Origin of the sequence: Embleya sp. NPDC059237 (assembly GCF_042754105.1) — a bacterium.
Taxonomy (GTDB): Bacteria; Actinomycetota; Actinomycetes; order Streptomycetales; family Streptomycetaceae; genus Embleya.
Genome location: NZ_JBHZAE010000002.1, coordinates 173015 through 230685 on the forward strand (window position 1 = coordinate 173015; position 57671 = coordinate 230685).

Sequence of the window (57671 nt, forward strand, 5' to 3'; positions counted from 1 at the left end):
GAAATCCTCGTCGCGGAACACCTCGGACAACCGGTCTCGCACCCACATCGCCGCGGTACCACGAGGGTTCGCCGCCCGCGCGACCTGCAACGTCCGCACCGGAATACCAAGCCCTGAACTCGCTGCCATCGACACCGACGCCCCCTCACCACAGCCCCGTTCCAGGAAAACACCGGTACAGGAACGCGTCACCGTGGCGAATCAGGGCGAAAGATCGCCAACAGCATCCCGAATGTGAGACAGAGCCGTTAGTTTTGCAGTCCCGAGACCGGCACGGGCGTGGTGGTGCCGGAGCCGGCCGCGTGTCGATCGGTTCCGTTGCGGGCGCCCGGTAGTGGCGTCACAACCGGTTTCGACGAGTTGCCGTCGGTGTCGGTGCTGCGGGCCGTCACTCCGCATGGCCCACTGCGCCGCTTCCTCTCACGGCTGATCACGGCTCGAACGAGCCACGTCCCATCTGGTCGCGGACGGCGACCACCGGGTGGTTGAGGAGGGCTCGGCGTTGCCAGTTGGCGCCGTCGACGACGAGGGTGTGGCCGGAGATGAAGCGGGCGTAGGGGGAGGTGAGGAACGTTGCGGCCCAGCCCAGTTCGCGTAGGCGCCCGGTGCGAAGCGCGGGTTGGAGGGGGTCTTTGGCGCGCGCGTGGTCGACGTTGCTGCGAATGTCGGCGGTCATGTCCTCGTGAGGGAACAGCCCGGGGACAAGGCCGTTGATCTGGATGCCGTAGGGACCCCATTCGACGGCGAGCGTTTCGACCATGTTCTTGACGCCCGCTTTGGCGGCGGCGCTGTGGGCGAAGCCCGGGCCGCCGGTCCAGGCGTAGGAGGCGCCGATGTTGACGATGGATCCAGGGCTGCCGGCCGCGAGGTGGCGGCGGGCGAACTCGCGGGCGCAGAAGTAGGTGCCGTTGAGGGTGATGTCGACGACCGTGCGCCACGCGTTGGGGGACATGTCCTCGGCGGGGATGGGGAAGTTCGCGGCGGCGTTGTTGATCAGGATGTGCGGTAGCCCGAAGTGCTGCTCGGCGGCGTCGAACGCCTCGGCGATCCGTTCCGGGTCGCGGATGTCGCAGGTCGCGGTGGCAACCCGGCCGCCGAGTCCTGCCAGGCCCTCGCGGGCGGCCTTGAGGTGGTCGTCACTGCGTGAGGCGACGACGATGTCCGCGCCCAGGCGGGCGTACTCGGACGCGATGGCCTTGCCCAGGCCGGTGCCGCCGCCGGTGATGAACACGACGGTGCCCTGGTAGGCGTGCGCGGGGAGGGCACTGGTGCCGAGGGGGGCGGGCTCGGGCAGGCCGGGATAGCGCCCGTGCGCGGGCAGGCCGTTGGGCTCCGTGGGCGGAGTGGTCGCTGCGTTGTGCGTCATGGCGGGCGGTCAGCTCCCGGTGTAGTGCGGCGGACGGCCTTCGGCGCGGGCGGCGCGGAACTCCGCCAGGTCGTCCGAACGGCTCAGGTACGTTTGGGCGATCAGCTCCTCGGCCATCGAGCTGCGGATCTCCGGCTCCGCGAGGTGCCGGATCACCCGGCGTGCGGTTTTGACGGTCGCGAAGGGTGCCGCGGCGATCTTCTCGGCCATCTGGCGCACCGTCGCGTCGAGCCGGTCGGCCGGCACCACGCGGGAGACGACGCCGTGCGCGTACGCCTCGTTCACGTCCATCGGACGACCGGTCAGCACGAGGTCCGAGGCCACTCCGTGACCGCATATCTGGAACAGGCGGCCGACACCGCCGGTGTCCGGGATCACGCCGTGCGTGGTCTCCGGTAGTGCGAATTGCGCGCCCTCGGCGGCCACCCGGATGTCGGCCAGCAGCGCACGCTGGAACGACGCCCCGATCGACCAGCCTTTGCATGCCACCAGGATCGGCGCGTCCAGGTCGAACATCTGCTGGACGCCGCGGTGCCCGCGCGTCATCAGTTCGTGGTGGGTCATGGTGACTTGGCCGCCGCCGATGGCGCCCACGTCCCGGCCGGACGAGAACGACTTGCCCTCGGCACGCCAGATCACCGCCCGCACGTCGGTACGCGACCGCAACTCGGCCAGGATCCGCCACAACAGCTGGTCCATGTCGTCGTCGAACGCGTTGTGCTTGTCCGGGTTGTTGTTGGTGATCGTGGCGATCGGGCCGTCGTACTCAAGCAGCACTTTCTCGGGCACGGATTCGTCTCCAGGGGCCAAGGAGGGGTCGGCACGCCCGGGACGCGGGGCGCGTCGCGGGCGAGGGGGTGCCGGCGTCTGTGCGTTGCATGGGCGTCAGCCCGTCAGTCCGATGCGGTCCATGAGCACCGAACCGGAGTTGAACAGGGCGACGCCGGTGACGCGGTCGGTGAAGACGGGGCCTTGGGTGGATTCGCCGTATACCCACAGCGGCAGGTCGGCGGCCAAGACCCGTTGGAGGTCGTTGTAGGCGGCCTTGCGGCTGGCCGGGTCGGTTGCGGTCCGGCCGGCCCGGAGGGCGCGGTCGGCGTCGGGATTCTTCCAGCCGGCCGGGTTTTGCGGGCTGGTGGAGGAGAACGTGTTCCAGGTGCGGGGCTCGGGGTCGATGACCCAGTCCTGGGTGAGGGTGGCCTGGTAGTCCTTCTGCACGACCACCCGGGTGACGTATGCGGCGATGTCGAGGGATTCGATTTTCAGGGAGACGTGGCGGTACTGGTTGAGGCGGCTTTGCAGGTACTCGGCGACCTTGTCCGACACCGTTGATTTGGGGACGACGAACGTGAATTCGGTTTTGCGTCCCTGGGCGGCGAGTTCGTCGAAGAGCCGCTGTGCCTCGACCTTGTCGAAGGTCGGTTGGGCGGCTGCGGCGTCGAAGAACGGGGAGCCGGTGTTGAAGTAGCCGCGTGCCGGGACGGCGCCGACGCCGAGGGTCCTGGCCATGTCGGCGGGGTCGACGGCGAGGGCGAGGGCGCGGCGGGCCCGGACGTCGTCGAACGGTGCCTTGATGACGTTGAACTGCACGGCTTGGCCGCCGTTTGCGCGTACCGGGCGGCTGTTCAGTCCGTTGCCGGCGCGGTCGAGGAGCGCTTCGGCGCCGATGACGATGTCGGCGCCGCGGGCGCGGAGGGTTTTGTACTGCTGCTCGATGTCGGAGACGACCTTGATGCTGACGCGGTCGAGGTAGGGCAGCCTCTTGTCCTTCTGCCAGTAGCCCGGGTTCTTCTCGTAGGTCTGTTCCGAGCCGCGGGTCCAGCGCGTGAGGGTGAACGGTCCGGCTCCCACCGGCCGGGTGCGGTAGACCTCGGGGCCCTTGGCGATCACGGACGGGGCTGCGATGAACGTCAGGTCGGCGGCGACTGTCCGGTCGAAGCTCGGGTTCGGTGCGGGCAGCGAGATCCGCAAGGTGAGGGGGTCGGCCACCGTCAAGGTCAGGCCGGTGGCGGCGGCGCGGTGCTGCGAACGCAGCTCGGGCCTGGCGTGCATCTCCCAGTTGAGGCGCACCGCTTCGGCGTCGAAGACGGTATGGTCGGAGAACGTCACGCCGGGGCGGAGCTTCAACGTCCATGTCGCGCCGCCGTCCGCCGTGGCGAGTGACTCCGCGAGTTGCGTCTTGACGGTGTTGGCCTCCGGGTCCAGGTAGACCAGGGTGTCGTAGAGCGCGGCCATCCGAGCGTTGTCGGCGGGCGCGCCGCCGTAGTTGGCGCCGAACGGGTCCAGGGAGTTCGACTCGCCCGTGGCCAGCATGGTCAGCGTGCCGCCCGCCCGCGGGGTCCCGGTGCCGGCGGTGCCCGACGCCGTGGTTCCGCCGTCCTTGTCACCGCCTCCGCATCCGGTGAGCGCGAGTAGCGAGGCGGCGATCAGTGCCACGGCGGCGGTTCTTGCACGGGCAGGGTTTCCGGCAGCGCGCATGCTAGTCCTCGTGTCGCGATCGGGGAAGGTCGATGGGGAGCGCCTTGCGGGGACACCGCAGCAGCAGTCGACGTGATCCGGGGTTGGTCCGGCCGGTCCGGCGGGGAGATCGAGCAGGTGCGCCGCGAGTACGGGGCGGGCGCGCGGCGGGCGTCGACCGGTCCGGCTCGCGTCGGGGCCCGATCCGTCCCGTTGGAGGTGCTCGGCGCTCGGGGTTCGGCCCGCGTCAGGGCCGGCGTTCAGCGGCGGAAGCGGCGGGCGAAGTGGGCGCGGCGGCGCGCCAGCGCGGCGGTGCGTTCGGCACGGGTGAGCCGCCGCGCTTCGGCCGGGACGACTCGGTCGAGGTTCGCGTGGGGCACCACGGTCGCCACCGGTGTCGGTGCGGAGCGGGCCCAGATCCACCGCCACGACACGTGTCCGGTTGAACGGCCTTCGGTGTCGAGCCAGTTCGGCAGGGCCGGGTCGCGGTGCGCGACGACGATCCGGCAGATTCCGTCGTCGTCGACGTGGATCTCCTGCCCGTTGAGGGCGTTCTGCCGGTTGTGAATGTCGAGGGACTCGAACCACGGCTTGCTGTAGAGCATGACGCTCCAGTAGTCGGCGTCCGGGACTTCGGTCTCGATCAGGAGCGCCTCGTCGGGGGCGAGTTCGTAGATGCCGCCGCCGTAGCGGATGCCGTCCGCGCCGCCGGGCACCGACATCGGCGGGCTGATCACGTTCGCGCCGCCGGTGCGCTCGTAGACGCTGTCCATGAATGGCCCCCAGTACTCCATGGTGGCACGCTGCCAGGTCATGGCCTCGCCCAGTTGGTCCGCCAACCGGGCGGGTGCGAGCCGGGCGGGGGCCTGCCCGGCGGAGCCGATGCGTTCGATCGCGAACTCGCCGACCCGGTCGGTGTCCAGGTCGCACACGTACACCCGGACCGACAGGTAGCGGGCCCGCCGGTCCAACGGCATCCACGGCCCGGAACACCCGCCGGGGCGCACCGCGGACACGACGAGTTCGAACGAGCCGTCCTCGGCGACATCGAGGCGGTCGATGTCGCACTCGGCGAAGACGCCGTACTGCTCCAGCTGCATGTCGCCCTCGACCACCGAGACGATGACGTTCCGTACGCCCGCAAGGTTCCCGGTGACCCGGTAGCCGTAGTCCGCGTCGACCCGGGCACGCAGGTACACATTGTCGACGTTCGGACCGCCCCACTTGACCACGTCGTCGTCGAACCGGTGGAACGTCGGGAATGCCGGATCGCCGTGCTCCACGGCCGACTGCAGCGCATGTATCGCCACCCGGCTCAGGTGCCGGACACCGTCCGCGGGATCCGGGTGGCCGCCGTCGTGTACCGCGCGGCCGAGGTCCGCCAGGTCGGCACAAAACCGCTCCCAGGCGGAAATGCACGTGCCGGCCCGCACCGCGGGTTCGAGGGCCTCGGGCATGGGCCTCCTGCCTTTCCTGTTACTTGTTCCAAGGTGTCGCCTTATATAAGGCGGCGCCTTAGTAAGACATGCCCGGCGTGCGCCGTCAAGGGCCACCACCTGCGGCACAGCCGCCACCCGGACCCTTCCGCCACCACCGCTACGCTGGGCGAATGCCCCGAGACGCGACCGCCACCCGCAACCTCCTCATCGACGCCGCCGAGCAGGTGTTCGCCGAACAGGGCATCGGCGAAGCCAACCTCCGGGACGTCCACCGCCTCGCCGGCCAGAGCAACAAATCCGCACTCCACTACCACTTCGGATCCCGCGACCGGCTCCTCGACGCGGTCATGGAACGCCACCGCGCCTGCGTCGACCCCCTGCGCGTGGCCATCGTGGAACGCCTCCGGGCCGCACAGGACCGGCCCGCGGTCGCCGCCGTCCTCGGCGCCCTCGTCGCCCCACTCGCGGCACAACTCGCAACACCGTCCGGTCGCAACCGGATCCGCATCGTCGACCAGATGCGCCACGACCGCGGCCTGTCGGCGGCCACGCTCATCCCCGAGGACTCACCCGAGGAACTGCACTGGCTCTTCGCCGAACTCAACGACCGCCTTGCCCATCTCCCGCCGAAGGTCAGGGAGTTCCGGGTGCTGTGCTGGTCCGCCATGACGACCACCGCACTCGCGGACTGGGCTCGCGGCAGCAGCGACACCACCGCCCCCCTCGGCTTCACCACCGACGAGCTCGTCGCCAACCTCGTCGCCATCGGCACCGCCGCCCTCACCGCGCCCTTGCCCGTCCCGGTGCCGTCCGCATGACAAGGTGGACAATCAGGGTCTGTACATCGAACGGCTCTGCTCACCGGATGGATGCTGTCTCGGTGCTGAGCGAGTTCCGTGAACGGATGGCCGAAGGCGACCGTGCGGACCGGTTGCCGGCGATGATGGTGGATCGGCTGGCGGAGGCGGGGCTGGTCAGGCGACGCGGGCGCCGGCGCACCGACTCCACGCAGGTCTTGGCGGCGGTGCGGCCCCTGGACCGGATCGAGTTGGTGGGTGAGACCGTGAGAGCGGCCCTCGAGGAGCTGACCGCCCTCGACGGGAACCGGGTATCCGCCCTGGTCACGGATGAGTGGGCGCGCCGCTATGGCCGCCCGGTGCGTTACGACCGGTTGCCCAGGAAACGAGGGAGCGTGAGCGGTACGCGCTCACGGTCGGGGAGGACGGCATGCGCCTGCCCCGGCTCCTCCTCGCTCCCGCCACCCCGGCCCGGCTTCGGTGGCTGCCCAAGGTCGAGGCGCTGCGGCAGGTCTGGATCCAGCGGTACTGGCGCGACGATCACGGCGACCTGCGCCGGCGCGGACCCAAGCAGACCCGTGACCAGCTCAGCCGTCGCACCGCCCCTCGGAGATCCGCTTCCGCTACGACCTCGGCCGGAAACCCCGATCCGGCCACCGCCTGCGTACCGTGGTCGTCGGTGGAGATCGTCTCCCCACACGATGAGCAGGCGCGCTTCAGCCACAAACCCGGGACGGCCGAGTGGGTCGGCTACAAGGACCACCAGACCGAAACCTGCGATGCAGGTCTGTCGAACGTGATCGTGCATGTGGCCACCACGCCGGCACCCGAGCAGGACGTCGACGCCTTGGAGAGGATCCACGCCGACCTCGCGGCACGCGACCTCGCACCCGTCGATCACATGGTCGACGGCGGCTACACCACCCCCACCACCATCCATCGAGCCCGGACCGAGTACGGAATCGACCTGGTCGGACCGGTTCGCCTCGCCCCCACCTCCCGAGCGCATCCGGGCTTCGACAAGGAGGACTTCCACCCCAACTGGGATGCGAAGACGCCTACTTGCCCAAACGGCGGGACGAGTCCACCCTGGCATCCGACACTCGCCGACGGACACGAGCGACTGTCCGTGCTCTTTCCCCGCGCCGGCTGCCGGGCCTGCGACAACCGCCTGAAATGCCCCGGGAACACCGCCGGCCGCGGTCGGCACATCCTCCTGCCCCAGCCTCTCCAAGAGGTCCAGAACCGGGTGCGGAGGGACCGGCAAACCCAACCCTGGCGCGAGCGATACGCCATCAGGGCCGGATGCGAGGCGACCGTCTCCGAAACCGTGCACGCCACGGCCTCCGCCACTCACGCTACCGAGGAATCGCCAAAACCCACGTCCAACATGTGCTCACCGCCGCCGGAACCAACATCGCTCGCCTACACCAGTACAAGCTGGGACCGACGCCGAACCAGCCCAACGACTCGCTTCACACGTCTCTGCCGGCGACGACCGACGGAACTCGAACCCGCATCGTGGTGTTGTTGTCGTCGTGGCCGGCGATGACCTGTGCGACGTGCGGGGGCAGGCCGTTCATGATCGCGTCGGTGATGAACACCCTACCGTTCACACCGCGGTTGTGGTCATGGCCCGGCGCCGGTGACAGCGTCCAGCGCGTAAAGCGTCCCATCGTGTGCACCGACGTAGAGCATCCCGTGCGCTATTGCGAATGAGGAAGACGCGCTACCGGTCGGGTACGTCCACCGTTTGGCGGCCGTCACGACATCCAGCGCGTACACCGTGCCGTCGATGGTGCCTACGTACACCTTCGCATCTGTCACCACGGGCGACGTAGCGGTGCTGCCGGTCGGGTAGACCCACTTTTTGGTGCCGTCGGTGGAGTCGACAACGTGCACCGTGCCGTCCGTAGTACCGACATACACCACCGAATCCGCCACCGTCGGCGACGAAGTAACCGTGCTGCCGGTCGCGTAGGTCCACGTCTTCGTCCCGGTGGCGGCGTCGAAGGCGTACACCGTGCCGTCGGCGACGCCTACGTACACCACCGCGCCGGCCACGGCGGGGGACGAGGCGGAACTTCCTGTCGGGTACGTCCACTTCTTCGTACCGGTGGCGGCGTCCGTACACCGTGCCGTCGTTGACACCCACGTACACCACGCCGTCCGCCACCGTCGGCGACGAAGTAACCATGCTGCCGGTCGGGTGGGTCCACTTCTTGGTACCGGTAGCGGCGTCCAGCGCGTACACCGTGCCGTCGGCCGTGCCCATGTACACCGCCGCGTCCGCAGCCGTCGGCGACGACGAGATCGTGCTCCCGGCAGCGAACCGCCAGGGGCGTACCGTCGCCGTGGGCACCAGGGCGGCCGTGGACGGGGATGAGCCGGGCGTGACCCCCGCCGGTGGGGCCAGGCCGCTATCGGAAGAAGGCTTCGGACCCGCGCCGTCGGACCACCAGTGGTTCACCGAGGCGAGCACTGTCAACACCACCACCACGACGACGGCGGCGACGCCGGCCAGGGCCGTTACCGGTCGCACACGTGGGATGCCGTTCTGGTGCTGTGTGATGTACATGTCCCGCCCGGCCTGGTGTACCCGCCCGTCGCCGCGTGCCCGGCCGCTTATCCGCGTGCCGGAGGGATCGTGCGGCTCGGGGTTCATGACTCGGTGATGTGCTGGTCCCGCCCGGCTTGGTACACCCGGCCGTGGCCCTTGGCTGTCGCGTTCATGAAGATCGCCCCGATCCGAGACCGCTCACCGTCCGGCAGGACCGGGAGCAGCTCCTCCCGCACCAGCCGCCGCAGCGCGTCGTCGAACGCCGGGTTCTCCCGCGCCAGTTCCTGCAGGCGTAGCCGCCGGCTGCCGATCAGAGCCTGCTCGGTGTCCGCGTCGCCGCCGCGCCGCGCCTCCAGCATCTGGTCGCGCACCCGCGCGAGATCGGTGCCCACGGCATCGCCTGATCCGGTCGCACCCGACGCCACGCCTCCGTCACCGCCGTCCTCGCCCGCCCCCACGCCTCCGTTGCCATCGCACTCACCACGGCGCTGCCGGCCGCGACCACGATCGGATCCATGCCTCCCCCAGGCCTCCGTCCCAGCGCCCTGCCAGATGCGCCACGCCCTTCATGACGCTCCCAGAAAACCACCCAGATTGCCTGAACAACCGCAGAACGACTCTACGAAACCCGAGTCGGCTCTGACCTCAACCTGGTGGAAGGCGGTTGGGCGCACTTGAAGAGTGATGGCCCGGCCAACCTCGGGGCCGGGGGCCGGCCCCCTCGACGAACTCGTCATCGTCGCTCACCGAAGCCTGCGACGTTTTCAGGTATGCGTCCGCGATCGGGACAGCGGGGCGGACGTGTCGACCGGATGGCCCCACCTTGTAGGTGAACCTTCTCGCGGCAAGGCATCGGTCACCGGTCTCCGGCGGTCGCCGCTTCCGCCGTGGCGATGGCTGCGTTGCCCAAACGGGGGCTGCGTCGTATCGGCGGAACTCCGGCGTTGACCTCCATACTCGGCGCGAGCAGGCCGAGCAGGTGACGGGCTGTCCAAGACTGGTTCCCGCGTACCGCGGTTCGTCCCCTCGGCAACGAGGCCGAGGGGACGAACGCGGGCTCGAGCGGCTGCCGCCGAAGGTGGTGTTGATGACGGGTGTGCCGTTGGCGAGTGTCACCTGACTGCTGCGGCCGCCGACGTAGCTTGCATGTCGTAGGGGTTGCCGCGGTTGGCGACGGTGCCGTAGGTGTACACCTGGCCGGCCGAGGACATCGCCGTGCAGCCCCGGCCATCGGCGTTCACACTGATGCGGCAGCCGAACGGCATTGCTGTACAGCCGTGTTGGTCGAGGAACCGGGATCCGGTGTATTCGGGGTTCCGTAGAGGCGGATGAGAAGGCATACATACCCAACCTCACGGGTGAATACACCCAGGAAGAGCCCAAGTCCCCTATTTTGCCGCGGAGTAGTCTGGTCCGATGGTAGACGTGGGGGTCGGCGAGTTGCGACGGAGCCGTGATCGGCTTGCCAAGCAGGGGGAGGCTGTCGAGCAAGCGGGGGACAACGCGGTCGGCGGATTGCTGCTTTTTTATGCTGCCGAGTGCGGGCTGAAGGCCGAGGTGCTGCGTTGGGTTCTGTGTCGCGACGACACCTCTGGCTTGCCTGAAGACCTGCGTAGCCACAACTTGCGCCGCTTGGCCAAGGCGCTGAACCTCCCGGACCCTGGTCCCGGGCCGGACCCGTTGCGGTGTCACCGGCATAGGGGTGGCACGTGGATCGAGGGCCACCAGCTGCATGAAGCATGGCGCTATGGTGCAGAACTACGCGCCGATGATCAGAAGGCGGCAACGGAAGCTCTGAAGGCACTGGTGAAGGCAGCCAGGAAGGGATCTTGAGTGCTATGGCCGGCAAGCTCTTCACCTGGGTCGACATCGATTCCCAACTGGCGGAGGCGGCAGTTGACGGCCTTTGGCCGCACTGGCTGCTGGAGGTAGATGCTTGGTGGGATGGGCTGGAGCTGACGGTTCTCCCGAGGACTGAGGTCGCTGCGGTTCGAGACTGGCTGGACAGCCAGTTTGGCCTCGGATCGACCGTTGAACTTGATACATCCCTAGAACTCACGCTTGACCGCCCATCGACCCACGTTCCCGAGTCGCTGCCTGTGTCTCTGGTCGAGTCGACTGACGCAGGTGCGGCTCCACGTCGGCCCAAGCTCAGTGAACGCCGCGTCACCTCGGCCCTGGGCGAAGCCCTTCCGCGCCCGGAAGGTGCGCAGTTTGTTGGGGATAGGCAGGTGATTGCCTTCCACTCCTTTAAGGGTGGCGTGGGGCGCACACTGCACGCCGTGGCGCTGGCAGACCTCCTGGCCTCGCAAGGTCAGCACGTCCTCCTCATCGATGCGGACTTGGAGGCGCCGGGTGTCACCTGGATGTATCAGGCGCAGGGCGGCCGTTGCGACATCGCCTACGAGGATGTTCTCGCCCTCCTGCACTCCTCCAAGCAAGGCGATCCGACGCATGCGGTAGAGATCGCCGCCGCATATCTGCCGAATCAGAGGGTTTCGCGGTACCCGGGTACGGGCCGCGTGACTGTTCTTCCGGCCAGTCGGCGAACGCGGCTCGGCCCGCCCCGTATTGGCCCCGCCGACTTGCTGACCGAGGATCGCTCCCCGTACTTCCTCAGCGAGTCCCTGGTAGCCCTCGCAATCGCTGCTGAGGCTGACACTGTCGTTTTGGACCTTCGGGCCGGCGCCTCGGAGTTGGCAGCGCCGATTCTGTTGGACCCCCGGGTGATGCGTATTTTCGTCACCACGATCAGTAGTCAGTCCCTCCAAGGCACCGAGACTATGATCCGGCAGCTAGGGGCGCAGTCGCCCGCAGTGGCGGGGACAGACCCCACTCCAGGCGCGATTGTGACGCAGTATCGGCTCGATGTGCACGATAGCCATGCCGAGGAGGCACGGAGAGGGCTCTCGGCGGCACTGTCGTCCACCATTGTCCTCGTGGAGGCCACTGCCGGAGAGTACGCACCGGAGGATCTCGCGGTAGATGAGCAGGTGCTGACCGAGCCCGTACTGAGTCCGTTCCGTGAGGAGTTGCTGGCGCTTCCACAAAGCTGGGACGCAGTAGTGGAGGTCGTCCGGCGCTGCGGTCTATCCGGGCTGCTTGCTGAATTCGCCCCAAGCGTGACACCGATGGCCTCGACTCGATCCGAGGAACCGGCAACGCTGGACGATCGTCGGAGCGCCCTGGAAAGCACCGCACGCCGACTTGTCTTTGCTGAGCAACGCGGTATGGACTCCGGGCTGGGATTCCTCACCACCGAGCCGGTTCGCCGACTGATCGCGGATCACAGCACGGACCTTCCTGTAGCAATCGTGGTCGGCGCTAAGGGTGCAGGAAAGACGTTCACTTTCGCGAGAATGTGTGCCGAGGGATCTTGGGAAGCGTTTGCCCAGGAGAATGGTCAGAACGTTGAGCGGGCCGCAAGGGTGATTCCCGTCCTGGATCCGGTCAACATTGCTGAGCCGGCGGCGGACGAGGTGTCGCCGCAGAAGCTCAGAGACCATGCGGCAGGCGGGCAAGGTATCACCGCAGACGAGATCCGGAGCCATCTCAATGCCGGACTTCGGGACGAGCGAGCCGATGACCCAGAGTTTTGGCGGCAACGCTGGCTGGAGTGCCTAGCCTTGTCAGCAGGTGCGGACCGCGGTCAACCCGCAGAAGAATTCCTGATCGAGCGTACTTTGGACGCGTCCGCGGCCTGCCTCTTCGTCATCGACGGCTTGGAGGACTGGCTGGAGTCCCTGGAGGCGGAATCGAGGCGCATCGCGCTACGGACGTTGCTAGTCGAGGTTCCGGCTTGGCTCCGTCGACTTCGGAGTCGCTCGCTTGGCCTCGTGGTCTTCGTACGCCAGGATTTGGTTCGCGCGGCGATCAGGCAGAACCTCGGCCAATTCCTCGATCGCTATGCCCCCTACGAACTGCGCTGGGATACCGAGGATGCCCTCCGACTCTCGCTGTGGGTGGCGACAAGCGCCGACGCGATGGCGCCTTTGGAGCGGCCGATTGCGGACATGGGTTACGAAGAGATTGTGCAGACGCTCCTTGGCTTGTGGGGGGCGAAGCTAGGGACCGCCAACTCGCGTGAGGCATGGACGGAACGGTGGGTTCCCGCGGCCCTCGCGGACTTCAACGAGCAGATTCAGGCACGTGATGTCGTCCGCTTCCTCTGCGAGGCGGCGGCCGCGTCCGTGGGAGATGAGCGGTGGCCAGACAGACTTTTGACACCGGCGGCCATGCGCCATGCCCTGGGCGCTTGTAGCCGTGCGAAGGTGGAGGAGATCAACCAGGAAAACCCGCGCCTTGGGAAGCTTCTGCGGGTTATGTCAACATTCTCGGACTCCGTCAAGATGCCGTTCGAGGCAACAGATTTGAAGCTGTCGGCCGACGATGTCGAAGCTCTGGAGCAATGGGGTGCACTGGCAAGGGACGCCGACGGGCGCTACCGAATGCCGGAGATTTATCGCCATGCGCTGGGTTTCCGTACACAAGGCAGGGCGCGAGTGGTGCGGAGTCTCTGAGGCGCAGTGTGTTGTTCTGCGGAAGCCCGGATAGCAGGGGTCGCTTGTCGTACCTGCCCTGCCCACTCGATCATGTGAGTCTCGATCGAGGAGCCTTTGTGGGGTTGTGCCTGTTTCCTGGTGGTGGTGACCGCACCAGCCCGGATGTCAGCTGGTCCTACTCGGGTTCAAGGCATTCCGCCAACGCTTGGCGCAGGCCGAGGGGTTCGCAATGCCGAATATGTGGGGTTTCGGTGGGGACCGGCAATGAAGCGAGATCACATCGAGGCTTGAGCCCCTAGCGAGAACCTACACGAGGCGTAAACGGTTCCAAAGGGCCGCGACCTGAGTCCATCCGGTCCAGCTCAGATCATCGCATCCGCCGGCCGCGTCGGGAACCTCTCAATCGTTCTCCGCAGCAACACCGACAGGGAAGCCTCGATCCCGACACGATCATCGCCTCGCTGGACGAACTCGCCGACTGGCACCCTGCTGGGCACATCCACTGGTGGGGAGCCGAGTCCTGGGCATGGGCCGCGATGGTGCGAGACCTGCGGAACCGAGCCACCCGCAGGTCGACTTGACGCACAGCCGCAGCACGGGCGCCTGCTCCGAGCCGCAGGGAACTGCTCACGGACACACCGCTGGTAGGCGTGACCCCGGGGTGTGGCTCGACCGAACCTCCGCAAACCACAAGCGTGGTTCACCCCCAGGAAGCCTGGATACGCGAAAGCTCCCGCCTCTCCTCCCAACAGCGCGGCAGCAGTACATCCCGGTCCCCGGCACTCTCGCCCTGGGGACCATTTGGGGACCACACGCCATGCACGAAACCATACAAAACGCCAGAAAACGAGCACTATATTGAGCAGCAAAGTGCCCCTGACCTGCGAAAATGCCCCACCTCCTTGACTGGGGGTCAAGGGGTCGCAGGTTCAAATCCTGTCGTCCCGACCAGCGTTTACGCAGGTCAGATGCCCTGTCTCGCGAAAACGAGACAGGGCCTTCGTCCGTTTTGTCGGGCTCACTCTCACAGACTCTCACAACGGTCCGGGGCAGCTTGCTGAAGAGCCGTCAGCCCAGCAACTCGGCGAGCTTGTCCGAACCGGCTTTCAAACTCTGCGGATCCGGGTGCACGTAAACCCGTTTGGTGAAGCCCAGGTCCGGGTGACCGGCCCAGGCGGAGACCACCGTGTCGGGTACCCCGTTGTTGGCGAGCCAGGACAGGACGGCGTGGCGCGCGTCGTAGAGGCGGACCTTGCGGACCTGGCGGCCTTCATGAGCTTGTACGCCTCGCGCCGGAGCTTGTCCGTCTGGAACGGGTTCCCGAGCTCGTCCACGAGGACGTAGCCGCTGTCCACGTACGCGTCCCCCGCGGCGAGCTTCTCCGCCGCCTGGATCGCGCGGAAGGTCTTGAGTCCCTTGAGCGCCGGGGCGGGCACCGGCAGGACGCGCTTCCCGGCCTCGATCTTGGCCTCCTTCTCCACGTCCTTGTTGCGGCTGCCCTTGTCGAGGGCCCGGTCGTAGACGATGGTGCGGGTCTTGGCGACGGCGATCGTGTCGGAACCGGAGAGGTCGACGTCCTGCGCCCACCGCGCGCCGCAGTCGTGGCCCGTCCGGGAGCCTCGGCCGCCTACGGGGCGGGCTATGTCGTGGCGACGGTCGATCCGACTGTCCGGCGGTCGAGCGCGGTGGTGAAGGCGCGCAGGAGCAGCGCGGCGGTGGCGGCGAGACCGGTGAGCAGACCGAGCCACAGTCCGAGGGTGTCTGCGCCGAACCCGAACGCGAACAGGCACGACGCGGGCAGTCCGATCGCCCAGTAGCCGACGAGCGTGACGCGGAAGCCGGTTCGGGTGTCGTCGAGGCCGCGCAGGAGTCCGACGCCGATGTTCTGTGCGCAGTCGAAGAACTGCAGGGCTGCGGCGACGATCAGCAGTCGGGTGGCGATGGTCAGGGCGTCGCCGGAGTCGGAGTCCAGGAAGGGGGCGAGGATCAGGTGTGGCACCGTCAGGTACGCGGCGCCGACCACGGCCGTCACGCAGGCCGCGCAGCCCAGTGCGGTGCGCATGAGGCGGCGGGCGCGGGCGTGGTCGCCGAGGGCGATCTCGCGGCTGACGTTGATCGACGCGGCGTGGGACAGGCCCACGGCGACCTGGAAGACGATGTACACGAGTTGGTTGACCGCGGTGTGCGCGGCGAGCGCGGCCGGTCCGAACGACCCGGCCATCAGCGCTGTGACGAAGAAGAACCCGGCCTCGGAGCCGTATGTCGCGGCGATCGGCACGCCCAGTCCGACCAGGCGCCGCACGGCCGCGCGGTCCGCCCGGGCGGGGTTCAGGGCCAGCAGCGGAGCGAGTTCGCGGTCGCGGCGGGCGACGGTGTACAGCGCGAGGAACGTCAGCAGGTAGACCCCCGACGTCGCGGCGCCGATCCCGACCAGCCCCGCCCCCGGCAGGATCCAAACGCCGTGCACGAGGGCCCAGTTCAGTCCCGCGTTGACGGCGACGGAGGCGACCGTGATGTGCAGGAGCGCCTGAGGACGACGCATGCCGACCGTGAACTGGCGCACGACCTGGAACCACAGGCACGGCAGCAGGCCGGGGGCGAGGGCGGCGAGCATGTGCTGCGCGCGGCGGGCGACCTCGTGGTCCTGGCCGAGCAGGGGAAGCGCCTGGCCGACCGCGAGCATGAGTACCGCGCCCACGAGGCCGGCGCCGGTGGCAACCACCATGGCGGCGCGCACGACGGCGCGCACCTCCTCGCACGCCGCGTCCGCCGTCGTCTCCGGCCCGACGCCACCCGTGTTCGCGGCTCCCGGCGCGCTCGTCGCCACCGCGTCGGCGGCGCGCTCGGCCCGCGCGGCTGCTGCGGCGACCTGGTTGCCGACGGCGGTCACCAGGCCCACGCCCATGGTGCGGACCTGGTTGAACACGACGATCGCCAGTCCGCCCGCGGCGAGTTCCTCGGTGCCGAGCAGGCCCATCATGACGGTGTCGGTGGTGGTCAGCGCGACCTGGGCGAGCTGGGTGAGGATCAGCGGGACCGCGAGTACGGCCAGGGCGCGGCCGTCGCGAATGAAGGTCGTGGACATCGTACGCAGCGGCTCCTCGGGATCGGGCAGGGAACCGTAGCAGCCGGGTTCCGCACCTTTCGGGCGCGGTCGAGCGTGGAGCCGGGAGCACGGTGCGCTACCGTCGGCGATCTTGCGCCGGCCGCCCGAATTAGGGTAGGCACACCTAATCATCTGTGGTTGTGGTTCGAGAACGAGGACGCACCGTGTACGTGAACAGGCGCCAACTGCTGATAGCCGGCGGAGGGATCGGGGCCGCCACCCTCGTCGGATGCTCGTCCCAGGGCGGCGACACCCCGGCGCCGCAGACCACCGGCGGCACCCCGAAGAAGGGCGGCACGCTCCGCGTCGGCGCGCTGGGCCGGGCCGGGGCAATCACCCGCGACCCGCACGGCACGCAGAGCAACGAGAGCGACTATCTGGTCCTGTCGCTCGTGTTCGACACGCTGACGGTGCCCGCCGACCGGCCCAACACGGCGCCCCGCCTGGCCGCGTCGTGGGAAGCCGGCCCCGACCTGAAGACCTGGCGCTTCAAGCTCGCTCCCGGCGCCCTCTTCCACGACGGCAGCCCGGTCACCGCCGCCGACGTGGTCTGGTCGCTGCGCCGCCTGCGCAACACCAAGTCGGGTGCCTCGCGCCTGCCCGGCATCCAGGCGGACAACATCACCGCCGACGGCCAGGACACCGTGGTCCTGGTCTCCGACTACCCCGACGCCGAACTGCCGCTGCTGACCCGGCTAAGCAGCTTCATCCTCAAGAAGGACACCCCGGACAACGCGCTGGACAAGGCGCCCGGCACCGGTCCGTTCAAACTCGACTGGTACCGCAACGGCAATGCCCGCCTCGTCCGCAATGAGAAGTGGTACGGCGGCGAAGTCCTCCTCGACGCTGTCGAGATCACCATGTTCGACACCGCGCAGGCGATGTCCAACGCGATCCTCGCCGGCCAGATCGACCTGGCCTCCAACGTCGGCCCGGTGGCCGCGCGCACCGCCGAGAGCCGCAAGGACCTGCGGGTCGTGCGCCGCCCGAACGACATGGCCATGCCGATCGTCATGCGCGCCAAGGACGGCCCGTTCGCCGACCCGCGCGTGCGGGAGGCCATGCGCCTGGTCGTCGACCGCGACGCCATGGTCAAGCAGGTCCTGTCCGGCTACGGCACCGTAGCCAACGACATCATGGGCACCGGCGACCCGCGCTACGCCCGCGACATCCCGCAGCGCGCCCGCAACCTGACCCGCGCCAGGCAGCTCCTCACCGAGGCGAACTTCGACCTGGGCAGGACGTACGACCTGATCACCACCGAGGACATCGCCGGACTCGCCGAATCCGCCACGCTGTTCGCCAACCACGCCCGCGAAGCCGGCATCAGGATCAACGTCGTCAAGCAGGAGTCCGGTAAATTCTGGGACGAAACCTGGCAGAAGGGCACCCTCTACACGACGTACTGGGGCACCAACGACTCGGTGCTCTTCCTCGGCTCCAAGCTCATGGTCGGCGACGCCGGCCAGAACGAGGCCCAGTTCGCCGACCCGGCGTTCGACGACGCCTACCGTCGCGCGGTCGGCGCCGCCGACGAGGCCGGCCGCGCCACAGGCCTGGTCGAGGTGCAGAAGATCCAGCACGAGCGCTCCGGCTACCTGCTGTGGGGCATGGCCGACGGCATCGACGTCGCCACCGCCAAGGTCCAGGGCCTGCCCGCCCTGGCCGGATACGGCCGCGTCCAGTTGCAGAGCGCGTGGCTGCGCTGACCCCGGGCGCAGCGGCGGCCGGGTCCACCGACCCGGTGCGGCGCGCAGGGCGGGCCGCGCTACGCGCGGGCGCCGTCCTGTTGCACCGCACCCTGGTATTGATCGCTCTGCTGGCCGTCGTCTTCGTCGCCGTGGAGATCCTTCCCGGCGACGCGGCCACCGCCACCGCGGAGCGCGGCGACAGCGCCGCCGGCATTGCCGCTCGTCGCGAACAGCTGGGCCTGGACCGGCCGTTGTGGGAGCGCTTCACGGACTGGATGATCGCGTTGCCCACCGGTGACCTGGGCACCTCCGCGCGCGGCGAGAAGGTCGCCGACCTGCTGCGCGACCCGTTTCCCAACACCCTGGTCCTGGCGGGCGCGGCGTTCGCCCTCACGGCCGTCGCGTCTCTGGCCCTCGGCTGCCTGGCCGCCGCGCGCCCCGGCAGGCGCACGGACCGCGTGATCGGCCACACCGCCACGACCGCGTTCGCCGTGCCCGACTTCGTCCTGGCGACCGGCCTGGTTCTGGTCCTGTCCCTGTGGACCGGTTGGCTGCCCGCGGTCACCGTCGCCGACGCGACGGGCAAACCCGCCGAATGGACCATGATGATCATGCCGGTGCTCGCCCTCGCCATCCCACAGATCGGCTGGAACACCCGCATCGTCCGCGGCGCCCTCGCCGACCAGGCCGGCATGCCCCACGTCGAAGCCGCCCGCCTGGACGGCCTGTCCACCACCCGCGTCCTGCTGCGCCACGCGCTGCCCGGCGCGCTCCCCGTCGTCGCCACCGGCATCGCCACCTCGACGGGCATGCTCCTGGGCGGCGCCGTCGTCGTCGAAACCCTCTTCAACTACCCCGGCATCGGCACCGTCCTGGCCGGCGCCGTCGCAGGCCGCGACACCGCCCTGATCGCCGGTTCCGTCGCCCTCGCGGGCGCCGCGATCACCGTCGTCCTCCTCGCCGCCGACCTCGTCCGCGCCAAGACCGCCGGAGCCGGCCGATGACCACCTCCGCCGCCTCGACCACCACCGCCGCCGCGTCCGCCCGACCCGGGCGGCGTCGCGCCGCGCGCCGTGTGCTGCCCCTGCTCCTCCCGGCCGCGCTCTTCCTCGGGGCCGCCCTCGCCGGACCCCGGCTCGCACCGCACACCATCGACGCCCCGGTGACCGCCACCTACGCCACGGCCGGCGACGGCGCGTTTCTGGGCGGCGACCAACTCGGCCGCGACGTGTGGTCCCGCCTCCTCGACGGCGGAACCGCGCTGATCGGCTGCGCCTTCCTCATCGCCGCCGCCGTCACTGCGGCGGCGGCCCTGCTCGGCTGCCTCGCGGTACTGCACCCGCGCGCGGGCCGCATCCTCGAACGCACCGCCGACGTCGCCATCCTCCTGCCGTCCGTCCTGGGCATCATGCTCGTCGCCCTGGCCTGGCCGGACGGCGGACGCTTGGCCGTCGTCACCGCCGCCGTCGTCCTGGGCACCCCGTTCGCCGTGCGCGTGGTCGCCGCGGCCGCCGCACCGCTCGCCGCCGCCGGGTACGTCGAAGCCGCCCTGATGCGCGGCGAGTCCAGCCTCTCCATCACCGTCCGCGAACTTCTGCCCAACCTGCGCGGCACCGTGACGACCCTGTTCGGACTGCGCTTCGTCGAAGCGGTCTACATCATCTCGACGGCCGCGTTCCTCCAGATCGGCCCCCAACCGCCCGAAGCCGACTGGGCGCTGATGATCCGCGAGAACGCCCCCGGCATCCTCCTCAACCCGTGGGCCGTCCTGGCGCCCAGCGCCGCCATCGCCCTCCTGGCGATCACCGTCAACCTCGCCGCCTCGGCACCGGCCCCCCGCACTCAGGCGGTGACCTCGGCATGAGCCCGCGCACCCCTACCCGCTCCGGACCCGGATCCGAACCCGAACCCGGACCCGAACCCGGACCCGAACCCGGACCCGAACCCGGACCCGAACCCGAACCCGAACCCGAACCCGGACCCGAACCCGAACCCGAACCCGGAGACGACACACGCCACGACACGCATTCGAGCACCGCCGACCGTGCCGCGAGAGCCGCGAACGGCGATGCCGCCGAGACGGTGGTCGCCGCCACCGCCGGACTCGGCATCCGCCTCCCCGGTGGCCACCTGCTGCACCCGACCGACGCCACCGTGCACGCGGGCCGCATCACCGCGCTCACCGGCGCGTCCGGCTCCGGAAAGACCACACTCCTCAAGGCCCTGCTCGGCCATCTGCCGCCCGGCGCCACCACCGACGGCACCGCACGCGTCCTCGGCCACGACGTGCTGCGGCTGGACCGCGCCGTGCTGACCCGGCTGCGCCGCACCGAACTCGCCTACGTCGGCCAGGATCCCGGCTCCGCGCTCAACCCCCGCATGACCGTGCGCCGCCTCGTCGCCGAGACCGCCCACGACCCGACCCGACACGCCGTCGACGCCCTCCTCACCGAATGCCGCCTTTCCCTGGAGGGCGGCCTGCCCGACCGCCGGCCCAGCGCCCTCTCCGGCGGCCAGCAGCGCCGCGTCGCGCTCGCCCGCGCCCTGGCCCGCAACCCCCGACTGCTGCTGCTCGACGAACCCACCGCGGGACTCGACCCCGCGCTGCGCGACGAGATCGCCCGGCTCCTGCGACGCCTCGCGGATACCCGCGGACTCGCCGTGCTGATGGCCTGCCACGATCCGGAACTGGTCGGGGCATGCGCCGACGACACCATCGCCCTCGTAACTCCCGGCACAGCGGACACCCTCGGAACGGCCGGCCCGCCAACACGGCCGCCCTCCTCCCCGAAGCGGGCGCGGACGCGAATCCCGGCGGAGCGAACCACACCCACTGAGCGCACCGCCCCCCGGATCGACCCCGACCACGTGCGCCCGCCCACCGAGTCCATCGCCGCGGCGGAGCCCGAGCGGCACGAACTCGCCGCCCACCGGGTCACCGTCGCCTTCGGCACCGGTCGCAATCGCCGCCCGGCACTGGACGGCGTGGACCTCGCACTCCCGTCCGGCGCCGCGGTCTCGATCGTCGGCCCGTCCGGCTCCGGGAAGACCACGCTGCTTCGCGTGCTCGCCGGACTCGCCGTGCCCGCCTCCGGCACACTCACCCTGGACGGCGCGCCGCTGCACCCCGCGGTTCGCCGCCGCGGACGCGACCGGCAACGCCGGATCCAGCTCATCCCGCAGAACCCGCTCGCCACCCTCAACCCGAGCCGTACCGTCGGTGCCGCCCTGGCCCGCCCACTGGCACTGCACACCCCACTCGCCCGCGGCCCGCGCGTCGCACGTGTCGTCGAACTGCTAGAACTGGTCGGCCTGCCCGCCGACTTCGCCGATCGCCACCCCGTCGAACTGTCCGGAGGCCAACGCCAACGCGTCGCCATAGCGCGCGCCCTGGCCGTCGACCCCGACTACCTGCTGTGCGACGAGATCACCAGCGCCCTCGACCCCGACACCGCCATCGCCGTCATGGACCTCCTGCGCACCGTTTGCGCCGAACGGGGCACGGCCCTGGCCCTGGTCACCCACGACCACCACCTGGCCGCCCGCTACACGCAAACCGTGCACGTTCTCACCGAAGGCCGACTCACGGCCCGCGGCGACACCGCGACACTCCCAACCCACGACTCGGGGGTTGTCGGGGAGCCCTGACCGGTCGGACGGGCCGCCGCGCGGGCCGCGTGTCGCACGCCCGAGCGGACACACCCCCGGCGACCGGGCCGCCCGGCGACGGCCCGTTCACCCGCCACCGATGCGGTCGGTATCGACCAGCCTGTACCCGACCCCGCGCACCGTCTCGATCACGGGCCGCCGGCCGGGCGCGCCCGACGGGCCGGCCGAACGCGCGCCGGTGTCGCGACCTTCGCGGCCGATCTTGCGCCTGAGGTAGCCGACATACACCTCGACCACGTTCGCGGGCCCCTCGTAGTGCGCGTCCCACACGTTCGCCAGGATCTCCGTCTTCGACACCGCGTCGCCGGCGCGACGCATCAGGAACTCGAGCAGCGCGAACTCCCGTGGGGTCAGCTGTGCCTCCTCGCCCTCGATCTCGACGCGGCGGCGCGCCGGGTCCAGGGTCAGGGCGCCCACTTCGAGCACAGCGGGTCGCACCGGCGCTCCCCGGCGCACCAGCGCGCGCAGGCGCGCGATGAGGACCACGAAGCTGAACGGCTTGGTGAGATAGTCGTCCGCCCCCAGGTCGAACGCGTCCGCCTGGTCGTATTCGCCGTCCTTCGCGGTCAGCATCAGTACCGGGGTCCACACGTCCGCAGCGCGCAACCGTTCACACACCCGGTAACCGCTCAAGCCCGGCAGCATGATGTCGAGCACGATCACGTCGTAGGTGTTCTCGGTCGCGGCCCACAGGCCGTCGGTCCCGGTGTGGACCACCTCGACATTGAAGCCCGCGTCGACCAGCCCCAGCCGCACGGTCTCCGCCAACCGCACCTCGTCCTCCACCAACAGCACCCGCACCCGACACCTCCGCCGCCCACACACCGGCCGCCGGAACCGCCGACCGTGCAGCCAGCACACCACCCCGAACCCAAGAAGACGCTGAGACACGACAACGGTGCGTACGCCCGTTTCGCCCCGGGGCATGTGGCTTCTCAGCACGTTCTCAGCCGGCGGGTGGTTGGCTGCCGGTGAGGGTGGCCGGACTGGGCCGCCGATGTGTGATGTCGGGGAGAGAAAAGGCAGTGATCACCCGTTCGAGTTCGCTGCGCGCTCGACGTGGACGGCGGATGCGAATCATCGCGCCGGCGCTTCTGGCCGCGGCTGTGGTGGCCATTTTGATGCTGCCGCCGATTGCGGCCCAGGAGCCGAATCCGCGCCCCTGCACCACCGCCGCCGACACTGTGCAGGCACCGCACGCGCTGCGCGTGGCCGCCGAACACGCGGACAACCTGCTCGACAAGTTCCGGCACAAGCACGACGCGCACCCCACGCCGACGAACACCTGCTGACTCGAAGCCGGACTCGCCAAAGGCTCCGCGGGTTCAGGGCGCGGTGCGGATTTCGCGAGCCCGGCCCGCACCCACCGTTGCCCACCCCCAGCGAATCAGCGGCCGGTGGCCTCGTCACGCGCATCCACCGGCAGGACCACCCGGAACAGCGCCCCGCCCTGCGCCGAGGCGAACGCCTCAACCGTTCCCCCATGCGCGATGACCACCTCGCGCGTGATCGCCAACCCCAATCCGGTGCCGCCCGAGTCGCGGCGCCGGCTCTCGTCCAGTCGGACGAACCGCTCGAACACCCGCTCTCGGTCCTCGACCGGGATGCCGGGCCCGTCGTCGATCACCTCGACGATCGCGTTGCCGTCGACTTCGCGCAGGGTGAACCGCACGCTCGACCCGGCGTGCGTGGCGGCGTTGTCGGCGAGGTTGCGCAGTACTCGGCCGAGTCGATGGGCGTCGCCGCGCATCCGTACCGGAGTGATCGCCGCGGTCACGGCCAGGTCGGGATGCCGGACGGCGAGCCGGTGCCGCTCGGCATCGAGCAGGTCGTCCAGATCCACGTCGGCGAAGCGCGGTCGCAGTTCGCGCTCGTCGGCGCGGGCGAGCAGGATCAGGTCGTCGACCAGGCGGTCCAGGCGTACGGTCTCCGCGGTCAGCAGCTCGACCATGGCCGTGTCCCGGTCCGCGAGCGGGCGCGTGCCCAGCACCTCCAGGCCCGTGCGCAGTGTGGTCAGCGGGCTGCGCAACTCGTGCCCGGCGTCCGCGACGAACCGACGCCGTGCGTCGACCTGTTTCTCCAAACGGTCGAGCATCTCGTTCATCGTCTCGGCGAGCCGGGCCACCTCGTCCCGCGCCTCGGGCACCGGGACCCGATCGCCGAGGCGGGCCGCGCCGATGCCGGCCACCTTGCGCCGGATCGCCTCCACCGGTCCGAGCGATCGCCCCACGAAGGCGTACGTGGCGCCGGCGACCACGACCACCAGCACCGGATACCCGACGATCAACAGCGCGGCGGCGTCCTCGACACTGTCCCGGATCGGCTCCAGGGACTCGCCGACCACCACGGTGTACGTCCCGTCCGTCAGGCCCACGCCGATCGTGGCCACCCGGTATCGGTCCTCGTGGTTGATGATCCCGCGCCGGCCCTCGCTCTGCAGCCGGCCCGCCGCGGGCCGGGCGGCGGACATCGGCGGCCGTCCCCTCAGCGCGCCCGACCACGCGAGCACCGTGCCGTCCGGACGCAGTACCTGGACCGGAGCCGACCCACCCCGCTCGGTGGGGAACTCGCCTTCCGGTACGCCGGTGCGGGCCAGGTCGGCGGCGACCGCCCGGGCCTGCCGGCTCGCGTCGGCGTCGATCGTGCGTTCCAGGGACCGCCGGTAGAGCAGGACGAACGCGGCGATCGCCACGGCCAGGACCAGCGCCACCACCACCGCGGCGGCCAGCGCCGACCGGGTGCGCACGCCCGCGTGCCGCCGGTACCACCCACGGGCCCGCGCCCACCGGCCCGCCAACGCGGCGCGACCGCGCTCGATCATCGCCCGGCGGCGACCCACGGACGCATCCGCGAGTCCCGCATCCGCTCCACCAACGGCGCGGCCCGACCCGCCGCCAGGGTCAGCGGCCACGCCAACAGCACCCCGACCAGGAGACCTACGAGCGCGTCATGCGGATAGTGCACGCCCACCCACACCCGGGAGGCCGCCATCGCCAGCGCCGCGACCGCCGCGAGGATGCCCAGGGCACGGTTCAGCAGCCAGATCACGGTCGCCGCCGCGGCCGCGATCACCGCGTGGTTGCTCGGGAACGACCAGTCGCCGGCAGCCGGACAACTCTCGACGGTGAACGAGTTCGCCATGCTCTGGCAGGGCCGCTGCTCGTGGACCAGGCTCTTGAGCCCGGTGTCCAGCGCGTACACCAGGGCCACCACCAGCGGCGCGCACAGCGCCCGCGCCATCCGCACCGTGTCCTGCCCGCGTGCCGACCACCACGCGAGCACCATCAGCGCCGCGAAGACGACCAGGCCGTACGCGGTCCAGTCGTCGATCACCCGGTTGACGAAATCCGGCGTGTGCCGGGCCCATTCGGTCACCCGCGTGTACAGCCCGCCGTCGACGGACGAGCCGAAGAGGGCCGACGCGGTCATGATTCCTCCCGATGCCCGGCGTGCCGAGGCACGGTGTTCGGCTTCCGCCGTCGCGCCTTGAGCACTTCGAGGGCGATGGGTGTCAGCGATACCAGGACGACCAGCGCGACGATCGGCAGCAGGTAGGTGTCCACGTTGGGCACCGACGAACCCAGGCCGTAGCCTGCCATGACCAGTCCGATCGCCCAGACCGCCCCGCCGAGGGTCTGCCACAGTGTGAAGGTGCGCACCGGCATCTCCAGGACACCGGCGAGCGGGTTCAGCACGGTACGCACGATCGGTACGAAGCGGGCCAACACCACCGCCTTGGCGTGTCCGTACCGGGCCAGCAGCTCCTCGGCTCGCTGCACACCCTCGTGCAGGCTCTTGTTCCGGTACCGGGCGAGCAGCGCGCGTCCGCCGCGGCGACCCAGGACGTACCCGACCTGCGCGCCGATCAGGGCGCCGGCCACGGCGGCGAGCAGGACCTGCCACAACGTCAGGTGGACCCCGGAGGAACTCGACACACACAGCAGACCGGCGGTGAACAGCAACGAGTCGCCGGGAAGGAAGAAGCCGATCAGCAGCCCGGTCTCCGCGAACAACACCACGGCGATTCCGATCGCCCCGAACGCGGACAACAACGAACTCGCGTCCAGGACGTTCACGGCCAGGTCGGACACGGCCGACGGCGCCATAGCGCTCCCTCCCATACGTCGCGATCCGACGTCGCTTCGACCGCGTATCGCGGGAACGACGACGCACCGGTGCTCTGTCCCCGAAACCATCGCGGATCACGCCTGAGAGAACGCTGAGAACAAGGGGCACCGCGCGGCTGGGTGAGGGTCGGTGCGGGTCGGCGCGGGCCGGCCCGGGGCCCGCCCGGCCGGCCACGACCGAGCCGCTCACGCAGACCGTTCACCACACCACCGCGACCCAACGGGTGTACCAGTGAAACGTGTTGGAACCGCCGCGTCACGGCCATCGGGGGGATCGTCCCTCCAGCCCCACGCCGCTTGTCCGTGGGCGAGGCCACTTGGTCCTACTCGGCGCTATGCCGTCAGGCTTGGAGGGCGGTGCCGAGCATTACCTCCACCGCGCCGCCGGCGAGGCCGGTCGCACGACCGAGGAGAGGACGGTCGCAACGGTCTGTCGGGGGCACGCCGGGTGGCTTGTGGATGGCCAGGTCGTGGATGCGTACGTGGGTGTCCAGGAGGACCGCGTCGGGTACGCCCAAGCCGGCGGTGCCCTTGAGCGTCAGGGGTGATGGGGGCGCAAGTTCGGCTCCGTAGTGGCAGTCGGTTGCTCTCGGGGGGTCTTCGAGCCGAGTGATCGCGGGGCGGGTTCGATGCCTGCGAAATCGCTCTCGCGTGGCTTGTCGAAGCGTGTGGCGATGCCACGGCGGTCCTGCGTTCGGTTGATCAGGCGCTCGGTGTCGTTCCTTCAGGCCGGATCTTCCACGTCCTCGTCCCGCCGGAGCGGGAGGAGGAGTGTGAATGTCGTGGGGTCGGTGTCGGTCAGTGCGAGTCGCCCGCCCGACGAGTGGGCGAGGTCGGTGGCCAGTGCGAGTCCGATGCCGGTGCCGGATCCGGTGGTGTGGCCGCGCGAGAACATCGTCGCCTGATCGGTGTGCAGGGTTCCCTCGTCGGTGACGTCGAGGGCAACGGCGTCACCGAGGTCCCGGGCCGTCACGGTGGTCGATCCGCGGCCGTGGCTGCGGGCGTTGTCGAGGAGGATGTCGAGGATCTGACCGACGACTCGGCCGGGCACCCGTAGGTCCCGGGTCTGCGGATCGAGGTCGAAGTCGACGCGGCGGCCGTCCTTGGCGAAGAGTCCGTGCCACCGCTGCTCGATCCCGTCCGCCAACGGCCCCAATGGCTCCGTGGCCAGGGGTCCGAGGGGCGTGTGCCCGGATCGGGCCAGTCGCAGCACGTCGTTCACGGTCCGGTCGAGGTCCCGGGCACGTTCCGGGGCTTCCGTCACGGCGGCACGCAGGTCCGCGCGGGGCGTGCCAAGGGCCGCCTCCAGGCCCAGTTGCAAACCGGTCAGCGGGGGTGCGCAGCTGATGGGACGCGTTGGCCGCGAAGTCTCGCTCGCGCAGCAGGAGTTGGGCCAAGCGCTCGACCATCGCGTTGTGGGTGCCGGCCACCTGGTCGATCTCCGGGATCACGCTGGGAGCGGCCCGGGCGGTCAGGTCGCCCTCGGTGACGGCCACGCATTGGCGTCGTAGGTCCTCCAGCGGAGCGGACAGGGCGCGGGCCGAGCGCCGGGCGACGACGGCCGCGCACAGTGCGGCCAGGGCCATGCCCGCGAGGGTGAGCCAGCCCAGGAGTACGTGCCGCCACACGCCACTCGACGGCGTGGAGGCCCGGACGACGCCGATCACCTGTTCGTCGTGCGAGACGGGCACGGCCACGACGAGGTCGTCGCCCTCTTCCCGCGCGACCGCTCCCCCGCCCGCTCGCCGCGTGGCGGCGTCGCCGACCCGAGGTCCGGTCCCGGCGCGCAGGATCATCGCGGCGTCGTAGACACCCAAGCGCGTGTCGCCGCGCGGGGTGGGCAGCTCGACGGGATCGCCGGTGGTGAAGTCGGGACTCACCCGCACGGCGGCGGCCAGGGCGTCGCGTTCGAGCTCGTCACGTTCGTCGGCGAAGAAGTACGTCCGGACGGCCACCGCGAGGGGCAGCGCGAACAGGACCAGGGCCACCAGCACGGCGCCCACCGCCACGCGAACCACGCGCTGTCTCATGTGCCCATCATGGGGACCGGCGTGCCCCCGGATGTCGATCGGCGCGCGGTTTTGCCGTCGTCCAACCCTCGGCAGGCGGGGGGTTAACCGTGCTCTGTCTAGCGTTTCGAACATAGCCACACGGCTGTCGAGAAGGTGGTCGTCCCTCCTTCGTCGTCGTCGTCGAGGGGAAGTGTCACCATGCGCGGCAAGCTCGTCTCCTGCGCCCTCGGACTGGTGTGTTCCGCGGCATTGATCGCCGGCTGCGGCGGCTCGTCCTCGGGGGGCGGTTCACCCGACGTCAACACCGCGGGCGACATCCCCGACAACCAGGCCTACGTGAACTACCAGCCGCCCGCCGGAGGCTTCACGATCAAGGTGCCGGAGGGTTGGTCGCGCCTGGACAACGGATCCACCGTCTCGTTCACCGACAGGCTGAACCGGATCGAAGTCACCGACGTGCCCGGCGCCTCGGCGCCGACGATCGATTCGGTCACCGCGACGACGGTGCCGATGCTTCGGACGCATGTCCCCAACTTCGTGATGGACAAGGTCTCGGTGATTTCCCGGCACGCCGGTGACGCCGTCCTGCTGACCTACCGGGGCGACTCGCCCGCGGATCCGGTGACGGGCAAGGTGGGGCACGACGCGTTCGAGCGGTACGCCTTCTTCCGGAACGGGCATGAGGTGGACCTGACGTTGTCCGGGCCACAGACGGCCGACAACGTGGACCCGTGGCGTACCGTCTCCGACTCGTTCACCTGGCAGTGATCATCGTGGGCGACACGACCACCGGACCCGGCGGGGGCGACGGAGGCGACCTGCGCGGCGCGCACGTCCTGGACGCGCAGTCGAACGACAGTCGGCCCTGCACCCAGATCACCACCTCCCCGGTTCGCGTCCTCAGTCATCGCGCCGTCCCACCGCGGCCCGCCCTCGCTGCGCGCATGAATGTGCGCGACGTTGCTGTTGAGGAGGAGCCCCTCGGCGTTCGGGACACGACGGTATAGGAGGCTCACGGCAGGAGGGGATCCCACAGATGAGCGCGGTGGCATACAGGGCCTTCTCAGTGGCTCCGGTCGGTGATCGGTGGTGAACCAGCTTTGCATCCGGCACTCCGGGCTCCAGACTCATTCGCCCAGTGTGGCGCAGCAACGGCAAGGTCATGGTGCTGCTGCCGATCGGTCGGTGACACCATCGCCGATGCAACCTTGTGATCCATGCGGTTGTCGTGCCCCCCGGTTGGAGCTCCTCGCCGACCTCGCCCGGGCGGACCAGCGTGCCGCAGAGTGTTGCTGACCTCGCCCGCGGCAGCAAGGGCCGGACGGCCGATCGCGAAACCGCGTGGCCGGGCGTCGTTTCGTGCGGCCGGCGTGGGCCGCGTGTGTGGTCTGCTCCCTGCTCGCCGCCTTCGCCGGCGCGGTCGTCGTCACGGATGCGCAGATGCCTGCGGTCTTGATCCGCAAGTACGAGGGCGAAATGCGAGGCCTCTCGCTATGTGCCTTCAGCGGCCGGATTTCTCTGTGTAGAGGTTCGGCTCCCACGAGTTGATCCGGCACGTACCCATGTCAACGTCGCCAGGATCTGAGGACCACATCCAGGCGACGTCGAACGAGAACGTTCCCTGGACTACCCCGTCACCCTGAATTTCGTCCAGTCCGCCGTGCCGATTGTCTTGCACGAGAGAGGCTGTGAGGTCCGCTTCGAACTTGCCGCTGAAGGTGAACTCGATTGACCGGCCCTCACGCTCATAGTCGATCGAGTCGACCTCGACCCGCATCCAGGTCATCACCGGCGGACCGGAGTTGGTCGGCCCGAGGGGTGCCTCGATACCCGCGAAGTCCTCTTCGACGTTTCTGCAAATCATGCCGACCAACATCGCCACTCGATCCACGAGGACGTCTTCCACCTTGCTCCCGCACACGTCCAGGAGGATCGCCGCAGCCGTCCGCCCCCGGCTTGAGAGGGAGGTGACGGCTTCGATCGAGAGTTCGCCGTCGAGCGCAATCACGGTCGATTGGAAGGACGAAAAGTCGGCCTTCTCCTCGTCCAGAAGCGCCAGCTTCTGGACGATCGCCGGTGCGTATTCCTCGAACGCCTGCCTGGCCGCAGGATCGTTGAGGTCCGTCTCGCTGGCGTTGAGCAGGTACTCAGCAACCTTCCCTGAGGCACCGAAGCGTTTCACCCGCTTGACCACGGTCGGCTTGAGTCTGCGGGCTGTGTCCAGGTAGCCCAGCATGACGCCCCCGGACTTGTACAGCTTGTTTCCCTTACCTCGCGGCCCGTTGTGCGCAGAGCAGATAGGCGCAAGATTCTCGGCACCGTCGATGTCGAAGTCGCTGGGAAGGCAGTACTCGGCGCCGAGCACCTTCAGTTCCTTCGCTCCGACGCTCTGCGGGATGATGTGATCGATCTCGATATCGTTGAATTCCTTTGGCGTGTCGCACCAATAGCACCGATGCCGCCACAGCCGATACAGGACCAACCTCAGCACCGAGTTGTCTCCTCCGCCGTACGAGACCGTCTCGGTCGCCACGTACATCCCTTCCTGTTTCCGGCTCGGTGGCCCCATCCCAGGGCCGAGATTGGCGGCCGTTGAGAAGCCTGACCAGCTCACCGCGCGTGCCGCCCCGCGTCATGGCGGGTCAAGCGACGATACGGGAACGCACTGACGGCGACAGGCGGCTTCATTCGGGGGACAACGGACGGCCGCGTCGGCACTGCGCATCTGCAACGTCCCATCCCCGGAAAGCTGATGGGGGCTACTCGGGCGCGACCACGCCGACGCCGGGGGATGTTCACTCCGGTCTGTGTTTGCAGGGCGAATTTGGATCTTTTCGATGACGTGCGGACTCAGCCCTTGTGCCCGGCACATCTCCCGGGCTTGGCTGCGAAGTTCGGCGGTGATGGAGCCGATCGCGGCCATGAGGTGCACGTCGACGTCGAGGCGGACGCTGACATCGATATCCCGGGCGAGTTGGTCTTGCGTGAACTCGCGGGTCCGTTTTGACCTCACCAGCCAGGACTTGTCCTCCCCATAGGCCATAGACATCGACCTCACGGCGCAGGTCTTCGGGGAACCAGACGCCTGCGCCGGGGATGCAGTGCGATTCCGGCTTCTCGGTTGCCAAGGCCGCGATGACAAGCAGGTGGGGCAAGACCCCTTGATCGGCACCGCGGTCGACGTAGGTGTCGAGGCGGTAGAACACGGTCGGTCCTTGGTCCGATGTGGTGTAGCGGGCGGGGGTACTGCAGCCGCGGCAGGTGGAGGGGCCGTCCGCAGAGCTCAGCGGCACGAACATCTTCTGGCGGCAACGTGGGCAGTCGGACGCCAGCCCGCGCTCGGCCCAGCCCAGAGTGCACAGTTGCTCAACGGCGCCAGGGACGTGTGGGCGCTCGACGCTGGTGACGCCGGCAACGGATGCCGGCTGTTGCGCGGATCGGCAGGTACGCTCGGTCCGGCCGCCCCAGGCTCGCGCGATCTCCAGCAGACGTGCCTCGTCCGCGTCGTTGGCTTGAGCGATCCTGAGTTCCTCGGCTACTGAGATTTTCGGTTCGGGGTGACGGTGGAGTCGGTTGTGGGTGTATGCCGGTGTCATGCGGTTTCCCGACGGGGGCGGCCTGACCGCGAAACAGCGGGCCCAGCGGGAGCAAGTGCGGTTACGGGACGCCGAGATGTTCACGCAAGGAATGGCTCTGCGGCTGGTCGCCAAGGCACTGCGAGTGTCGCGCAAGTCCGCGTACGCCTGGCACGCCGAGTGGCGGGACGGGGGTGTCGAGGCGCTGCGTTCCAAGGGGCCTTCCGGCGGACCGTCACGGATGAGGCCGGACGGGCGGGCTTGGTTGGACGCGGAGTTGAAACGGGGTCCGGCCGCGCACGGCTGGGTCGAGGACCGGTCCTGGACCGTCGCCCGAGTGGCCACGGTGATCGCACGCCGCTTCCACGTGCGCTTCAGCGTTCCGCAGACCTGGCGAATCCTGCGGCGGATGGGTTGGACGCCGCAGGCCCCGGTGCACCGGGCGGTGGAGCGCGACGAGGCGGCGGTGGCCACCTGGGTGAAGGAGACGTGGCCACGCGTGGAAAGACGGTGAGGGACCGCGGTGCGTGGTTGTGCTTCGCGGACGAGGCGGGACGGACTCTGCGTCCGCCGAAGGCACGCACCTGGTCCCGGCGGGGCCACCCGCCCGTCATCCCCGTCAGCGGGAAGGGCTCGGGACGGATCTCGTTGGCGGGTCTGCTGTGTTGCAGGCCCGGCCGGCGGACCCGGTTGATCTTTCGGATCCGGGTGCATCGCGGCCGCAAGGGTGATCCCAAGGGTTTCCGGGAGAAGGACTTCGCCGAGCTGTTGGACTCCGCGCACCGGCAGCTCGGCGGTCCGATCGTGTTGGTGTGGGACAACTACACCCATCACGTCGACGCCGCGATGCGGGAGTTGATCGAGGCGCGGGCCTGGCTGACCGTGTTCCGGTTTCCCACTTACGCCCCCGATCCAACCCGGCCGAGGGCGTGTGGGCCCACCTCAAGCACAGCCTTGGAAACCTGGCCGCGTGCACCACCGTCGAACTCGCCGCCCTGGCCCGCACCCGACTGGAGATGATGCAATACCGATTCGCCCTCCTCGACGGCTTCATCGCCGAAACCGGACTGATCCCGGTCCCGCCGTAGTCACCCCAACCCGAAATCCTCAGTAGCTCGCGAATTGGACATCGCTGTAGGGGCGTTGCGAGATCTTCTACGGGCCGCCGAGTCCCTCTCCACAGCCGCAGCGTCGCCTGTCGGCATGGAATCCAGGACTGGCGAACGCGAGCGCTCTCCGATTCCCGACGGACGCTCCCGGCACGATAGTCGTCCCGGCGGGGTGGCGTAGTCGAAGCGCCGCCGAACGTGGCACCAACGCCGCCCGGGTGGGGCCTTCGGACAATCGACGCCCGGACTCCGCCATCGATCTGCGGTGTGTCGAAGCGCTGCCCGGGTGTTCGGTTGGTGTCAAGGTCTCGTGAGCAAAGGGCGTTCAGGCTTGTTGTCGGCGTGGGTCCGGCGGTCTGATCGTAGTGTGAGCGAATCTGCGGCAGCGACGGTCGGCGTCGACCACGAGCGCGGGGGTCTCGTGGCGGTCGCGTGCCGTCGATCGTGTGAGTCCGCGCTCTTGAGCCGGATCGGTCTGCATCACGACGACGAGCCCCCTGATCCGGACGGCAGTCCGAGGCACATCTGATCCGACGGGGCCGCCGCCTCCTTGGCAACGGCCTTGTTGCGCGGTTCTCGGCATGTGCGCGATCCCGTCGGGTGGCCGACAACGTGCGTGCACCGCAGAGTGTCCCCGGCCGGACTCGCCGCTCTCGTCAGGTCGCCTCCGGCTCCTCTACGCGCACAGCATCGGCCACCCGTTGGCATTCACCTGTTTCCCGGCTCAGCCCTGCGGTCGAGGTGTCCTGCCTGGCTGCCCTGCTTCTTGGAGGAACCATGCCCACATTCGCTTCTGCTCTTGCTTCCCCGGTCCGGGCATCCACACGCGTGGGGCCTCGGACGGTCCTGGTCACCGGTGCCGCGTCCGGCATCGGCTACGAGATCGCCCGCCCGCTCGCGGTTGCCACTGTGCTCGCCGGCCACCGCGATCGACCCGGGAGCCTATTACGACCGCCTCGCCGTCACCGAACCGGGCCCCAAGGTCGGTGAGAGCCGCACCATGGGGCGCTTGTGGAAGCTCGGCACGCACCTGACCGGACAGTCGTGAACGCCACACACGTCGCTTGCCCCGGAGCGCTTTGGCGGACACCGAACGCCGGACCCGGCCAAGGCCCGACGGGGGGCGGACGATATCCCGAGCCCGGTGTTCCCCTCGTCCGGGGCCGCCATCGGCGAGGCGCTCCTTCGAGCGGGCCTGACCCTCGACGATCTCGCGAAGCCGTGCCTGTTCGTCGGCGACTCCTGGTCCGACGAAGAACCCGCCACGATGCTCGGACGACTGGCCCTGGATCGCCTGGGGCTCAGACGCGCCGACGTTCGCGCCCTCGGTCCGAACGACAACGACGTGCTGCCCCTGCTGTGCACCCTGGTTCGTTCCCCCGGCCAGGATCCCCCAGTACGGCACAGCCTTCTGCTCGTTCCCGAGATCTCGCACCCCACTCCGGGTCGGGACTGCGCCCACCTCACGGGCGCCACCGCTGTCTTGTTCGAACGCCACTGGCCACACAACCGACTGAAGTCGATCGTAACTACGCGCAGCGAGGCGCCACGGGTTGATGATTTCCGCTGTACCCCACAGTCTCGCCAGTCGACCACCGTCACCCTGCCCGCGCGGCGTATCGCGAACGTGCTCACGGAAGGGCCCGGCCGGCTGCCGCCCCATCCAGGACACCATCGCAAGAGCGAGGATCGACCGCCCTCACCTGTGTGCGCGCTCGTCGGAAAGGCACTGCGCGCGGCGCACACGCCGTGGGGGACGATCGCCGGACTGCTGATCGGTCTCAAGGACGTTCTGGAGCGTGACCCGGAACCGGGGACGCGAGTGCTTCTGATCTCATTCGACTCCGATCACCACGGATCCGCCGGTGTCCTGGAGGTGTAGGGGCAACCTCCAACCTCGAAGCTCAACCTCCGCCGGCCTGATCACGGGGTGGGCCGGCCGCCGGTTCGGATCCGTCGCCGGCTCGGGCTCCGGTACCTCGTCGGCTTGGCCGAGGACGCGCGGAAGGAACGCGTACAGGCCGATACGAGCGGCGCCAAGATCACGTCAGGGCCGGTCTCCGACGGGTCTTGGGGGCCGACGCTGGGACCTCCGTTCGACCCAGTCCCGGAGAAAACCATGAACACGTCCGCCACTTCCAGCCGCCCCCGCGAGAAACGCGAGGACGGGGTCGAGCCCGAGGACGGCGATCGGCATCGGCTGACCGTCGTGGGCGGCCTGGCCGCGCTCTCGCTCGACGCGATGGCGTCGGTCGCCTACGGCCCCGAGGCGATCGTCCTGGTCCTGGCCCTCGCGGGCGGCGCCGGACTCGGCTTCACCCTCCCCGTCACCCTGGTCATCGCGGGCCTGCTGTTGGTCCTGACCATGTCCTACCGGCACGTGATCGCCGCGTTCCCCGACGGGGGCGGCGCCTACGGCGTCGCCAAGAAGCACCTCGGCCGACGCGCATCCCTGGTCGCCGCCGCCTCTCTGATCGTCGACTACGTGCTCAACGTCGCCGTCTCGGTCGCCGCCGGCGTCGCCGCGTTGACCTCCGCGGTACCCGGACTGCATCCGTACACCCTGTGGTTGTGCCTGGGCGTCCTGGCCCTGATCACCGCGATCAACCTCGGCGGCATCGCCTACAGCGCGAAGATGTTCGTCATCCCCACCGTCGTGTATGTGCTCGCCATCCTCACCGTCGTGGTGGTCGGCCTTCTCCGCGGCGGCCCCGCCGCCGCTCCTCTCGCGCAACCCGTCGACAGCGGTGCACTGCACACCGTCGGCATCCTGCTGCTCCTCAAGGCCTTCGCCAACGGCTGCGCGGCGCTGACCGGGGTCGAGGCGATCGCCAACGCCGTCCCCTCGTTCAAGGCCCCGCGTGCCCGTCGCGCCCAACACGCCGAGATCGCGCTGGGCGTGCTGCTGGGCGTGATGCTCATCGGGATCGCCGGGCTCATCCGGAAGTACTCCGTCAAGCCCGCCGACGGCGTCACCGTTTTGGCCCAGATCACCAACGCCTCACTTGGCCACGGCATCGGCTTCTATGTCGTACAGTTCGCCACCGTGCTCCTGCTGGCACTCGCCGCGAACACCTCCTTCGGCGGCATGCCGGTGCTCGCCGACCTGCTCGCCAAGGACGACTTCCTCCCGCACATATTCGGCATACACAACCGCCGTCGGGTCTACCGGGCCAGTGTCGCGCTGCTGGCGGTGACCTCGGCGATCCTGCTGATCGCCTCCCGTGGCGACATGAACGTCCTGGTTCCACTGTTTGCCATCGGCGTCTTCGTCGGCTTCACCCTCTCCCAGGTCGGCATGGTCAAACACTGGTGGCTCCTGCGCCCGACCGGTTGGCACGGCAAACTCGCCCTCAACGCCTTCGGCGCGCTCCTCACCGCCACCGCCGCGATCGTGGTCACCGCCGCCAAGTTCACCGAGGGCGCCTGGCTCATTGCCCTGGTCATCCCGTGCCTGGTCGGGGCATTCGACTCCACCCACCGGATCTACGACCGTCTGGCCAAACCCCTCGTGGCCGGCCGCCCGTAGGCCCGCAGAACCTACGATGTCCGGACGAGTCTCGGCACAGCTTCAGGTGGCACCGCCCCCACCTGTCGCGACCTTGACGCCGGCGTCGCCGCGTCGCCGCGACCATCCTCGGGGACGGACGTACCCTGGCAATGCACCGCGCGGTTGGTACCGATATCGATGTCGAGCCAACGCGGCAACCGGCTTCGGCAAATCGGCGAACGACCGCGCCCGACGACTCCAAGTCGTCGCCATCACCGACGCCGACCACCTCGCCCGCATTCGCGACACCGCCGAGGCCGCACGCTCCTCCACATCGCCGGCGCCCGACCCTCCCTCCAAAGCCGCCTGGTCGCGGTCACCCTCGCCGACCGGGTGGGCAGCGCCTTCGAGCACGCCGCGCACTGAACCCGGTTCGGCTGTAGGTCACTTGCATGCGGGCGACTTCCCACGCTCGGCCGCTGTCGGTGATCCGGGCCGGGGCGGCAGGGGCCGTGGCCGGACCACCGCGACGTCCACCGGACGCGAGCCGTTTGCCGCGCGGGCTCCGGATGCCGGCGCGAGGTGAACGGTCGGCCCGGCGGCCCGGCCGCAACCGCCGTCGGGCGGACGACCCACCCGGGCGGTACTCCGCCCATCGGGGACGCACTCCCGCCCACACCAAAGCTGCGGCTGCCAGGGCCAGGACGCCCTCGGCCGGCCCGCGGCCGGTCAGGCCGTCGAGGCCGGCGTTCGGCGCGGAGTCCATATGCGCGCGGTTGATCGCCGTCACCGCGCTCAGCGCCTTGGTGAGATGCTCGAAGGACCGGTTGGAGCCGTTCTCCTGATGGCTGGTTGTGAAATCGGCGGCGCTACGCATGTCCCCCCGCAACCATCGCCCGCATCTGCCGATCGTAGGCGTCCCGGTGCCGGGCGACACCCTCCACGGTCGCTGCTCGTTCCCGAACCCGGCCAACTGCTCTCTGCCGCCCCGATATTCCCCCACATGGCCCGGACCCGAGGTAGCGCAACGGCCGCACCAGGACGCCAGTACGCACCCCATACGCCTCATCCTCGATCCCGAACGCACCCTTGACGACAACCGGCTGGTTTCGACGCCAGGATCGATGTGGTGTGGCGACCCGGTCCGCGAAACTTCGAACGAAATAGCAAAGGTGTCCTATAGGACTGACTGACCGGGTTCTCCATGATCGGCCCCATCCCAATCTTGATGCGATCCGAACACCTCGCCCGCCCGGCCGTGTCGAACGCTCATGGCAAAATCAGCGCGTGCACATCGAGGTACTGGGCCCATTCGCGGTTCGCACGACCGACGGCGGCTTGGTCGACGTACCGGGAGCGCGGCTGCGCGCTCTGCTGATCGCCCTCGCGCTCCGCCCGGGTCACGCGATTCCAAAGGCTGCACTCGTCGACTGGATCTGGGGGGAACGCCCGCCGGCCGACGCGACGAACGCTCTCCACCGCCTGGTATCCCGGCTGCGCAAGGCACTGCCGGACGGCGTGGTCGAGGGGAAGACGGACGGCTACCGGTTGACCGTGGAGCCCGATGCCGTCGATGCCGTGCGCTTCGAACGTCTCGTCGTCGCGGGCCGGGCCCGCACCGAGGACGCCTTCCGGCGGGTGCGGCTGCTGCGCGAGGCCCTAGAGCTGTGGCGCGGTACGGCGATGCAGGATGTCGGTCTGCACGACAGCTCCGCGTTCGACGCCGCGGTCCTCCGGCTCGACGGGTTACGCCTGTCCGCCACCGAGGATCGATTCGAAGCGGAGGTCACCCTAGGGCGCGGCACGGAGCTGATCACCGAGCTGACCGACCTGGTGACCGCGTACCCGCTCCGGGAACGGCTCGCCGTCGCGCTGATGCGCGCCCTTGCGGCAGCCGGTTGCGAGAGCGAGGCGCTGCTGGTGTACCAGCGCACGAGGGAAGCCCTGGCCGGCACGCTGGGCGTCGACCCATCCCCGGAGCTGGCGGCGGTGCACGTCGCGGTATTGCGGGGCGAGCTGGGGCGGCGGGAGGAGAGCTGCAGAACCAACCTGCGCGCCGAGTTGACTACTTTCGTCGGTAGGAACGCCGATGTCGCGGCGGTCCGCGAGCTCCTCGCCGAGCACCGGCTCACCACCGTGATCGGGCCGGGCGGCGCGGGGAAGACCAGGCTGGCCACGGAGACCGCGCGCACGCTGCTCGACGACCTGCCGGACGGGGTCTGGCTGGTGGAGCTCGCCGCCATCGGCGCGGACGGTGACATCGCACAGTCGACGCTCGCCGGATTGGGCCTGCGGGACGCCCTGCTCGGCGGGGCCCCGAACGCGGAACCGACGGACCGACTCGTCACCGCGATCCGCGAGCGGGAGACGCTGCTGATCCTGGACAACTGCGAGCATCTGATCGAGTCCGCTGCGGTGTTCGCTCACCGGATGCTCGGGGAGTGCCGGCGGCTGCGGATCCTGGCCACGAGCCGCGAGCCCCTCGGCATCACCGGGGAAGCACTGTGGCCGGTCGAGCCGCTGGCCCTGCCGGAGGCGGATGCGGGTCCGGCCGACATCGAGTCCTCACCCGCCGTGCAACTGCTGCGGGACCGGGCCCGGGCCGTGCGGCGGAATCTCGCGGTCGACGCAGCCACGCTGGCGACCATGGCGCGGGTCTGCCGGGCACTGGACGGGATGCCGTTGGCGATCGAACTGGCCGCGGCCCGGTTGCGCACGATGCCCATCGACCAGCTCGCGAACCGGCTCGACGACCGGTTCCGCCTGCTGATCGGCGGCAGCCGAACCGCACTCCCGCGGCACAAGACGCTGCGCGGGGTGATCGACTGGAGCTGGCAACTGCTCACCGACGCCGAGCGGATGGTCCTGCGCAGGCTCGCGGTGTTCGCCGACGGGGCGAGCCTGGAGGCGGCCGAGCAGGTCTGCGCGGGCACCGGTGTCGCGCGGGAGCAGGTGCTGGAATTGCTCACCGCGCTGACCGAGAAGTCGCTGCTGCTCCCCGAGGGCGGCGGCACCCCGCGCTACCGGATGATCGGCACGATCAAGGAGTACGCCGGGCACCGGCTCGCGGAGGCGGGGGAATCGGAGCACACGCGCCACGCACACCTGGCGTACTTCACCGAACTCACCGAGACCGCGGAGCCGCATCTGCGCCGCGCCGAGCAGTTGGACTGGCTGGCCACGCTCGGGGCCGAGCACGAGAACATAGGTTCCGCGATGCGCGGCGCACTCGCGGCGGGTGAGGCGCAGGCGGCAATGCGGCTCGCGGCGGGTGCCGGCTGGTACTGGTGGCTCAGTGGGCACAAGACCGAGGGCATGGAGTTACTCACCACGGCCGGCAGGATGCCCGGCGAGGCGGCCGATGACGTCAGGGCCACCGTGTACGCCCTGGTCGTGTTGTTCGTGAGTTCCGGACGGGGCGACGAACACCAGGCCGCGGAGTGGATCCATATGGCATACCGGTTCAGCGTGCGCAGTCGGTGCCGCCATCCGCTGATGGGGTTCGTCGCCCCGCTGGAACGCATGTTGCGGGTACCCGACGCGTTCCTGACCGCGTTCGAACCGCTGCTGGACGACGAGGACCCCTGGGTGCGCGCGCTGGCCCGGCTGCACATGGGCAAGATGCGCATCATGCTCGGCCACGACGGGCGGGACGCGGACGCGTACCTGGAGACGGCGCTGGCCGAGTTTTTGCTGCTCGGCGAGCGATTCGGGATCTCCTTCGCCCTGAGCGAGCTGGCCGACCGGATCGCCGTGCGCGGCGAGTTCGCCGGTGCGTGCGAGCGCTACGAGCAGGCGATCGCGGTCGTCACCGAGATCGGTGACATCGAGGACGTCATCCGGATGCGGTCGCGGCAGGCCCAGTTGTACTGGCTGCGGGGCGACGAGGACGCCGCCGCGGCCGCCATTGCCGAGGCGCAGCGGTGCGCGGAGCGGGTCACCTGGCCGGACGCGCTGGCCGAGCTGGCCCTGTCGAAGGCGGAACTCGCCCGGTGGAGCGGCGACGCCGAGGAAGCGCACCGGCAACTCGCGGTCGCGACGGACGTATTGGGCGAAGAGGCGAAACAGGCGAGCGCGCGGGCGGTGTCCCACGACCTGCTCGGCTACCTCGCCGAGGATCTCGACCAGGTCCGGGCGCACCGCGCGGCGGCCTGCGCGGCGGCTGCCGAGGCGGGACACGCGCCGCTGATCGCGCAGGTACTCGTCGGGGTCGCGGACCTGGCTTTGCGCCGTGACAAGCCCGAGCAGGCCGCGTGGCTGCTCGCGGCGAGCGCCGGCGTGTGCGGGTTGTTGGACCGCTCCCGCCCGGACGTGGCGCGGATCGAGCAGGCCGCGCGCCGCAGCCTCGGCGACGCGCGGTTCGCACAGGCGACTCGGGAGAGAGCGCGGTCCGACTGGGCTTGGTTGGTCGAGGTCGCGCTCGCTTCTTGAGCGTGGCGACCGACCACACATAGCCGAGGAGGGCGAGCCCGAGGCACCAGGCGATACCCGCGAGCACGTCGCCGCAGTCATTGCGCCAGCTTGTGGTTGATGACCTCGAAGACTTCGGCCACGGGTGCGGGCATGTTCATTTCGTGGTGCGTGGCGCGCACGTCGTGTACCTCGATGGAGCCGAGGATGTACGGCCGCCACATGGGCGCGTACACCTCATCCTTGAGCGTTGCGCTGAAGAACAGCACATCGCCGCGGTAGACCGGGGATTCGAAGTCCATCATGCGGGTCGTATTGTTGGCCAGTACCTTCGACATGGTGTCCAGGAAGTGTTGTTGGTTGTCGGTACCTATGTACTGGCCGAAAAACTCTTCGAGTTCGTCCCGGTAGTTCGACGGTGTCTTGCCGGCGTGGATCTCGGTGAACCCGTGCCCGCCCGGGTGAGAATCCAGGATGGCCGCGAGGGCGATCCGGTGCCCGCGGCGGTCGAGCAATTCGGCGACGGCCTGCACGAGTGTGCCGCCGTAGGACCAGCCGATGAGGTGGAAGGGCCCTTCCGGTTGGATCTTCAGCATCTCGGTGACGTAGTCCTCGACCATTTCCTCCACGGACCCCGCGAGCTTGTCCACGCCGTCGGAACCGCGGGACTGCAGGGCGTAGGCCGGCCGGTCCCGCACGTGCGTCACGAAGCTGAAGTAGGCCCAGCCCAGGCCGCCTCCCCCGTGGAAGAACCACAGGGGCTCTTTTCCCGTGCCGGGATCGGTGTTCAACGGCAGCACGACTGCGAAAGGGTCGGCGTTGTCCAGGGGAATGCCGCCGATGAGCACCAGCGAGGCCAACTCGGCGACCGTGGGATATTTGATGATCGTCCTGAGCGGTATGTCCACGTCGAACTGCTTGCGGATGCGCGCGCTGAGTCGAGTGGCCAGGAGCGAGTGTCCGCCGAGCGTGAAGAAGTCGTCGTGGATACCGACCTTGTCCCTCCCGAGCAACTCGCCGAAGAGGGCGCACAGCTTCTCTTCGTTGATGTCGCGTGGCCCTTGTCCGACGGCGGTGTCCGTGTTCTCGGACGGCAGTGCTCGTCGGTCGAGCTTCCCGTTCGGCGTCAACGGGATCTCGGACATCGCAATGACCGCGGAAGGCACCATGTAGTCCGGGAGACGCCCACGCAGGTACTCGGACAGTTCGGCGAGCAGCGGGCTGGTCGGCACGTCGCTCGCCGGAGCACCGGCATCGGCCGGCACGGCACGAGATCGGGGCACCACATAGCCCACGATGCGCTTGTCGCCGGCCTCGTTCTCCCGCACCACGACCGCCGCCTGCGCCACCCCGGGATGCCCGGCCAGCACATACTCGATCTCCCCCAACTCGATCCGAAAGCCCCGGATCTTCACCTGGAGATCGGTACGCGCGATGTATTCGAGCCGACCGTCGCGGTTCCACCGCGCCAGGTCCCCGGTGCGATACATCCGCGCACCGGCTGGACCGAACGGGCACGCCACGAACCGCTCCGCGGTCGACTCCGGTCGGCCCTGGTATCCGCGGGCCACTCCGGCTCCGGCGATGTAGAGCTCGCCCTGCACTCCGCGCGGAACCGGGCGCAACCACGAATCGAGCAAGTACACCCGGGTGTTCCCGACCGGAGATCCGATCGCCACCACACCCGCCCCGGCCTTCACCTTCACCGGTGCCATGGTCGACCACGTCGTCGTCTCCGTCGGGCCGTACCAGTTGCCTACTTCGGCGGCCTGATCCGCGAGCGTCTCGGCCAGCCGTACCGGCACCGCCTCCGCGCCGGTGATGATCCGCAGACCCTTCGCCGCGGTCGGCTCGTGCGTGAGCAACATCTGCCAGAACGCGGGCGTGGCCTGCACCACGGTGACCCCGTGCCGACGGATGAATGCCACCATGGCGGACGGATCGGTGACGGTGTCCTTCCGGGCCATCACCATGGTCGCGCCGGAGACGAACGGCAGGTACAGCTCGGTGTTCGCCATGTCGAACGACACCGTCGTGCTGAACAACATGCGGTCTGCGGACGACAGCGGGAACCGCCGCTGCGTCGTGGCGATGAAGTTCGCCACCGCGCCGCGCGGGATCGCCACGCCCTTCGGGGTCCCCGTCGACCCCGATGTGTAGATCACGTACTGGATGTTCTCGGGCCGCACAACCACATCGGGCGCCGAGTCCGGATAGCCGGTGCAGTCCACGCCGGCCAACTTGTCCGTATCGATCACCAGCATCGGATCCGCCTGATCGAGGATGTCGTCGATCCGGGAACGCGGGTGGTCCGGATCCACCGGAACATAGGCTCCGCCGGCCTTCAGCACCGCCAGCAGTGCGACCATCAGGTTCACCGTGCGCGGCAGGCAGACCGCGACCAGCGACTCGGCCCGCACGCCGCGCTCGACCAGCCAGTGCGCCAGCCGGTTCGACCGGACGTCCAGTTCGCGGTAGGTGAGCGTCTCGTCCTCGCCGATCACGGCGAGGGCCTGCGGAGTTGCCTGCACCTGCCGGTGGATCGCCGCCGACAACCCCTGTTCCAGGGTCGGTTCGGTGGTGTCGTTGACTCCGACAAGCAGTTGCTCCCGCTCGCCCGCGACCAGCACGTCGATGTCCCCGACGCGCACGCTCGGATCGGCCACCACCTGCTCCAGAACCCGCGCGAATCGAGTACCCATGGCCTCGATCGTGTCCCGGTCGAACAGCCGGGTCGCGTACTGGATGTCGGCCTGCAGCGTCCCCGTCGCGTCCATGGTCATGCTGAAGAACAGGTCGACCTGGGCCTGCGACGGGATGGCCTGTTGGAATTCCACCTCGAGTCCGGGAAGGTCGAGGCTCGGCTTCTCGTAGTTCTGCCAGCCACACATCACCTGGAACAACGGCCGGTACGCGCTGGAGCGGTCGGGGTTGATCGCCTCGACCAGCACGTCGAAAGGTAGGTCCTGGTGCTCGTAGGCCGCCAGTGCCTTGTTCCGCACCCGTGTGAGCACCTCGCCGAAGGCCGGGTCACCGGAGAGGTCTACCCGCAGCACCAGGTTGTTGACGAAGCAGCCGATCACAGGGTTCAGCGCCTCTTCCGTCCGCCCGGCGATCGGCATGGCGATCGGCACATCCTCGCCACCACCGAGCTTGCACAGCAGCACCGCCAACGCCGCCTGCACAAGCATCGACATGCTGGTGCCCCGCTCGGCCGCCAGTTTCTCCAGTCCGGCCGCCACTTCCGGTTTCACCACGAAGCCGAGCGTGTCGCCCTCCGTGTCCGCGTCCAAGGACCGCGGTCGATCCAGCGGCAGGTTCAGTGGCTGCGGTGCCCCGTCCAACTCGTCGCGCCAGTACTCGACCTGCGCGGCGGCGAGAGAGTCGGGGTCGTTCACGTCGCCCAGTAACTCGCGCTGCCACAGCGTGTAGTCCTTGTACTGCACGGGCAGCGGCTCCCACTGCGGCGCCCGACCCGCCAGGCGGGCGGTGTAGGCCGCGACCAGGTCCCGGGCCAGCGGCGCGCCGGAGCTGCCGTCGGTGGCGATGTGATGGATCACCACGACCAGCACGTGCTCTTCCGATGAGCAGCGGAACAGAGCTGTCCGCATGGGGATTTCGACCGCCAAGTCGAAGCAGTGCGAGATGGCCCCGTCGACCGCGCCGGACACGTTCTCGGGCGCCACCTCGACGACGGGCATCCGCGCCTGCGCGAACGCCTCCGCCACCGGCAGGATCCGTTGGTGGGACTCACCGTCGTCATCGGTCACATAGACCGTGCGCAGGATCTCGTGTCGGTCGACCAAGTCGCGGATGGCCACGGCGAGGGCAACCTCGTCCAGCCGTCCGGTCAGCCGGAACGCCGCCGACATGTTCCAGGTCGCGCCTCCCTCGAGTCGGTGCAGGAACAAGGTCCGACGTTGTGCGTAGGACAGCGGAATCATTGCCTCACTCCTCTACGGTCATCCTGCGCAGTCGGGGACGACCGTGAGGGGTCGGTTCCTCCGACCACGGTGCGAGCGCGGCCACCGTCGGCAGGTCGAAGATCTTGCGGATGGGAATCTCGATTCCCATTTCGTCGCGGGCGCGGCTGATCAGCCGCACGACGAGCAGGGAATGTCCGCCGAGCGCGAAGAAACTGTCGTCGATGCCGACCGAGTCCACGCCGAGTACCTCGGCGAAGAGCTTGGTCATGGCCTCCTCCCGCAGGTTGCGGGGCGCACGGTAGGCGGTGCCGGTGTATTCCGGCTCGGGCAACGCGGTCCGGTCCAGCTTGCCGTTGGGCATCAGCGGCAGCCGATCCAGGAGGACGAACGCGGCCGGTACCATGAACTCGGGCAGTTGCTCGGCCGCGAACCGGCGGATCTCCTCGACGGCGATCCCACCCGACGGCACCACGTACGCAACGAGTCGCCGGGCAATGCCGGTCCCCCGGACGATGACGGCGACCTGCGCGACGTCGGGGTGCGCGGTGAGCACGGCCTCGATCTCGGCGGGTTCGATCCGGAAGCCGCGCACCTTGACCTGCGCGTCCCCGCGGCCCACGTACTCCAGTTGCCCCTCGCCGTTCCAGCGGGCCAGGTCCCCGGTGCGATACATCCGCGACCCGGACGGACCGAACGGGTCCGCGACGAAGCGCTCGGCGGTCGGCGCGCCGCGGTCGTAATAGCCGCGACCCACGTTCCCACCGACGTACAACTCGCCGACCGCGCCCGGCGGCACCGGAGCCAGGCCGGGACCGAGAAGGTAGGTCCGCATGTTCCCCAGCGGCATGCCGATGGGCGCGCTGCCCGTCCAGTCCTGCTTGTCGCCGGAGACGGTGTAGGTGGTGGCGTAGAACGACTCGCTCTGCCCGTAGGCGTTGACGACCCGTACACCCGGGAAGGCGCGCCGTGTCCGCTCGACGAGGGACGAGGGCAGCGCCTCGCCGGCGAAGACGACCGTCTCGACGTCGGTGCGGCCGGAGATCTCGTCGAAGAGTTCGGCGAAGGCGGACGGCACGGTGGAGATCACGCTGCCGCTCCAGCCCTTCCGGTCGCTCAGGGCCATCACGTCCTCGACGACTTCGACGATGCCGCCGCTTGCGAGGGTCGTGAAGATCTCGAACGCCGAGACGTCGAAGTTGATCGACGTGCCCGCCAGGAGCCGCTTGCCCGGCTCCATGCCCACGCGAGGGGCCAGGCGCAATACCCCGTTGACCACGTTCGCATGGGTGATGGCCACGCCTTTGGGCTTGCCCGTGGAGCCGGAGGTGTACATTACGTACGCCAACTGCTCCGCGTGGAGCGGCAGTTGGAGGCCAGTGTCGGGTCCGGACAGGTCGAGCTCTTCGACGAGGACATCCGGGGCGTCGTGCTCGGGCAGCACCGCGACCGTCGTGGAATGGGCCAAGACCAGATGCGGCCGTGCCTCCTCGAAGATTGCCGCGAGGCGGTGGCCGGGGTATCTGGGGTCGACCGGCAGATACGCGCCACCCGCCTTCAGCACCGCCAACAGGGCGATCACCAGGTCGGCTGACCGGGGCAGCGACACCGCCACCACCGACTCCGGGGCCACACCGCGGCGGACCAGTTCGCGCGCCAGCCGGTCGGCCCGGGCGTTCATCTCGCGGTACGTCAGCGACTTGCCCCCGGCGACCACGGCGACATCAACCGGAGTCCGCACCACCTGCGCCTCAATGAGCCCGGCGATCGTCACGTCCGGCGTGGGGGCCGCCGTGTGGTTGAACTCCGTGAGCAATCGGTCGCGTTCCGCCGACTCCAGGATGTCGACTCGTGCGACCTTCAGCTCGGGGGTGGCCGCCAACTGCCGCAGGACGCGGACGAGGCGGGCCGCGCAGAGTTCCACCGCGTCCCGGTCGAAGACGCCCAGCGAGAACTGAAGAGTGAGCTGGAGGTGCGGGTCGACAGCCGCCATCAGGGTCAGCGGATAGTTGGTCGCCGTGGACGGGCGCAGGCCGGTGATGGCGATACCGTCCGCGGCCTCGGTGGCGGCGTCCAAGCCATCCCGGTCGATCGGGTAGGACTCGAAGACGACCAGCGTGTCGAAGAGGGTCTGCAGACCGATGGTCTGCTGGATCTCCGTGAGCCCGTAGTGGTGGTGCTCCTGAAGGGTGGTCTGCCGGCTCTGCAGCCGAGTGAGGATCTCGGAGAGGGTGTCGCCGGGTGCGTACTCCAACCGTACCGGCAGGGTGTTGATGAACATCCCCACCATCGACTCGACGCCCGTCATCTCGGCCGGACGTCCCGAGACGGTGGCACCGAACACCACGTCCCGGCGGCCGGTGAGCTGAGCCAACAACAGCCCCCAGGCACCCTGGACCAGCGTGTTGACGGTGACGCCCGACTCGGCCGCGCGCCTGACCAGTTCGCGCGCCTCGTCGAGCGGCAGTACGACGTCGACCTGGTCGACGCCCCGCGCACCCACACCTTCGGAGCCGGGAGCAAGCAGGGTCGGCTCCTCGAACCCCTCGAGTTCGACACCCCACACCCGTGCCGACTCCTCGTCGTCCTGCCGGGCGCGCCAGGCCAGGAACTCGCCGAAATCGCGGATCCCGGGCAACCCGGCCGGGTCGCCGTCGGATGCGTAGAGCAGCAGCAGGTCCCGCATCAGCAACGGTGTGGACCAGCCGTCGAGCAACACGTGGTGAGCGGTCAGCACGAGTTCGGCCCCGCCGGACTCGAGAGCGACGAACGCGAACCGGATCAGCGGTGCCGTGCCCACGTCGAAGTGCGTGGCCCGGTCCTGGGCGAGGAACCGCTCGAACGCCTCGGTGCGCTCCTCCCCGCCGCGCCCGGTCAGATCGAGGTACTGCCACGGCAGGGACACCGTCTCCGGCACCACCTGCACCACATCGCCGGCCGCCCGGTTGACGAACGCCGCACGCAGGCCGGCGTAACGCCCCAACAGCGCCTGCCCGGCCCGACGCATGCGCTCCGGGTCGACCGCGCCGGACAGGTGGAACGCCAGTTGCATGTGATAGGCGTCGAACGAGGGTCCGGCCAACATCGTGTGGAACAACATGCCGGACTGCACCGGGGTCACCGGCCATACCTGGGTCAGCTTGCCGAACCGGGTCTCCCAGGTGTCGATCTCCTCCTGGCCGACCTCGACCAGCGGCGCGTCCGTCGGTGTCAGTCCGCCGGCGTCGGGTGAGACCGCGTGCCGAGCCAGTGCAGTCAGTGCCTCGACCCACAGCCCGGCCAGTTCGGTCACCTCCTCGCGGGAGAGCACACCGGTCGGGAAGGCGAACCACGCGGTCAACTCCTCACCGCCGAGGGTGTTGACGGCCACCGCGTTGATCTCCAGCGCCGACAACACCGGCATGTCCGCGTCCGGAACGGCAATCAGGTCCGGCACGGTGGTATCCGGTGCCCAGCCCAGGCCCCGCAGTTCCGCGGGAATGTCCGCGCCGGTGGTCCGGCCGAGGTAGTTGAAGCCGATCTGCGGTTCCCGCTCGGCGGCCAGTACGGCGGCGGTCTCCGGATTCAGCCGGCGCAGCAGACCGAAACCGATCCCGTTGTCCGGAACGGCCCGCACCTGCTCCTTGACCGCCTTGATCGCCCGTCCCGCGGCCGGACCACCGGCGAACGCCTCGGCCACGTCGACGCCCGCCAGATCCAGCCGCACCGGGAACATCGCGGTGAACCACCCGATCGTGCCCGAAAGATCCGCCCCGGGTACCACCTGCTCCTCCCGACCGTGCCCCTCCAACCGGACCAGAACCGAGGACCCCGTCACACCGCGCGTCTTTCGGAAACGTGCCAACGCCAACGCCAACGCCGCCAGCAAAGCGTCGTCCGCACCGCCCCGGAAGACCGAGGGCACCGTGTTCAACACGGTTTGCGTGACATCCGCCGGCACCCGAACGCGCACGGTGTCCACGGTGGCAGCGACATCGCGCACCGGGTCCAACGCCCGCGCTCCGAGTACCGGCTCGTCTCCACCCAACATCCGCTGCCACAGCGGCAGTTCCGCCGCCCGCCGCGGTTTGACCGCCTCCTCGACCAGAGCATGCGCCCACCGGCGCAACGAAGTACCCGCCTCGGCCCGTACCGTGCCGTGGCCGTCCCGGACCTGTTGCCAGGCGGAGATCAGGTCCGGTAGCAGGATCCGCCAGGACACCCCGTCGACGACCAGGTGGTGCAGCACGATCAACAACCGACCCGCGCCCGAGGAGGTGAGCCACACGAACTGCGCCATCACACCCGCGTCCGGATCCAACCGCCCCGCCGCCGCGTCCAATTCGGCGAGCACACCGGTGTCGTCGTAGGGGACTTCCCGCACCAGTGCGCCCGCGTGCACGCTGCCGGGCGGTCCGATCCACAGGCCCGACTGCGCCCGAACCAGTCGGGAACGCAACACGTCGTGCCCGTCCAGCACGGCCTGCACAGTCGCGACCAACTCCGCACGGTCGATGCCCTCGGGCAGGGTCAGCATCGCGGACATGCAGAACCGGCCGATACCACCACCGGGCGCGAGGACGTGCGCGGCGGTCGGCGGCAGCGGAGCCCAGCCGATGCCGCCACCCGGCAGCTCGGCCAACGTCACGCGTGGCTCTTCTCCCCGTCCCTCGACCAGTTCCGCGAGCCGGGCGACGGTGCGGTGCTCGAAGATGTCCCGTGTGCTGACCACGATGCCGCGCTTCTTGGCCCGCGCGACGACCTGGATGGAACGGATGCTGTCCCCGCCGCCGGTGAAGAAGTCGTCGTCGATGCCGACCTGTCGGGCGTCGAGCACGTCGGCATACACCTCGGCCAACACCCGTTCCGCGGCACTGCGCGGTGCTCGGTAGTCGGCGCCGGAGAACTCCGGCTCGGGCAGTGCGGCCCGATCCAGCTTTCCGGTCGCGGTCAATGGCAGCCGCTCCAGCACCACGAGCAAGGCAGGCACCATGTAGTCCGGCAACCGCTTGGCCGCGAACCGCCGCAGATCCGTCACGAAAACGCCGGAGCGCGCGTCGGCAGCGTCGCTTCCTGCACCCGTCGGCGCCACGTAGCCGACGAGCCGCGTGTTGCCGGCGGGGTCCACGCATGCCGTGACCGCAGCCTGGCCGACCGCGGGATGTCGAGCGAGGACGGTCTCGATCTCGGTCGGCTCGACACGAATGCCGTTGACCTTTATTTGGGTGTCGGCGCGTCCCGCGTAATTCAGTCGGCCCTTGTGGTCCCAGCGGGCCAGGTCACCGGTTCGGTACATGCGTGCACCGGCCGGACCGAACGGGCAGGCGACGAATCGCTCCGCGGTCGCCCCGCCGCTTCGGTGATATCCACGGGCAAGCAATCCGGCGACGTACAGTTCGCCGACCACACCGGGCGGAACCGGCGTCAGCTCCGGTCCCAGAATGTAGGCGCGCATGTTGGCGAGCGGCTGTCCGACCGGTATCGCTCCGGTCCCGGCCCACTGCTGTGGAAGCGTGAAGGTGGAGGCATAGAAGCTTTCGGTCTGCCCGTACGCGTTGACGACACGGACATCGGGGAACCTGTGGTGGACCCTGCGCACGAGATCGGCCGAGAGCGCTTCACCGGCGAACACGATGGTTTCCACGTCGAGTCGAAGACTGCCCGGATCCTCGGTGGCGATCTGATCGAGGAGGGCGGAGAACACCGCGGGCACGGCACTGATGGTGCTGCCCGCCCATCTGTCGCGTTCGGCGAGTTCGAGCACGTCGCGGACGACTTCGACGCAGGCGCCGGCGGAGAGCGCGGTGAATACCTCGAACACGGAGACGTCGAAGTTCACCGAGGTCGCGGCGAGCATCCGCGAGCCCGGCCCGACGTGCGTGATCCGCCGCAGATCCCGCACACCGTTGACCACGCAGGCGTGGGTGACGGCAACGCCTTTGGGAGTCCCGGTCGATCCGGACGTGAACATCACATAGGCCGGATTGTCCGCGCCGATACGGACATCCGGGGCCGGCGGCACGGGTCCGTCGAGGTTCAGGTCGTCCAGGTGGAGCACCGGTGCTCGGCGCTTGGCCACGGCGGCCGTTTCGTAATCGGTCAGCAGCAGAGCCGGATCGGCCGCGTCGAGCAGGAGCTCGACGCGTGCCGCCGGGTACCCGGGATCGATCGGCAGGTACGCACCGCCCGCCTTGAGCACGCCCAGCAGCGCGACCACCAGGTCCGCGGATCGTGGCAACGCCACGGCTACCAGCGCATCCGGCCGCACACCATGCGCGTGCAACACCGCAGCCAATCGGTCTGCGCGAGCGTTCAACTCTCGATACGACAACGTGGTTTGCCCACAGACGACCGCTGTCGCGTCCGGTGTCCGTATCACTTGAGCGGTGACGAGTTCCGCCACCGTCGCCTCTCGCACCGGTACGGTCGTCTCGTTCAGCCGTGTCAGCCGAACCCGTTCGGCGTCGGTGAGCACGTCCACTTCGCCGAGACGCTTCCCCGGATCGGCGACCACCTGCCGCAACACGCGAAGATAGCGGTCGACGAAACTCTCGGCCGTAGAGTGCTCGAATAGTTCCGTCGCGTACTCCAGCCGCGCGTACGCGCCTTTGGACGGGTTCGGGACGATATTGAAGAACAGGTCGAACTTGGCGGTGCCGGTGCCCACCGGAAGCGGGGTGACCCGCAATCCCGGCATGTCGATCTCGGACCACGCGGACTGCCAGGCCAACATCACCTGGAACAGCGGTTGGTACGAGGTAGTGCGGTCCGGGGCGAGCAGTTCCACCAGCCGCTCGAAGGGAACGTCCTGGTTGTCGTACGCGGCAAGAGCCCTCTCGCGCACCTGCGCCAACAAGTCGCGGAAGGACGGGTTCTCGGACAGGTCGGCACGCAACACCCAGGTGTTGGCGAAGAACCCGATCAGCTCGTCGAGTTGTTCATCGGCACGTCCCTCGATCGGACTGCCGATGGTCAGGTCGTTGCCGGCGCCCAGGTGATGCAGGAGCACCGCCAGCGCGGCCTGGGCGAGCATCGGCGCCGTGGCGCCGTTATCCGCGGCCAGCTTCCCGATCCGGGCGAGCAGTTCCGGCTCCAACCGGAAGTCGACATGAGCGCCGCAGTGCGCGGCCGACGTCGGACGCGGCCGGTCCAGCGGCAACTGCACCGGCTGCGGTGCACCGGACAATTCCTCTCGCCAGTGGTGCAGTTGCACCGCAGTGATACTCTCCGGGTCCCCTTCGTCGCCCAACAATTGTCGCTGCCACAGCGTGTAGTCCTTGTACTGCACCACGAGCGGCGTCCACCCCGGCGGCCTTCCCTGGCGACGCGCCGCGTACGCCGACAGCAGATCCCGCAGGAACGGCACCATCGACGCGCCGTCCGCGGCTATGTGGTGGAACACGAACACCAGCACGTGCTCCTGCGGGCGGACCCGGAAAACGGTGGTTCGCAGCGGGAGTTCCGTGCCCAGGTCGAATCCCTCACACACGTTCTCAAGCGTCGCGGCGTCCACCGCTTCCGCAGCCGTGTCGACCACCCGGAACGGCACGGTCGCCTCCTGCGCCGGCAGGATCCGCTGCTCCGGCGTGCCGTCCTCGTTCTCGACGACCAGGGTGCGCAGGCTCTCGTGCCGGGTGACCACGTCCGTCACCGCGACGGCCAGGGCCGCCGTGTCCAGTGGCCCTTCCAGGCGTAGCACGAACGGAATGTTGTAGGTCGCAGATGGGCCTTCCAGCCGGTGCAGGAACCACAGGCGCCGCTGGGCGAAGGACAACGGGATCATCGACGCTTCTCCTATGTGGTCATGGGACGCAGCGAGGGGCGGTGGTACGCGGCGGCTCCCCGAGCCGAACCGCCGGCTGTGCATCGGTCGGATTACCGAGCTCGACGCGGAGCTCGTAGACCTCGATCCGAAATTCGGACCGCACCATGTCCTCGACCCCGCCGTCCCGGTCCCACCACACGGGATCGCCGTAGTGGTGGAACCGGGCTCACGGCGCGCCGTGAGGTCACGCGACGGACCGCTCCGCGGTCCGTCGGGCCGGCGCAACCGGGAACGCCTCCGCCGGGACGGTACGAAGTCCGCGCCGGCCACCCTCTTCCGCCACGTCGGCTCGGTCGGGCGCCGGCACTTCGAGGGCGCCGATCGGCGCCGTCGAGTCGACGAACACTTGCTCAAGCACCCAAACGAACCGGGCCACGATCACCTGGATCGCGTCGCGATGACAGGTGTCGCCCTACCCGCCCCATCCGGGCCGAGCATCGAGAAAACCGATCCCGCAATGTCCTCGAAGCCGATGCCGTCGAGCACGACTTTGCCGCCATATGTCCTGCCCAGCCCACAAACTGCAAGTGCCGAACATGTCATGACGTCACTGTCCTCACGCCGTCTGACACCGATCTGTCACGCCTGTGACACGGCCGGGGACATGTCAGCGTCTGGTCCGGACAAGCTCTGTTTGCCGACCATCCGCAGGACACGGACGACCGCCGGCACGTGCCGGAACGGCGTTCCGGCGCCGACCTGTCCGGGATGACCACGCGGGCGGTCATGACCCACCATCCGTCGTGCGCGGGGGCACCGGAGCGTGCGGATCGCGGCAGACGGCGAACTCGCCCTTCGTTTCCGAGCCTTGACGATCATCGGTCAGTGGATGTGCCGCCTTCTCCGGCTCGTGCCGCAGCCGCCTCCACTGCCTGGGCGTACACGTCGCACCGCATCGCGGTCAGGCAGCCGGTGGGTCAGGGGTGCAGTAGGACCTTGATCGTGCCGTCCTGCTTCTTCTGGAACCGTTCGTATGCCTGCGGCGCTTCGGCGAGCGGGATGCGGTGGGTGGCGAAGTCCTCGGTGCCCAGCGGGTCGTCGTCCTCCAGCAGCGGGAGGATCTCGGGCACCCATCGGTGGACGTTGGCCTGGCCCATGCGCAGTTGGAGCTGCTTGTCGAACATGGTGAGCAGCGGGAGGGGGTCGGCCATCCCGCCGTACACGCCGGCGAGCGAGATGGTGCCGCCGCGGCGGACCATGTCGATCGCGGTGTACAGGGCACCGAGTCGGTCCACGCCCGCCTTGCGCATCATCTTCTCGGCGATCGTGTCCGGCAGCAGGCCCGTGATCTGCTGGGCGAGTTTGCCCACCGGTGCGCCGTGCGCCTCCATGCCGACCGCGTCGATCACCGCGTCCGGGCCGCGGCCGTCGGTGAGGTCGCGGATCGTGTCGGAGATGTCGTGTTGGGCCGTGAGGTCGAACGCCTCGACGCCGCGCTCCCGGGCCCGGGCCACGCGCTCGGGCACCAGGTCGACGCCGAACACCCGTTCCGCGCCCCGATGCAGCGCGATGCGACACGCCATGTCGCCGATGGGGCCCAGTCCGAGCACGGCGACGGTGCCGCCGCGGGGCACGGCGGCGTACTCGACCGCCTGCCACGCGGTCGGCAGCACGTCCGAGAGGTAGACGTAGCGGTCGTCCGGCGGGCCCTGGGCGACTTTGATCGGCAGTTTGTTGCCGAAGGGACCCGCAGATACTCGGCCTGGCCGCCGGGGACCTGTCCGTAGAGCTTGGTGTAGCCGAACAGCGCCCCGCCCATGCCCTGTTCACGCACTCGCGAGGTCTCGCATTGCGAGTGCAAGCCCTCTGCGCACATGTAGCACACCCCGCACGAGACGTTGAACGGGATCACCACTCGATCGCCGGGTCGTACGTGGGTGACCTCGGCGCCGACCTCCTCGACGACGCCCATCGGTTCGTGGCCCAGGATGTCGCCCTCGCTCAGGAACGGGCCGAGGACCTCGTACAGGTGCAGGTCCGAGCCGCAGATCCCGGAGGAGGTGACCTTGACGATCACATCGTCCGGATCCTTCAGCGTCGGGTCCGGGACGGTGTCCACGCGTACGTCGCGCCTGCCGTGCCAGGTGAGCGCCTTCATCGTGATCATCTCCAGAAGCGACTGCTCGATGCGCCGGCCGGCCCCGGCGGAGCCGCCGTGCGCCGGGAGGCCACGACCGTGGCCGGTCGGGAACGGGGGACGTCCCTACCCCTCCCGCTGACCGGTCGACGCGCGATCAAACACCGAAGGGTTGGACCGAGTGGATGTGGGGGTGGTCCTCACGCCGTGAGCAGTCGCGCCGCCGTGTGGTTCCAGGTGTGCGGCAAGGGTCGGCCGGGGTCGAGGAGGCCGGGGACGGCGAGGTCGAGGTTCGTGGTGCGGCGCAGCACCGTGTCCAGCAGCGCGGTCACCGTGAACAGCACCAGGTTGCGTCCGGGGCAGGCGGCGGGTCCGGCGCTGAAGGGCACGATGCCTCGGGCGGGGTCCGCGCGACCATCGAGCCACACGTCCGGGGCGAAGCGGTCGGCGAAGTCCAGCGTGCGCGCGTCGCGGTGGAAGAAGGAGCTGACCACGGCGACGGCGGCGCCCTCGGGGGCCAACGAGTCCCGGCGGGTGGCGTCACGCAGGATCACCAGCGTGGTCGGCCACAGGCGCAGGGACTCCAGGACGCAGGCGCGCAGGTGGCTCGCCTCGGCGATACCGGCCGGGTCCTCCACGTCCCGGAAAGCCTGTTCGTCGCGGGCCCGCTCGGCGTGCTCGGGATGCGCGGCGAGCAGGGTCAGCGTGTTGAAGGCCGCGATCGCCGCCGCGTCGTAGGCGAACAGCCAGTGGGGCACCTGTCCGAGCGGGTCGATGCCCTCGCGATGGTCGGCGAAGGCGGCCGGGGCCGCGAGGCTGCCCGGTTCGGCGCGGGTCAGGTGAGCACCCAGGCGCGTGGTGAACCGGTCGTGGATGCCGGTGCGGCGTCGGTGTGCGAAGCCCCAGTTGGCGTCCGCACGCAGGGCGTCGAGCTGTTTGGTCAGGGCGGTGTCGTCGGCCGCGCCGTCGCCGAGCACGATGCGGCGCACGATCCGCAGGAAACGGGCGTGGAAGCCGTCCCAGTCGCACAAAGCGCCCGGCTCGGCCAGGAGGGCGGCGACCTCTTGCCGGACCACGTCCAGGAAGACCCCCGACAGGTGGTGCGCCGCGTGCGGCGTCTCCAGCACCGTCTCGTTGAAGCGCCGACGTGCCGCACGCTGACGCGCATCGCGGGTGACCAGGACGGCGCCCGGCTCGAAGTGCCCCAGGGCGGCTACTTTTTCGCGGTTCGCGGGCGTGAACGGGTCCGGGGAACGGCCGAGTACTTCGCGGGCGTCCTGTGCCGTGAGCGGCAGTACGACGCGGCGACCGAACGCGCTGACCGCGAGCGGGTCCGGTCCGTACTCGTCACGCAGCCGGGTGAGCAGGGCGTTGCCGCGCCGTGCGCTGTCGCGGTGCGCGGCGAGGTCGAGCAGTCGCGGCCGGCGCAGGATCACGCCCTGCGCGACGATGGGCGCGAACACCTGGGCGCACACGCGCGCGGAGTCCGCGGCGGATGCGCGCCGGACCCGGTGCGACCCGGGGCGTGCGCGATCGGTGGAACGGGGCCCGGCCACACCGGATCCGATCATGATCATGCCTCCGAAAGATGGTTGTGGGCGGTGCGGAACCCCGGCCGATCGGGCACCTCGCGCGGCCGGGGCCCGGGCCTCGGTGGGAGAACGGTTACGAATACCGAGAGCACGTCTCCACCGTCGGTAGCGGTTGTCCCGCACCCGGCAGGCGGACCTGGGGTTCCTCGCCGAGGACCCGTGTCTCGAATACCGGTTGCGGCGCGGTCGCCGGGCCGTGCACGACCTCGCCGTCGGCGAGGGAGAAGACGCTGCCGGGCCAGGGACAGGTGACGCAGCCGCCGGCGACCTGGCCCTCGGTTGGCGGTCCGGACAGGTGCGAGCAACGATCCACGATCCGCGAGCACGTTCGCCCGTGAGCCGCTGCGGACGACCCAACGCGGTTTCACCGAGGAGGCGCCGGGCGGGCTTTCCTCCGGGAGAGCGGACAACAGGCCGACGGAATGCCATCGGTAACCGTCCCCGACCACGTGTGGCACGTGTTCGGCGTGGTCGGCGCCGGTCGTCTGCCGATAGGCGAGATGCCCGCCGAGCAGCCGCCCGCCGCAACGGTGGCGAGCCCGGCCGGCGCCGACGTCCGGTCGCAGAGTCGCCGCGTGCGGAGCCGGGTCATCAGGGAGGCGGAGTACAGGCGGAAAGCCAGGTGCCGATCGGCACCTGTACGAGCAGCGGGTGCACGGGGTGCCCCAAGGGCACCCCGTGCAACGTGTCCCGGACGGTGCCCCGCGGCAGTCGACCCACCGCCGTGCGCATCCACGCCGCAGGACGGTCCAGGCTCCGAGCCTGCTCCGGGCGACGTACCGCAGTCATGATCCTCATGGGATGCCGCTTCCCACGAACCGCTCCGACATGCCGGCGGGGCACGGCGCGCGACCGACACGATTCCGCGCCCACCCGCGCGTCGCCACGGACGGAGCGGCGACACCCCGATGCGGTCGGCGCGGCAGGTAGACCGTGGTCCCCATCGGGCATCGCCCAGTCCACGTCACCCTCGACCGACGCCGAACGGGTTCACGTACGGCCGAAGCGCGCTACCAGCGGTACCAGCGGCCCCGACCACCGCCCGTGCCGGCGGAGCGGAAGACGAAGCCAAGGAGCCACACGACCAGGACGGCGATCGCGACCCACCACAGCACCTTGAGCGCGAATCCCGCGCCGAAGAGGATCAAAGCCAGGAGCAGAACGATCAGAAGGGGAATCATGGTTTGTACCTCCATGTGGCGCGTGCCCGGGACCCCCGAAAGCATTCCTGTATGAACCGTTGCTATTCCGCCGTGCCCGTCTTGTTCATTCCAGCTTCCTGTGGGTGGCCCGGATGTTCGATACAGCCTCTGTTGAGACTCGGGCTTTCGACTGAATGCCGGTCAAGCGTGTGCTCGCCATCCGCAGCGGCAAACCACCGGGCAGTCCCTCGCGTGTGACCAGCGGCTCTGTGGGTAGGCAACCGGCGTGACGCCGCCGTGCAATAGGCAAAGTCGCGCCATCCCCCGGGACGATATGCATTCGTGATCGGTGACGGCAGGCCGAGAGCCACTCGGCGGTGAAGCAGGAGGTCGGTTTCGAAGATCGCTCGGTCGCTCCGGGAACTCGAACGAACACCGTCCGGAAAGGAGCCCCGCATGTCGGACGATATCCGCGGCGACGACGTGTACCAGCCGGCCAACGCCGATATCGACAACGGTCCCGATGACGAACTCGATCTGGAGAACGCGGTCGACGAACCCGACCTCGACGAACTCTTGGATGCGGGCTACTCGCCGCCGGAACGACCCTTCGGCGTCGAAGAGTTCGGTACGACAACCCGGGAGCAGACGACGGGTGAATCGTTGGATCGGCGGCTGACCCGGGAACGGCCGGACGTCGAGCCGGAGCCCGGCGACGGCATCGGCGACCTGCCGGGTGCCACCGGGGAGGTCGTCGACGGCCAAGTCGGAGGGCCACGAACGGGTCGTCTCACGCAGGACGACAACCCGAATCGGGACCACG

37 protein-coding genes and 5 pseudogenes (1 of these 42 cut by a window edge) are annotated in these 57671 nt (G+C 69.4%); 17 read left to right on the forward strand and 25 right to left on the reverse strand.

Going from position 1 to position 57671, the window contains the following annotated elements; translation table 11 throughout:
- Positions 1–430: 430 nt before the first annotated feature.
- From ACFXKZ_RS07830 to ACFXKZ_RS07845, 4 genes are all read right to left on the reverse strand, one after another.
- Positions 431–1366 carry an SDR family oxidoreductase gene (locus ACFXKZ_RS07830; RefSeq protein ID WP_379997612.1) on the reverse strand — a complete coding sequence of 312 codons (936 nt, stop codon included), beginning with the start codon at positions 1364–1366 and terminating at the stop codon, positions 431–433.
- Between the two features lie 9 nt (positions 1367–1375).
- Positions 1376–2155: an enoyl-CoA hydratase/isomerase family protein gene (locus tag ACFXKZ_RS07835; RefSeq protein ID WP_379997614.1), complete on the reverse strand. Its 780-nt coding sequence runs from the start codon at positions 2153–2155 to the stop codon at positions 1376–1378.
- Between the two features lie 96 nt (positions 2156–2251).
- Positions 2252–3802 (reverse strand): ABC transporter substrate-binding protein, encoded by a 1551-nt coding sequence (locus ACFXKZ_RS07840; protein ID WP_379997616.1) that lies wholly within the window; start codon positions 3800–3802, stop codon positions 2252–2254.
- 281 nt (positions 3803–4083) lie between these two features.
- A complete protein-coding gene (locus ACFXKZ_RS07845) occupies positions 4084–5280 on the reverse strand; it encodes a DUF1214 domain-containing protein (RefSeq protein WP_379997618.1) in 1197 nt (398 codons plus the stop codon).
- Positions 5281–5432: 152 nt separating this feature from the next.
- On the opposite strand from ACFXKZ_RS07845, the gene ACFXKZ_RS07850 reads away from it, so the two are divergent.
- Positions 5433–6080 (forward strand): TetR/AcrR family transcriptional regulator, encoded by a 648-nt coding sequence (locus tag ACFXKZ_RS07850; RefSeq protein WP_379997620.1) that lies wholly within the window; start codon positions 5433–5435, stop codon positions 6078–6080.
- 880 nt (positions 6081–6960) lie between these two features.
- Positions 6961–7386 (forward strand): annotated as a pseudogene (locus ACFXKZ_RS07855) (transposase); the annotation flags it as partial.
- 148 nt (positions 7387–7534) lie between these two features.
- Here ACFXKZ_RS07855 and ACFXKZ_RS07860 read toward each other — a convergent pair.
- The 4 genes and pseudogenes from ACFXKZ_RS07860 to ACFXKZ_RS07875 all read right to left on the reverse strand — a co-directional run bounded on the left by ACFXKZ_RS07860 (position 7535) and on the right by ACFXKZ_RS07875 (position 9011).
- Positions 7535–7675 (reverse strand): hypothetical protein, encoded by a 141-nt coding sequence (locus ACFXKZ_RS07860; protein WP_379998712.1) that lies wholly within the window; start codon positions 7673–7675, stop codon positions 7535–7537.
- A gap of 13 nt (positions 7676–7688) precedes the next feature.
- Positions 7689–8210 carry a PQQ-binding-like beta-propeller repeat protein gene (locus tag ACFXKZ_RS07865; RefSeq protein WP_379997622.1) on the reverse strand — a complete coding sequence of 174 codons (522 nt, stop codon included), beginning with the start codon at positions 8208–8210 and terminating at the stop codon, positions 7689–7691.
- Between the two features lie 25 nt (positions 8211–8235).
- A pseudogene (locus ACFXKZ_RS07870) lies at positions 8236–8724 on the reverse strand (PQQ-binding-like beta-propeller repeat protein); the annotation flags it as partial.
- Positions 8721–9011 carry a hypothetical protein gene (locus tag ACFXKZ_RS07875; RefSeq protein ID WP_379997624.1) on the reverse strand — a complete coding sequence of 97 codons (291 nt, stop codon included), beginning with the start codon at positions 9009–9011 and terminating at the stop codon, positions 8721–8723. The gene ACFXKZ_RS07875 and the pseudogene ACFXKZ_RS07870, both read right to left, overlap by 4 nt.
- 1024 nt (positions 9012–10035) lie before the next feature.
- On the opposite strand from ACFXKZ_RS07875, the gene ACFXKZ_RS07880 reads away from it, so the two are divergent.
- Positions 10036–10452: a hypothetical protein gene (locus ACFXKZ_RS07880; RefSeq protein WP_379997626.1), complete on the forward strand. Its 417-nt coding sequence runs from the start codon at positions 10036–10038 to the stop codon at positions 10450–10452.
- Positions 10453–10457: 5 nt separating this feature from the next.
- Entirely contained in the window at positions 10458–13139 is a 2682-nt protein-coding gene (locus ACFXKZ_RS07885) for a KGGVGR-motif variant AAA ATPase (protein ID WP_379997628.1), read from the forward strand.
- Between the two features lie 1088 nt (positions 13140–14227).
- Here ACFXKZ_RS07885 and ACFXKZ_RS07890 read toward each other — a convergent pair.
- Complete coding sequence (locus ACFXKZ_RS07890) at positions 14228–14602, reverse strand: hypothetical protein (RefSeq protein ID WP_379997630.1); 375 nt, start codon at positions 14600–14602, stop codon at positions 14228–14230.
- Positions 14603–14760: 158 nt separating this feature from the next.
- Complete coding sequence (locus ACFXKZ_RS07895) at positions 14761–16206, reverse strand: MATE family efflux transporter (RefSeq protein ID WP_379997632.1); 1446 nt, start codon at positions 16204–16206, stop codon at positions 14761–14763.
- A 185-nt stretch (positions 16207–16391) separates the two neighbouring features.
- On the opposite strand from ACFXKZ_RS07895, the gene ACFXKZ_RS07900 reads away from it, so the two are divergent.
- Genes ACFXKZ_RS07900 through ACFXKZ_RS07915 form a run of 4 tightly spaced genes read left to right on the forward strand, consistent with a single transcriptional unit; the run spans position 16392 to position 21566 of the window.
- Positions 16392–17936, forward strand: coding sequence for an ABC transporter substrate-binding protein (locus ACFXKZ_RS07900; protein ID WP_379997634.1), 1545 nt, complete (start codon positions 16392–16394; stop codon positions 17934–17936).
- On the forward strand, positions 17924–18922 hold the full coding sequence (locus ACFXKZ_RS07905; protein WP_379997636.1) for an ABC transporter permease: 999 nt from the start codon (positions 17924–17926) through the stop codon (positions 18920–18922). Before ACFXKZ_RS07900 ends, ACFXKZ_RS07905 begins: the two co-directional genes overlap by 13 nt.
- On the forward strand, positions 18919–19782 hold the full coding sequence (locus ACFXKZ_RS07910; protein WP_379997638.1) for an ABC transporter permease subunit: 864 nt from the start codon (positions 18919–18921) through the stop codon (positions 19780–19782). Before ACFXKZ_RS07905 ends, ACFXKZ_RS07910 begins: the two co-directional genes overlap by 4 nt.
- Positions 19779–21566 (forward strand): ABC transporter ATP-binding protein, encoded by a 1788-nt coding sequence (locus ACFXKZ_RS07915; protein WP_379997640.1) that lies wholly within the window; start codon positions 19779–19781, stop codon positions 21564–21566. The genes ACFXKZ_RS07910 and ACFXKZ_RS07915 overlap by 4 nt, the downstream gene beginning before the upstream one ends.
- Before the next feature lie 87 nt (positions 21567–21653).
- Here ACFXKZ_RS07915 and ACFXKZ_RS07920 read toward each other — a convergent pair whose 3' ends face one another.
- On the reverse strand, positions 21654–22388 hold the full coding sequence (locus tag ACFXKZ_RS07920) for a response regulator transcription factor (RefSeq protein WP_379997642.1): 735 nt from the start codon (positions 22386–22388) through the stop codon (positions 21654–21656).
- 269 nt (positions 22389–22657) lie between these two features.
- Between ACFXKZ_RS07920 and ACFXKZ_RS07925 the strand changes: the two genes are divergently transcribed.
- Positions 22658–22879 (forward strand): hypothetical protein, encoded by a 222-nt coding sequence (locus ACFXKZ_RS07925; protein ID WP_379997644.1) that lies wholly within the window; start codon positions 22658–22660, stop codon positions 22877–22879.
- Between the two features lie 95 nt (positions 22880–22974).
- Here ACFXKZ_RS07925 and ACFXKZ_RS07930 read toward each other — a convergent pair whose 3' ends face one another.
- The 6 genes and pseudogenes from ACFXKZ_RS07930 to ACFXKZ_RS07955 form a co-directional block, all read right to left on the reverse strand.
- Positions 22975–24426 carry a sensor histidine kinase gene (locus tag ACFXKZ_RS07930; protein WP_379997646.1) on the reverse strand — a complete coding sequence of 484 codons (1452 nt, stop codon included), beginning with the start codon at positions 24424–24426 and terminating at the stop codon, positions 22975–22977.
- Positions 24405–25016, reverse strand: a complete 612-nt coding sequence (locus ACFXKZ_RS07935) for a phosphatase PAP2 family protein (RefSeq protein ID WP_379997648.1) — start codon at positions 25014–25016, stop codon at positions 24405–24407. Before ACFXKZ_RS07935 ends, ACFXKZ_RS07930 begins: the two co-directional genes overlap by 22 nt.
- A complete protein-coding gene (locus ACFXKZ_RS07940; RefSeq protein ID WP_379997650.1) occupies positions 25013–25693 on the reverse strand; it encodes a DedA family protein in 681 nt (226 codons plus the stop codon). Before ACFXKZ_RS07940 ends, ACFXKZ_RS07935 begins: the two co-directional genes overlap by 4 nt.
- 362 nt (positions 25694–26055) lie before the next feature.
- Complete coding sequence (locus tag ACFXKZ_RS07945; protein ID WP_379997652.1) at positions 26056–26232, reverse strand: hypothetical protein; 177 nt, start codon at positions 26230–26232, stop codon at positions 26056–26058.
- Positions 26233–26438: 206 nt separating this feature from the next.
- Complete coding sequence (locus tag ACFXKZ_RS07950; protein ID WP_379997654.1) at positions 26439–26978, reverse strand: sensor histidine kinase; 540 nt, start codon at positions 26976–26978, stop codon at positions 26439–26441.
- A 187-nt stretch (positions 26979–27165) separates the two neighbouring features.
- Positions 27166–27510: pseudogene (locus ACFXKZ_RS07955) on the reverse strand (two-component sensor histidine kinase); the annotation flags it as partial.
- Between ACFXKZ_RS07955 and ACFXKZ_RS07960 the strand changes: the two are divergent.
- Both ACFXKZ_RS07960 and ACFXKZ_RS07965 read left to right on the forward strand, forming a co-directional pair.
- Positions 27391–27831 (forward strand): hypothetical protein, encoded by a 441-nt coding sequence (locus ACFXKZ_RS07960; protein ID WP_379997656.1) that lies wholly within the window; start codon positions 27391–27393, stop codon positions 27829–27831. The pseudogene ACFXKZ_RS07955 and the gene ACFXKZ_RS07960 overlap by 120 nt on opposite strands.
- Before the next feature lie 93 nt (positions 27832–27924).
- Entirely contained in the window at positions 27925–28494 is a 570-nt protein-coding gene (locus ACFXKZ_RS07965; RefSeq protein ID WP_379997658.1) for a hypothetical protein, read from the forward strand.
- Between the two features lie 733 nt (positions 28495–29227).
- On the opposite strand, the gene ACFXKZ_RS07970 is transcribed toward ACFXKZ_RS07965, so the two are convergent.
- Positions 29228–30259: an HNH endonuclease gene (locus tag ACFXKZ_RS07970; RefSeq protein WP_379997660.1), complete on the reverse strand. Its 1032-nt coding sequence runs from the start codon at positions 30257–30259 to the stop codon at positions 29228–29230.
- Positions 30260–31320: 1061 nt separating this feature from the next.
- Between ACFXKZ_RS07970 and ACFXKZ_RS07975 the strand changes: the two genes are divergently transcribed.
- The 5 genes and pseudogenes from ACFXKZ_RS07975 to ACFXKZ_RS07995 all read left to right on the forward strand — a co-directional run bounded on the left by ACFXKZ_RS07975 (position 31321) and on the right by ACFXKZ_RS07995 (position 40331).
- Positions 31321–31815, forward strand: coding sequence for a winged helix-turn-helix domain-containing protein (locus ACFXKZ_RS07975; protein WP_379997662.1), 495 nt, complete (start codon positions 31321–31323; stop codon positions 31813–31815).
- A complete protein-coding gene (locus ACFXKZ_RS07980; protein ID WP_379997664.1) occupies positions 31812–32321 on the forward strand; it encodes a transposase in 510 nt (169 codons plus the stop codon). The genes ACFXKZ_RS07975 and ACFXKZ_RS07980 overlap by 4 nt, the downstream gene beginning before the upstream one ends.
- Before the next feature lie 1233 nt (positions 32322–33554).
- Entirely contained in the window at positions 33555–34292 is a 738-nt protein-coding gene (locus tag ACFXKZ_RS07985; protein ID WP_379997666.1) for a hypothetical protein, read from the forward strand.
- A 237-nt stretch (positions 34293–34529) separates the two neighbouring features.
- A pseudogene (locus tag ACFXKZ_RS07990) lies at positions 34530–35933 on the forward strand (APC family permease); the annotation flags it as partial.
- A gap of 1254 nt (positions 35934–37187) precedes the next feature.
- Positions 37188–40331 carry a BTAD domain-containing putative transcriptional regulator gene (locus ACFXKZ_RS07995; protein ID WP_379997668.1) on the forward strand — a complete coding sequence of 1048 codons (3144 nt, stop codon included), beginning with the start codon at positions 37188–37190 and terminating at the stop codon, positions 40329–40331.
- Positions 40332–40408: 77 nt separating this feature from the next.
- Here the strand turns inward: ACFXKZ_RS07995 and ACFXKZ_RS08000 are convergent, their stop codons facing one another.
- The 7 genes and pseudogenes from ACFXKZ_RS08000 to ACFXKZ_RS08030 form a co-directional block, all read right to left on the reverse strand.
- Positions 40409–44254, reverse strand: a complete 3846-nt coding sequence (locus ACFXKZ_RS08000) for an amino acid adenylation domain-containing protein (RefSeq protein WP_379997670.1) — start codon at positions 44252–44254, stop codon at positions 40409–40411.
- A 4-nt stretch (positions 44255–44258) separates the two neighbouring features.
- A complete protein-coding gene (locus tag ACFXKZ_RS08005; RefSeq protein ID WP_379997672.1) occupies positions 44259–51995 on the reverse strand; it encodes an amino acid adenylation domain-containing protein in 7737 nt (2578 codons plus the stop codon).
- Between the two features lie 959 nt (positions 51996–52954).
- A pseudogene (locus tag ACFXKZ_RS08010) lies at positions 52955–54135 on the reverse strand (zinc-dependent alcohol dehydrogenase).
- A gap of 179 nt (positions 54136–54314) precedes the next feature.
- Complete coding sequence (locus tag ACFXKZ_RS08015) at positions 54315–55691, reverse strand: cytochrome P450 (RefSeq protein ID WP_379997674.1); 1377 nt, start codon at positions 55689–55691, stop codon at positions 54315–54317.
- Positions 55692–55779: 88 nt separating this feature from the next.
- On the reverse strand, positions 55780–56019 hold the full coding sequence (locus ACFXKZ_RS08020; protein ID WP_379997676.1) for a Rieske (2Fe-2S) protein: 240 nt from the start codon (positions 56017–56019) through the stop codon (positions 55780–55782).
- Positions 56020–56297: 278 nt separating this feature from the next.
- Positions 56298–56495: a hypothetical protein gene (locus ACFXKZ_RS08025; protein WP_379997678.1), complete on the reverse strand. Its 198-nt coding sequence runs from the start codon at positions 56493–56495 to the stop codon at positions 56298–56300.
- Positions 56496–56716: 221 nt separating this feature from the next.
- Positions 56717–56887, reverse strand: a complete 171-nt coding sequence (locus ACFXKZ_RS08030) for a hydrophobic protein (protein ID WP_379997680.1) — start codon at positions 56885–56887, stop codon at positions 56717–56719.
- A 417-nt stretch (positions 56888–57304) separates the two neighbouring features.
- Here ACFXKZ_RS08030 and ACFXKZ_RS08035 point away from each other — a divergent pair, with 417 nt between their 5' ends.
- Positions 57305–57671, forward strand: the 5' portion of a protein-coding gene (locus tag ACFXKZ_RS08035; protein WP_379997682.1) for a DUF5709 domain-containing protein. Its footprint extends 95 nt past the window's final position; only the first 367 of its 462 coding nucleotides appear in the window; the start codon lies at positions 57305–57307; its stop codon lies beyond the right edge, outside the window.

Bases quoted from the DNA above. Each gene is read 5' to 3' on its own strand.
- ACFXKZ_RS07830 (WP_379997612.1), bottom strand. From the start codon at position 1,366: ATGACGCACAACGCAGCGACCACTCCGCCCACGGAGCCCAACGGCCTG.
- ACFXKZ_RS07845 (WP_379997618.1), bottom strand. From the start codon at position 5,280: ATGCCCGAGGCCCTCGAACCCGCGGTGCGGGCCGGCACGTGCATTTCC.
- ACFXKZ_RS07850 (WP_379997620.1), top strand. From the start codon at position 5,433: ATGCCCCGAGACGCGACCGCCACCCGCAACCTCCTCATCGACGCCGCC.
- ACFXKZ_RS07880 (WP_379997626.1), top strand. From the start codon at position 10,036: ATGGTAGACGTGGGGGTCGGCGAGTTGCGACGGAGCCGTGATCGGCTT.
- ACFXKZ_RS07885 (WP_379997628.1), top strand. From the start codon at position 10,458: ATGGCCGGCAAGCTCTTCACCTGGGTCGACATCGATTCCCAACTGGCG.
- ACFXKZ_RS07895 (WP_379997632.1), bottom strand. From the start codon at position 16,206: ATGTCCACGACCTTCATTCGCGACGGCCGCGCCCTGGCCGTACTCGCG.
- ACFXKZ_RS07910 (WP_379997638.1), top strand. From the start codon at position 18,919: ATGACCACCTCCGCCGCCTCGACCACCACCGCCGCCGCGTCCGCCCGA.
- ACFXKZ_RS07915 (WP_379997640.1), top strand. From the start codon at position 19,779: ATGAGCCCGCGCACCCCTACCCGCTCCGGACCCGGATCCGAACCCGAA.
- ACFXKZ_RS07925 (WP_379997644.1), top strand. From the start codon at position 22,658: ATGCGAATCATCGCGCCGGCGCTTCTGGCCGCGGCTGTGGTGGCCATT.
- ACFXKZ_RS07935 (WP_379997648.1), bottom strand. From the start codon at position 25,016: ATGACCGCGTCGGCCCTCTTCGGCTCGTCCGTCGACGGCGGGCTGTAC.
- ACFXKZ_RS07940 (WP_379997650.1), bottom strand. From the start codon at position 25,693: ATGGCGCCGTCGGCCGTGTCCGACCTGGCCGTGAACGTCCTGGACGCG.
- ACFXKZ_RS07965 (WP_379997658.1), top strand. From the start codon at position 27,925: ATGCGCGGCAAGCTCGTCTCCTGCGCCCTCGGACTGGTGTGTTCCGCG.
- ACFXKZ_RS07975 (WP_379997662.1), top strand. From the start codon at position 31,321: ATGCGGTTTCCCGACGGGGGCGGCCTGACCGCGAAACAGCGGGCCCAG.
- ACFXKZ_RS08000 (WP_379997670.1), bottom strand. From the start codon at position 44,254: ATGATTCCGCTGTCCTACGCACAACGTCGGACCTTGTTCCTGCACCGA.
- ACFXKZ_RS08005 (WP_379997672.1), bottom strand. From the start codon at position 51,995: ATGATCCCGTTGTCCTTCGCCCAGCGGCGCCTGTGGTTCCTGCACCGG.
- ACFXKZ_RS08015 (WP_379997674.1), bottom strand. From the start codon at position 55,691: ATGATCATGATCGGATCCGGTGTGGCCGGGCCCCGTTCCACCGATCGC.
- ACFXKZ_RS08025 (WP_379997678.1), bottom strand. From the start codon at position 56,495: ATGACTGCGGTACGTCGCCCGGAGCAGGCTCGGAGCCTGGACCGTCCT.
- ACFXKZ_RS08030 (WP_379997680.1), bottom strand. From the start codon at position 56,887: ATGATTCCCCTTCTGATCGTTCTGCTCCTGGCTTTGATCCTCTTCGGC.